Below are 57,671 nucleotides of genomic sequence, written 5' to 3' on the forward strand. Positions count from 1 at the left end.
TTTTCCCTGCATTAAATTGTCTACAGATACGTTTACACCTTGTCTAAAACTAGCGGCTTCTAATTGTGTCACAGCTCCGGTAACATCTTTCTTAGCTTGTTTTCCGTAACCCACGACCAAAACTTCGTTTAATTCAGCAGTACTTGGCTCTAACTGAATAGTCATGAAACCTGTTTGTGCTGCAACCGTTTTTGTTTTATAACCTACATACGAAACTTCGATTGTTTTGCCTTCTCCAACAGAAAGTTCAAAAACTCCGTCAAAATCCGTAACTGTTGAGTTCGATGTACTGGTTTCAATTACTGTTGCACCCGGAATGGGCACTTTGTTTTCGTCAACAATTTTTCCTTTTACTCTAATTTTGTCCGCTGCTTTTACATGAACAGCTTTTGATACAGCTGCTTTCTGAATTAAAACCAATTTGCCGTTAATGTTATAATTAAAATTGGCTTTTTTAGAAAGATCACTTAAAATGGAAGCAACAGATTCTCCCGTAAAATTTACTGTATAGGTTGTATTATCAGCAATTACAGCTTGTCCGTAGCTGAATTTATAATCTGTCTGCTGACTTAATTTTGAAAAAATAGAAACAAGTGTAGCTTTTTCTATTTTATTTTCTACTTTTGATTTTTTTAATGAAGCAGTTTTACTAAAACCACTCTCAATGGTTAGTAACGATAGTACTAAAAAGATAAAACTCTTTAGATTTAAATAAGAAGGTTTAAAATACATGATTTAAGTTATTGGTTTTTTACGATACTTAATTATTAATCGCAGTTGTTCTCAGCAGCTGCTTTTTTTGTTTTTAATCCACTTTTACTATTTCGCCATAAACTTTAAATTTTAGGTTTGTGATATAATTTATTTGTTCTAAAACATTCTCTAATGCTGCGTCTTTCTTAATGAACACCGTTAAGGGAGTTGCTAATACCTGTTCATTATTATACTGAAATGAAACTCCGTATTTATATTGTAAAATGGTGATAACCTGTTTAAGTGTAGTTTGATTAAGCGTTAAATCTGTCGAATACCAATTGACCAGAAATGATTTATCAGCCAGCAGTTTTGTTAGTTTTTGTGATTCAAAAAGCGCTTCTTCATTTGGAACTAAATCTACGCTCTGCCCTTTTGAAGTCACATTTACTTTTCCGGTAACCACGATTACCTCACATTTTGATTTTGACATCTGAATGTGGAATGAAGTTCCCACAACTCTCGTTTTTACTTCACCCGAAGTAATAATAAACGGATGTTTCTTGTCTTTGGCTATTTCAAAAAAAGCATTTCCTTTTAATAAAGAAACCTTTCTTTCGCTGCCATTAAATTTTTCAGGATACTGAAATGATGAGTTTGCTGCCAGATAAATTTTCGAGCCGTCACTTAACTTGATAGATTTGGGGATCGATGACGTTTTAAATGATAATTGCTTTTCTGCGGCAATACCAGGTTTAAAGAAAAAACCTAAACCAGCAAGAAAAAGAATACTGGCAGCGGCCATGTATTTTAAATACGGATTAAACCTCTTCTTCTTTACAATTCGAAGCTGTATTCCGTTGTATATATTTTTAGAAACTTCGTCTGAATTTCCCATCGAAACCTCATCCCATTCTGCATTTTGGTATTCGCTTAAAGCGAAATTCCCCAGCAGATTTTCTTCTGCTTCTGAAGTTTTATTTCTTGAACTTTTATCGATAAGATATTCTAAACTGTGTTTGATTCTTTTTACCATAATACTTATTGTTACCTATAAGTACTGGAATCTTAAAATCGTACTATCCGCAAATATTATGAAAACATCAACAGAAAGTTATCTTAAAAATTTTGCTTAAAAAAGATAATTGGAGCCAGCCAGGCCAGATCTTTCAAGCCTTCGCGCAGTTGTTTTAATGCTGATGAAATTTGGTTTTTCACCGTTTGTTTTGAAATTCCGAGTTCCTCAGCAATCTGGTCAATTGACATATCCTGAAATTTGTACATCAATAAAACCTCTTTTCTTTTTTCCGGAAGTTTATCTAATAAAGAATAAAGCAAATCCATCAATTCAGAATCAATCGACGAAAAATTGTCGATAATGTAATCTTCAAATTTGTCTTCCATAATCGTCTTATCAAAACGATTATTCTGGTAGTGTTTAAAAATCTGGTTTTTTACTGCCCTGAATAAATAAGGCTCGATTGCATGAATGTTCAAATCATCTTTTCGTTCCCATAAATCAATAAAAACATCCTGAACAATGTTCTGCGCCAAGTCTTTATCCTGAGTCATTGTATACGAAAAAGCATTGAGCTTTTTCCAGTAGTCAGTATACGTTTTTTCAAAAATTTCAGGATTCTTCATTGGTAATTTTGGTAACATTAAGTGATGTAAAATAAGGAAATGTTATACCAATACTTTTTGCCTGAAAGTTATCTTTAAATTAAATTTGAAATACTTTTGTTTTATTAATACTACTATTTTCCGGCAGAAATGACAGTTGGTTTGCGATTTCTTTTCGTTTAGCTAACACAAAAACCAGATACCAGTTCTACTTTAGTATTCTCTAAAATACTGCATTCTCTCTTGCCGCGTCCCCACACTTTTTAATTCTAATTTCATCTAAAAATCATGAAACAAATTTTGTTTGCATTGCTTTTTGCCGGGACTGTTCAATTGAGTCAAGCGCAAAATGACAACCTAAAAATCAACCAGATACAAGTTATAGGTTCGCACAATAGTTACCGACATAATATCGAACCTGATTTGTACAATTTCATTCAGGCAAAAGACACTTCTCGCTCCTTAAAAGGTTTACAATACACACACATCAGCATTACAGAGCAGTTAAATAAAGGTTTGCGCCAGTTGGAAATTGATATTTTTGCCGATGCCAAAGGCGGAAAATATGCACATCCAAAAGGATTGGATATTGTAAAACCTCAAGAAGCTTACGATCCGGACGGATTAATGAAAAAACCAGGCTTTAAGGTTTTTCATATGCCGGATATTGATTTTAAAACTTCCTGCTATACTTTTGAAATCTGCCTTCAGGAATTAAAAAAATGGTCAGATGCAAATCCGGATCACGTTCCGGTTTTTATTACTTTGGAACCAAAAGACGGCGATGCGAATTTCTTCGGAACAAAACCGGAAGATTTTACTGCCGAAGTTTTTGATGAAGTCGATAAAGTAATCCGCAAAGAATTAGGAAAAGACAAACTCATTACGCCTGATATGGTGCGCGGAAAATACAAAACACTCGAAGAAGCGGTTTTGAACAACAACTGGCCAACGCTTAAAAAAGCAAAAGGGAAATTCCTGTTTATTCTGGATAATAATGGAGCCAAAAGAGATTTGTATGCCTTAAATCATCCGTCGCTAAAAGGACGCGCGATTTTCATTAACGCCGAACCCGGAAATCCGGAAGCTGCAACTATTTTCAGAAACAATCCTGAAGATAAGACAATTGCCGATTTGGTTAAAAAAGGCTACATCATAAGAACCAGAGCCGATGCCGATACAAAAGAAGCGAGAGCAAACGATTACACGCATTTTAATGCCGCCAAAACATCAGGCGCACAAATCATCACAACCGATTATTATCTGCCGAGTACGTTCTTTAATTCATCTTATCAAATTAAATACGATGATGGGACTTTTGTGAGGGTTGATCCGGTTAATGGTAATTAGGCTTTAGTTTTCAGTCGCAGTCACAGTTTTCAGTTTTTTAACCGCAAAGAGCACTAAGATTTACGCAAAGTTCGCAAAGCTATAATTGATAAAGCTTTGCGGATTTTGTTGCTTAAATTTGCTCACAAAGACGCAGAGTCGCAAAGATTATAAAAACTTTGCGACTCTGCGTCTTTGCGAGATTAAAAGGAAACTTTGCGTAACTCTTAGCGTTCTTTGCGGTTAATCTCTCCCGTTTTTAAATCAACTGTAAAATGATCTGCAGGAACTTCGTGCATGAATTTATTAAAGATGACAAAAAACAATTTCATTTGTTTTTGTAAAGGTTTAGAAACTTCTTCTTTAGAATCCAAAAATAGTTTTGATAAAGCTTTATATGCCGCAACCCGTTTTTCTCCAACATCGGCAAGAGCCAGTTCATCTGCGCTTCTAAAACGGTAAAAGTCGATTAAAAGATCTTTTCCTGTCCAGCTGAAATCTTCTTTTTGGAGATGGTTCTGAACTTCCGATTTAAATTCAGCTTCATTCCATTCTTTTTGGAATTTCTCTTTATTTTTTAGAATAAAATCAAAATCCTTATCCGATTGGATATTGGCCAAAACCAATAAATCTTTGGCAGAAACATTCAGAATAAAATCTTTGAAAGCAGCAGGCCAGTCATCTTTTAGAAAACGAAGGCGGACTAATTCCTTTAAATGAAAATCGGTAAAATCGTGGTAATTTTTGGTTTTCAGAATATCTATATTCCAAATGTCTTTTGCGTTCTGACTTTGTAAAAACTGATATTCCATTTTATACAAATCAAAAAGTTCATCAAATCCCTTAACCTCATCAATTGTAATTGTCTGAATGTCGACAAGATTGTCTTTTTTAATCGTCAATAATTTATAAGCCGGAATGTAAGCCGCAAGCGAAGGTGTCTGGATATTAACCAAAGTATTTCCTTTTGCAGTTTTTCGTAATCCGGTATCGTTGATGTGCATGTGGCCTCCAAAATGAATTTTTAAGCCTGCATCGGCAAAAACCTGCGCTACTTCTTCAACGGGAACACGGTTTAACTGCCATTTATTAGAGCCTAATAATTCTTTAATTTCCGCGGAAGCGTCATCATTAAAATCAATCATAGGAAAATGGCTGAAAGCAACTAAAGTTTTACCGCGAAGTTTGGCTTCCGCCGAAATATCCTGAACCCATTTTATAAGATGTTTTTTGTTGGAAAGCACATTATTATAGCCTGTACTTGCTTCTGAATAATTTTTAGAATCTTTTGGATCGCCATCGGTTTTCTTCGGGATATAAACATTTCCGTCAATTGCCATAAGCCAGAGTCCGTCTATTGGTTCAACGACATAACTTACATCCGGAACTTCAAATCCGGGCGCAACATTGTAAACTCTTTTGTGTAATTGTGAAGCTTCAACGGCTTTTTTGTAACTGTAGTTTTGGGAATTAAAACCGGCAAAAGGAGTCGACCAGAATTTGTATTTTTTATTAGGATAAAAACCAAAGTTTTCCAGTTCATTAGTTATGCCTAAATAACCCATTTTAGCAATATCGGCTGTTATGACAACTGGCTGTTCGATATTCATGTTTGGCTTATACATGCCGTCTTTGCTAAAAATGGGTTGGCTCTTTCCTTGCTTACCTAAAAAATCTTCTTTACCCGATTCCTGAGCAAATGGTCCAACCGGATCATGATTTCCGGTGGTTATAAAAAACTCAATACCGTATTTTTTTTGGTACTGATCTAAAATTTTCTTTAATCCGCGCACGTGTATCGGCTGTCCGTCATCGGTATAATCACCCGGAAGTGCCACGTATTTTATTTTTCTTTTTGCAATATCTTCAAGAGCGGCAATGAAGGCAAAATAATTTTCATTGAAAATTCTCGTCGAATGTAACTGCGAGGCCATCGTTCTTATTAACGTATATTTTCCGGTTTTGGTATTCCAAATACCTTTAAAATCATTATCACAAAACGTACCAAATAAATCCTGAAGATGAACATCAGATAAAAAAGCAACCTGAACGCCTTCTAAATTCTTCTGATTTTGGGCAGAAATTGTACAAGTGAAAAAAAATATAATGAGTGTAATTAAGGGGGAGGTAAACTTTAAATTCATAGTTTGCAGGCTTTTACAAAATGGGGAATTCATTAAAAATGCTTGATGCTTTTAATAAGCTGCAATTTTATCAATTTAAAGCCAAAATCAGTTTATGGTATTGTTACGGTATGATAATGTTTTGTAATTTTGATTGAATACGAAGCTGTAGATTCCAATATTTAAAACCAAATAAAAATGACCGAATATCAGGGTTTGATACATCACCTTCAAAAGAGGATACCGCTTTCTGAAGAAGAGCTTAATGAATTCATCTCTGAATTTAAAATTACAAAGGTTAAAAAAAGACAATTTATAGTCCAGCCTGATTTTACAGCAAAATACAGAAGTTATGTAGTAAAAGGCGCTTTAAGAGCCTATGTGACAGATGATGACGGTCATGAACATACAATTGCCTTTGCAATTGAAGACTGGTGGATTTCAGACTATAACAGTTATATTTATCAACAGCCGGCAACAATGTTTGTTATGGCTTTAGAAGATTCTGTCTTATTACAGCTGGATTTTGAATCTGAAACAAAATTAAAAGAAGCAAATCCAAAATTTGAAACTTTTTTTCGCATAACTGCAGAACGTACTGCCGCTTTTTTCCAACGCCGCATTATTACAAATCTGACTTCTTCTGCAGAAGAGCGTTATGACAGTTTTACAACTCAATTTCCTTTAATAGCAAAACGTGTACCTCAGTATGCCCTGGCCTCTTATCTGGGAATGACAACCGAATTTCTTTCAAAAATAAAAAACAGCCGATTGAAAAAAAGTTAATCTGGTTCAACCTTTTTTCATAATCTACTTCATTTTTAAACTTTTTGTACTGCCTGATCTTTGTAAAGTAATTTTAAATACAAAGAGAAATGGAAACAACTAAAAAAACCGCACTTGTTGTGGGTGCAAATGGTGTTATAGGAAAAAATCTTATTGATTATCTTTTATCTGTAAAAAACTGGGAAGTTATTGGATTATCCAGAAAAGAAGGCCATAACAAACCTAATCTGAAATACATTCCAGTTGATTTACTTGATTTAGAAAACAGTAAGAAACAATTATCAGATCTTCACAACATTACTCATATATTTTATACCGCCTATCAGGATCGTCCGTCATGGTCTGAGCTTGCAGAGCCTAACCTTACCATGCTGAAAAATGTGGTCGAAATAATTGAACCTCTTTCTAAAAATCTAGAACACATTAGTTTAATGCAGGGGTATAAAGTTTACGGAGCACATCTGGGACCTTTTAAAACTCCTGCAAAAGAAACTGATGCAGGCCATATGCCGCCAGAATTCAACATAGACCAACAACAATATTTGGAAAAAAAGAAGCAGGGAAAAAACTGGAATTGGAGCGCTGTCCGTCCATCGGTTGTTGGTGGCACAGCAGTTGGAAATCCAATGAATCTGGCACTTTTAATTGCCGTATATGCTTCAATTTCTAAAGAACTCAATCTCCCGCTTCGATTTCCCGGAAAAGCTGGAGCTTATGATAAACTTATGGAAATGACTGACGCCGGGTTACTAGCAAAAGCAACGGTTTGGGCAGCAACAAATCCGCAATGTGCTAATCAGGCTTTTAATATCTCAAATGGCGATTTGTTTCGATGGTCAGAACTTTGGCCAAAAATTGCTTCTTATTTTGAGATTCCAGCTGCACCGCCTCTGCAGATGGAATTAAAAACGGTCATGGCTGATAAAAATAATTTATGGCAAAACATGCAGGAAAAATACAATTTGGAAAAACATGATTATGAAAAATTGGCCGGCTGGGGTTTTGGAGATTTTGTTTTTTCCTGGGATTATGATTTTTTCGCAGATGGAACCAAAGCCAGACGCCTGGGATTTTATGAATTTATAGATACTGAGGAAATGTTTTTTGGTCTTTTTGATAAGCTGCGTCAGGAAAAGATTATTCCTTAAATAAAAAAAGGCTGTCAGAGATGACAGCCTTTCATTACATTAAAACCTAAAATTTAATGTATAAAAAACCATTATGGCAAATGGTTTAATTTACTTTTTTATAAAACGCCTTACCGTTTTCACTCCGTCTTTTTCAACTAAAATCAAATAAACACCACTTTTTAAACCTGCTACATCAATACTGTTGTTATTTGCTTTTTGACTGGAAATGGTGGCACCATCCTGAGAATTTATAATGCTCACATTACCTCCTGAAACTTCTGCAGAAAAGAAAAGAGTATCTTCTGACGGATTTGGGTAAACAGTCAGGCTTTCAATTTTATCTGTCGAAGCCGATTTAGCCGTTAAAGCTGAACCTGATTTTGTGATTCTGAACCAATTTAAATTCACACCCGAATTTTGAATGTAGATTCCGAAGTTATATGTTCCGGCATTTACATTTACCGTTTGAGAAACAGTCTGCCAGTTCTGCCATCCTCCTGTATTGGGTACATTTACAGCCCCTAATTGAATTGTTCCGGCATTTAAATCAGATGATAATCTTGCTCCCGAAACTGCACTTGCTACCCTGTATTCAATTACATAATTTCCTGAAGTTGGAAAATTAATATTATAATATGCCATCCAGTCTCCTGTATCACAATATCCAACATTTAATCCTCCGCCGGTATCTGTAGTCGCTTCTGTCTGAACGCCGCTCATCGTATTGTAATTCTCTGCTTGGATTAAAGTACCTGTTCCCGGAGGATTACTTCCTGTAATTACCTGATTAATGGCTGTTAATAAAGATTTTGCACCTGTGGCGTCTTGCGATAATTCCCAAATCATAACGCCGCCCGCATTTTGAATGGCGAATGTTGTTTTGGCTTTGATAGTTGGAATTCCGTTATAATAAATCGTATTGCCTACCTGATCCAGATTTTCTGCTCCCGGATACTGGTTTACGATATTTGCATAAGAAATTCCCTGATTGGCCGAAGCTCCAAAACCATATCCATAAAACGGAAGTCCAATAATGGCTTTGCTTGCCGGTAATCCCCTCCCTGTCCAGTAATTAAACTGATTAACAGCCATACTATACGGTGAATGCTGTCCCGGATTTCCCGGAGCCCATGGCCCTGTCGCATCGTATGCCATGATATTGATCCAGTCATAAGCCGCAAAAGTAGATGCTGGTACATTAGCACCACCATATCCTTCTGAAAGCGCTGCCGAAATCAATTTTCCATTAGCATGCAGTTTATTCGCAAGAGCAATTACAAATCCTCCATAATCGCCATTAATAGCCGGGCCTTCTAAATCTACATCGACTCCGTCAAAGTTATGCGCTACCACATAATCATAGATTTTTTGAATAAAAGCCGTTCTGTTTGCAGGCGTAATCAAATTAAAATAATTGTCGCGAATTGGTCCGCCCTCTGAAACAGAACCTCCGCCAAGCGAAACAAAAACTTTAATGTTTTGGGCATGCGCCGCGTTGATGATCGTATTGCTTCCGGAATTAAAACTTAAATAACCATTGGCATCGGGGTTTTCAAACGCAATATTAATGTGCGTTAATTTGCTGTACTGAATTGTACCTGATAAAGCGTTTAAATCAACCCAGTTCGGGATGTACGCTATTACTTTTTTCTGGGCAGACACTAAATTAAAAATACCCAAAACTAAAATAATCATGCATTTCTGCAGCATTCTTCTGTAATTGTTTTTCATAATAATTGTTTTAATAGATTAATAAACTCGTAAATAGTGGGGACGGTTTTTTGAGTTGTACTTTTTTAGTCCCGATCCCGAAACCTCGGGACGGGATAGATTTCAGTCTTTAGATTTTAGATTTGATCGCGGTGCAATCAAATTTTGCAGAACTAACAACTACTCCATTATTATCTAAAATCTAAAGCCTAAAATCAGTTTTTAAAACTATTTTTTGATAAAACGTTTGATCGTCTGTTTTCCATCTTTCTCAAAAACAATCAAATAGATTCCTTTTGTTAAATGCGAAACATCGATACTGCTTCCATTGATTTTTTTCGATAAAACCGCATTTCCAGACTGTGCATCTACGATTTTTACATTTCCTCCAGAAAGGTCTGTCGTGGTAAACAAGGTGCTTTCAACCGGACTTGGATAAATGTTTAAAACGGTTTCTGCAGGTGCTTCTTCTTCTGTTTGAACCAAAGCCGATTTAGCCGCTAATCCTGCACCCGTTTTTGTGATTTTTATCCAGTTGATGTTCATTCCGGTATTCTGAATATAAATTCCGAAATTGTATGTTCCTGCGTTTACGTTTACCGTTTGCGAAACCGTCTGCCAGTTTTGCCAGCCTCCTGTATTCGGAATGTCTACATTTCCTAAAACAATAGTTCCGCCGTTTAAATCAGATGATAATCTGCCGCCTGTTACGGCACTTGCTACTCGGTATTCAATTAAATAAGAACCCGTTGTTGGGAAATTGATGCTGTTATAGGCTAACCAGTCTCCTGTTTCAGTATATCCCACATTTGATCCTCCGCCGGTATCTGTTGTAGCTTCAACCTGAATACCGTTCATGGCAGAATAATCTTCGGCCTGAATTAAAACGGAAGTTTGAGAAGAAGTCGCAGGAACCAGTTTCCATTGTCCGCAGGTTTGGTTATTATTATCCCATTGCTGTACAATAGCGCCGGAAGCCGTGCTTGCTCCGGCAACCTCAACAATTCTGCCGCTGTGTCTGGCTACAATTTTATAAAATCCATCGCCTGTAGAAACTAATACAAACTGCTGGTTTGTGGTCGCATTATACGGATACTGCTCCACTCGCGCGCCATTGGCTTTATTGAAATTATTCACGTCCAAAGATTGTCCGCTGTGATTGGCTATGATTTTATATAAGCCGTCGCCTAAATGCGTAAACGTAAATTTCTGGTTGTTACCTGAATTTAAAGCGCCCTGATTAATTCCTGCTCCGTTTGATAAACTCGAGTTCCATACATCCATATACAAACCGCTGTTTCTGTTTTGTAAAAAGAAAGTCTGGTTTCCTAAAGTTGTCGTTCCGTTTGCTAAAATCCTGATCGAAGTTACCTTGTCATTCCACGTTGTATTTAAACAAGAATTATCAGAATTAATTACAGTTGAAGCTCCTGTAAAATTATCATCCTGATACAAAATTGCCTGATAACCCTGCGTAATTTTCAGCGACGAAATATCATCGTTTAAAACACCTAAAGAATTTAAACGCGCCAGATTATAATCGCCAATTGTCAATCCGCCGGAGAAACCTGCATAGTTGCAGTCTTTATAGACCGTAACAACATCTGTAGAAGCCGGAACGGAAGGAACTGTTCCTGCATAACCTCCAAAAACAGCAATTACCTTTGTAGGCTGCGGCGAATGAAGAGAGGGCGACTGATCTGCCACATCATCATAAGCAAATCCATAAGCCAGATTATCAACGCTTATTCCTGGTAAATGCCAGAATTTAGAGTAATGATTTGTTGGGTTTACCTGATAATATTTGGATGCATCGTACCAGTTTTGCTGTCCCGGATTTGGAGTGGTAACATTTACCACGTGACGGTTAATCGCGGCCGTTAACTGCGCCTGAATGACAAGATCCAGATCACCATCGACTAATCTTCTGTCCAGAACACCTTTTCCTTCAAGGGCTTCCTGAGTGGTCGGACGATTTTGAACTCTTCCGGTACGGCCGACAAATCCGCCGGACTGGCCAACCATTTCAAGCTGTTCGCCAATAACTCTTCCTTTAAAAACTCCGGCATCTCCTGCATAAAAGATCAAATCTTCGTTTTTGTATTTGTTCCAAATGGCATCGATATAGGATTTTAAATAATTAGCCTGTGGTCCAGCTGTCGTTCCGCCGCTTCCATCGGCGAAAGCTGCCGTTTTAGAAGGAGCTGTAATTTCACCAGTTGTATTATTCACGCAACCCTGAAATTCTGCCGGAACATTGGCTTTAAAAGCGGCCACGATATCAGCATGTTTTTTTAGATCGCCCACTTTCTTTTGGTAGCCATTTGCACCAAATAATTCCAATCCCATTGGGTATTTATACGAATCTACCCGTGTTGGATTTCCAAAGAAACCATACTGATTATTAGTCAATTCGATGATTTCATATAAAATTCCCTGATTCGGATCTGTTGCATTCAGCGGATTTGGCGATGTATATCCTGAAGGAGCTCCATTTGCACCAAAAAAGTAGAAATACAACTGCTGGCCTCTCGAAATAAAAACCCTGCATCCAGCGATTAAAGGCAGTGTGAAGGTTTTATTTGGAATTTCACTCAGTTTGGTAAAACAAGCCGCGTATTTTGAGTTTTGCCCCGGTCCGGTATTTCCGCCAATTGTAGGTCCGGTAATGGTGTTATACGAAGAACTCATTGGCAAAACCTGACTTGTTTTGGCATTTACCCAGACGTGATTTCCGGTTGTATAATCGATACCCACAATGGCTACATACAATTCGTTATCATTAAAGGGCGAAGTATTACTTATGATAAAAGGAATGGCTCCCTGCCCATACATAAGATTTGAAAACACCAAGAACAGTGCTGTCAGGAGAGAAAATCGTTGAAGTTTATTTTTTTTCATATCTAAATAATTTTGGGGGTTACATAAATAGATTCTATCCAAAGCCTTTTCTAATTCACGACTTTGTATTATTAATCCGTCAGGGTGTAATTATTGGTGCTATCCTTTAAATTTAATTCCAGCTTATTTATGAGAAGGTTTGTCGTTAAACAAATTACACCCGACGGATTTTTAATTACTGCTTAATCAATTTTTTTGTCCAGCTTTTTTGATCTGATTTGAAATTCAGGATATAAATTCCTTTGGTCAGTCTGCTGATATCAATTACGCTTTCAACTGCTCCTGCCTGCGGTTTATTCTGAAGCACCGGTGCTCCTGAATTGTCATAAATCGTAATGATTTTATTGTCCAGGTTTTCTGGCACTGTAACCTGAATATAACTGCGCGCCGGGTTTGGATAAACTGCAAAAACGGTTTCTTCTGCCTGAACTTCTTCTACAGCATTACTGGCTTTCTTCGCCGTTGATGCTGAACCGTAAGCCTCAATTTCAAATAGAGAATATCCGTAAGGAGCCAGCGCTTTTGCCGTACATAAAATTCGAAGGTATCTTCCTGTTCCGCTTACAGTTAGATCATCAGTACCTCCATCACTGGCCGTTTGTGTACTGATTGTTTCGTTTTCGGTAAAAACAGTATCAGTCGAAAGCTGTACTTTGTATTGCGTTGCAAAAGCAGCCTCCCATTTTAACACCACTCTATTCAGGTTATAATTGCTTCCCAAATCCACATAAATCCATTCTGTGGCATTTGCAAAACTGCTTGCCCAGCGTGTTCCTGCGTCGCCGTCTGTGGCTTTCGCCGATGAATATGTTGCATTTTCTTCTGTAGAAGCTGTCGCTGTTTTGGCTAAAGCCAGATTAACATTGGGATTTACTGTAATAGTTCGAACCGTAACATCACTGAAAACTCCGGCTGCCAAAGTTCCGTTTGCGTGAGAAGTAACTGCCATTCCCACATAAATGGTATTTGCCATTGCAATTGTTTTTGGCGTTCCAATTTGTGTCCACGTTGTTCCGTTGTCAGATGAATAAGAAGTAAATGTATTTCCAGATCTTACCAGGCGAACCCATTTTGGTGCTGTTCCTGCTGCAGCCTGAGCTGTTGTTATTCCCGAAGTTGCTTCTCTGGATAAAAATTCAATCCCTGCAGCCGCTGTGATATCGGTCATGGCATGTTTAGAAGTCGGCGTAAGCGTTTCTCTAAACATTACTCCCGCTTTTGCATAGGTATTGGTATTGGTCAATGAATTTACTTTGGCGATAATCTCGGCATCACCCGTAATAGATTGGTTTACAAATTGGAATTGATCACTTGTTTCCCAAATATCTGTTCCTGAACCTTTAATTGTAAAAGTGCCGCTGGCATGTGCTGCTTCTCCTGCAGGTGTTACCGCACCCAAATCTGTACTAATCCAAGGAGAAGGCAGTCCAGCCGGCGGATTTTCTGTAGAAACTAAATTTAAAGCTCTTAGATTATCAAAATAATACGTGTTTCCTGAATTGGTTCCCGGTTCAAACAAGAAAACAAAACGGTTTACCTCGCTGTCTAGAGTCGAAGCATCTGGCGTGCTTACGTAGGTAAAAGTGATAGTGTGCCATGTATTGGTTTGTTTGACAACACCCTGATAAATACTATGTCTTCCAACAGGATAATTGGCCGGAACCGAAGCACTGCTTTCTGCCTGCCATGAAATAATAGATCCAACGGGAGCTGAAGTGTAAACATCCATGGCGAATTTTTTAGTGCCGGCTTTAAAATCTCCAATATTAGTTAAAGCGGTATTGAAAGAGAAATTATCATACAATTCTGTTGATTTTCTCAGGTATTTTCCAACATTCGAAGAAGTATTAATTCCCGTAGCACTTGGATTTGCTGTGTTTGGCGTATACGTTCCAATAGCATCTCTAAAGGTAATATTGTGCGTGTTTTGATAATCTTCGTACACAACTCCAGGTGTAAAAGTATCCGGAAGTTTAGTCGAACCAATTCTGATATTATCGAAATAATAGGTATCGTTTGTATAAGAACCTGAATTAAATAATAAAACCATTTGGTTCACCGCCAGGTTTGAAGTTCCCGCATCCGGACTTGAGTTGTAATAAAAAGTCAGTGTTTCCCATTGATTTTGTTTCGTCGTGATGGCAACGTAATTACTGTTTCTTCCCGTTGGATAATTGGCCGGAAGCGATGTGGCGCTATTTTCTAAATTCAGGCTTACAACCGTACCAATTGGTGCAGAAGCATACACATCGATCAGAATTTTATTGGTCTGATTTTTTAGCAAACCGGCATCTTCGATCGTGCTTTGGGTATTAAAGAAAATAACATCGTACTGCTCTGTTACGTTTCTAACGTACTTCGCCACATTCGCGGAAGCGTTAACCGAATTTGAACCCGGATTGGCCGCAACAGAATATACTCCTGTTGTTGTTCCTTTTATGATTTTATTGATGCCGTCGTAGTTCTGCAAAACATCAGTAGCAATAATTGGTTTTTCCGGTGCTGCTCTTGTCAGCAGATTATCAAAATAATAGACGGCACCCGAATTTGAATTTGATTCAAAAAGGAAAGCTATATTATTAATTGTCAATGCACTTGTGTTGGGATCGATTATTTTTTCGAACTCAAATTCAATTGGTTTCCCATTTGTTCTGAACCGTTGTTGTGGCTTTGTAACCACTGTGTCTTCCCGACGGATAATTCGTTGCTGTTGTTACCAGACTATTTTCTAACTGCATAGAAATTTTAGTTCCAACAGGTGCCGAGGTATAAATATCAAAGGAAATTCTTTTTCTTCCGTAAACATAATCGTTAGCGTTTGTGATGGTTACGTTTCTAATATTCAAAACATCATATAATTCGCTTGAATTTCTAACATATTTCCCCACCAAAGCCGATGTATTAATTCCTGTTGCAGAAGGATTAGCAACGGCTTCTGTTAAAACTCCGGTTTTATTTCCGTACACAATATTTCTGTTGGATTGAAAATCCTCATGTATCTTTTCAACAGGAATAGCTGGTTCTGCTGTAACAGTAAGTTTATAGGTATTGGCGCTGCATCCGGAAGCTGCTGCAGTTACCGAAACGTCTCCGCTTGTTGTTCCCCAATTTACCGTTACCGCATTTGTTCCCTGTCCTGAAGTAATTGTCGCTCCGGCAGGAACTGACCAATTATAGGCCGCTCCGGCAATAGCATTGATCGAATAGGTTTTGCCCGTTTCATTTTGATATACTTTGGCATCTCCGGCAACGGCATATTTATAACTTCCGTCATAAACACGCACATAATCAACCTGCAGTTTTGCCGGGAAATCAGCCGGAATTGGCGGTACTCCTGCTCCATTTACACTTGTATATGGTGTTCCTGCACTACCAACAGCCAGATTTAAAATAATATAAAACTGATTATCATTAAAAGGCCATCCTCCGTTTACTGTAGTATTTGGCGTGGCCGTGTGAAATAAAACATCATCCACAAACCACTTGATAAAATTAGGTCCCCATTCTACGGCATAAACATGAAAATCAGCAGATAAATCTGTTGGCGAACTGTAACTTCTGCCCGTAAAATGGTATCCGTTTCCGTCATAATGAATCGTTCCATCTGTCGATTTAGGGTTTCTGTGTTTGGCTTCCATAATGTCAATTTCACCCGTAAACGGCCAGTTTCCTCCTACCGGAAGCATCCAGAATGCCGGCCAGGCTCCCTGTCCGCTTGATAATTTCATTCGGGCTTCAACTCTTCCGTATTTAAGTGAATACTTTCCTTCTGTGGTTAATTTTGAAGAAGCATACGGCTGATCCGGGAATGAAGCACTAGGCTCGTATTTTGCCTGAATGTTTAAGTAACTGTTCGTTCCTTCTTTTACAATTGTCGCCTGATTGGGATCATAACGCTGAGCCTCAGCATTTCCGAATCCGCAGAGCGAAGGACAGCCGTTTCCGGAAATACTCTGCCATTTGGTTAAATCGACGGTAGTTCCGTTAAATTCATCTGACCAGACGAGCGTGTTACACTGCGCCTGAACTTTCAGAAAGGGCAGTAATAAAAATAGAACTGCAATAAAAATTCGTTTTAGATAATAGAAATTGTCTTTCGGTGGTCGGCCGAAAAAAGAGTCATTTTGATTCATTTTTTTTAGTTTTTTGTTAGTAAAGCATATTCCCCAATAAAAACCTGTCTGGTAAAAAACAGGTCATTATTTAAGTAATAATCCGACAATATTAACAAATAAATCAGGCAAGACTTACATTTTACGGTACGGTTTGACTACGGTGTTCATAAAAAATATCATAAACAACTGCTAAAAAGCGCCTGTGCGAATCTGCTTAAATCTTTTTAAATCTGCGTGAAAAAATAACTCCATTTAAAAGTTTAAGATAAACTCCGTAATATTTGCATCAGATGGAAGCTGCAGTTTTTTGCGGATGCGATAACGGGTATCTTCAACACCCCGCACAGAAATTCCTAAAAGCGGCGCAATTTCTTTTGTGTTAAAGTTCATTCGAAGATACGCACACAAGCGCATATCACGAGGCGTAAGTTCGGGATAACTCGTTTTTAGCCGCTGCATAAAATTATCATGCAGCTGATTGAAAATCTCTTCAAACTCATTCCAATGCTTATCTCCCTGTAATTCGTGATCGATTAATTTATTAATCCTGGCCAATAAACTAAAGTTTACATTGGCATCGTTTTTCTTATCCATCTGCCCGATAAGTTCTTTAATAGAAAGCAGGATTTCATTTAAATGAATCAAATTCACAGTGTTCGAAGCCACTTTGGCATTTTTAAGATTGATGGTGGCCTCAAGATTTTCACGCATAATCTCCATATTTTCCTGTTCCATTGTCAGTCTTTGTTCGTTCAGTTCTGCCCGGCTTCGAAGCAGTTCTTTTTCCTGACTAAGAATCAATTGCTGGCGGTCGCGCTCAGCCACAGATTTCTGATATCGAATGATCAGATAAATCACGACACTGTAAAGTATAAAATATAAAATATACGCCCAAATCGTTCTGTACCAAGGAGGTGAAATTTCAAATTTAAATAGGGCTTCTTCGCTTACAATACCATAAATATTTTTTGCCCTTACATGAAAAACATACTCGTTTTCCGGCAGATTGGTATATTCTTTTTCTGTCTGCAGACTATATTCAGACCATTTTGGCTCAAAACCTTCCAGCCAGTATTCATATTCTGTTGCATCGGCTTCATCATAAAAAAGGGATGAAAATGAAAAATGAAGCGCATTATTGGAATACGCTAAAACGGGCGAAAGTTTCTCATCATTAAATTTTCCTTTATTTGGAAGGACATCGTATCGACTTGAAAACAACAGACTATCCTTGGGAAAAATACATTTTACTTCTGAAATAAGTGCTTTGTACTTTGTTTGATATTTCTTGTTTTTAATGGCATTATAGTGAATTAGACCGTCCTGCGTGCCAAAAAACACATCACCATCTGCTGTGGTTTGAATATTCTCGAAACCCGGAACATACAAATACCTGAGTTTTCTAAAAGGAAGTTCTTCCACATCAAAACCGCCGTTTGTCTTTCGGGTCATTTTTCCGGTATTTTCTCCAGAAATGTACCAGATATTGTTTTGATTATCTGATTTTAATAACCGAATATGACTTTTCAATCCGAGGTAATTCTTAAAAACAGGATCAGGAATCATTCTGTCTGAAGCTGGATTCTGCTTATAAACTCCTTTGGTAGTTCCAAAAAGAATTTGATCATCAATTTTAAATGTATTCAAAAACAAACTCGAAGGAAATCCGTTTTTTTGATTGTAAAATTCCACTTTTGAAACTGCATCAAAAGTAGTATTGAACTGAATTTTGAAAATCCCTTTGTAGCCATGGGCAATCCAGATATTTCCGTTTGTATCGGTTTCAATAACCCGGCTGCTTTCCTCAAATCCTTTTATTTTATGCTGATATACCCATGAATTATTTATTTTTTTCAGAAGATAAAGGCCATTGTAACCTCCCACAAGCAATAAATCAGGATGATTCGGAATCAGTATTCCTTTCCATGCTCCATCAGTCTTTGCGATTATTTGTGCTGCATTTCCGGAAACTTCAAATATTCCGTTTTTTTCAAAAGCCAGAAGCGAATTTCCAAAAACACCAATATTCCAGACATTTTCAGACATTCCTGCCACGTGCCGAAAGTTGGCATTTTCACGTTTTCCGTTTTTATAAGCCTGCCAGTCGAGCCAAAACAGGCCGTTATCTGTGGCGATATATAATTTATTCTGATAAATCTGGCTGCAGTATATTTTGGTTTCTGAATTTGAAGTATCCAATATCCGTGATAAAGGCGAAGAAATCTGAATGAGCGAAATACCTTCCTTTAAAGTAACCCATAAATTACCTTCTTTATCTACCTTAAGATTAGTTACATATTCATTTTGCAGTCCCATTTGTTTGTTGATATGCTGAATCAAATGTCCGGAACGATCTAAAACTATCAACCCGGTTTGACGCGTTCCAATTCCAATATACCCGTCAGAAAACTCAATGGCAACAGAAATTTGATTTTGTTTTAGTAAATGATCTGCTTCTGTTACAAAGGGTTTTATCTGATTTTCTTTAAAAATAAAAAGGCCATTTTTTTGTGTCAGCAGTAAGAGGCCGTTTTCCGTTTCAAGGATTTTTCGAATTTTCATCCCAGCAAACTTTTCTCCATTTGCAACCGGCACCAATGCATCGTTTTTTAATTGCAGTAAACCTTTGGTATTGTCTAAAACATAGATTTCCTTGTTAACTTCAAAGAATTCTTCAAAATTAGCTTTTGATCTTAAGACCTTGATTTTATTATTCTTGTAAATAAAAATCCCCTCGTAAGAGAAAAAAACAATGTCATTACTGCGGATAACAGTATGCACAACATCTCCAAAATTCTGCTCCGAATTCGGAAGCAGTTTTACCAAAGAAGTATATTGATACTGGCCGTTTGGCAGCTGGGTTGTAAAACCAAAATCGCCCTGAGCACCCACATATATTTTATCATTTTTATCAATTGCCATAGAACGAACCATACTTCGGTTTTCCGGCTGTGTAACAATGTTCCAGCGAACACCGTCGAACTGAAGGATTCCGAAATGATTGGCAAAAAACATCATGCCTTTGGAATTCTGCAGGACATCCCAGTTTTCTGAAGCGGCTTTGTATGTTTTCGGATTATAATTGGTTATAAAAGGCACACCAATTTTTTTAATTTGGGCGTTGAGTGGAAAAACGAGTAATAGTGATAGAACTAAAATTCTAATTATAAATTTCGTCATTTTGTTTCGGTCTGTAGGTTACATTGTGATTTTTGGGAATCACAATCTTAAAAAAACTCTTTGGGAAAAGTTATTTTTTAAGGCAAAAGGCATTCTTTTTTTTAAATGTATGATTAACAATTATTCATTAGTATCAAACTAAAAGAGAGAATGCTTAATTTCAAATATATAAAAATTTATTTTAATGTAACAAATTACATCTTAATCTAACAAATTAATAATTGTAAGATTAAATTCTCAATAAATAAAATTTGGAATTCCAAAAACTTTGCGGTCTCAATCTTGTCATTCTAATAACGATAAGCTTTGTGTACCTTCATACAACTAAACCCGACAGGTTTTTAAAAACCTATCGGGTTTAACTTGAAACAAAATAATCTGAAACCTGACACGAGGCGAAGCAAACAAAATCAAACTCCCAGTATGCCACTCAACTCCTCATAAGTATAAAATAGCATTGCGCCTTCTTCCTCTAAATCAGAGTTGTTATAACCGTTGGCAAATCCAAATACTCTAAATCCGCCCTGAATTCCGGCTTTTACACCTGCTTTGCTGTCTTCCACAACAATACAGTCATTTACCTCAAAACCCATTTCATTTGCAGCGTATAAAAATATTCCCGGATCCGGTTTCCAGCTGTTAATTTGATACGAACTAAAGATTTTATTTTCGAATTTATCCAGTAAACCTGCCACTTCCAGATTTAATCTGATTTTCTCAACAGGCCCGCTTGACGCCACGCAATACGGAATTTTCAGGTTTTCGATAAATGAAACGATACCTTCCATTGGTTTTACCTGAGTTTTAAAAGCTTCGAAACTTTTTTCACGGTATTCTGCTTCAAAAGATTCCGGCAGTTTTGCCTCAATTGCATCTTCGATATGACGAAAACACTCTTGTAAATTACGGCCGTTAAAATCGCGGTAGGCATCTTCAATTTCCATTTTAAATCCATACTTCGAGGCCATTTCAAGCAATATTCCGTTACCTATTTTTTCTGTATCTACTAAAACTCCATCGCAGTCGAAAATAATACATTTCAATTCCATATTCTTTATTTACATTTTTAATTTAATCTGATAAACTGAATCAGATGACAAGAATGTAAATTACAAAAATTATCTCATAAAGAAGTCATCGTTTTAAAGGGAAGCCGAAATTTTAGAAATCATTTGAACAATAAAATCGGCTTGTGCAGGATTTATTTTCTTTAAAGCGTCGTTGGTCTGGAACCATTCTCCCTTATCTACTTCAGGGAAACTTTGTAATTTTCCTGATTTTGGAGGCCATTCCATTTCAAAATCATTGCTTTTCAGTAAAGTTTCATCCAAATCAAAATCAACCGCCCAGGCATGAACAATTTTACCCGATTTCAGTTTTACATACTCCAGTTTAATAAAATCGCCATCGACTTCAAAACCAGTTTCTTCCTTAAACTCACGGATCGCAGCATCAAGCGGATCTTCCTCATCTGTAAATTCTCCTTTTGGAATCGACCAGCTTTCTAAATCTTTGTTCTTCCAAAAAGGTCCGCCTGGATGAACCAAAAAGAAAAATACAGTTTTATCTACAAATTTATACAGTAATATTCCGGCGCTTTGTTTCATGAAGTGTTGTTGTTGTTTTTAAACTCAATATAAATGTCGTTATACTTTTTGGAATATCAGTCATTTAATTATGATTAACCATCTGACGATACAACATCAGAATTCCATTTTCATCTCTTTTCCAAAGATTGGTGCTTTTTCCTGTCACAATCGCCCTTCCTTTTTTATTGTCCCACGAAACATCTACATAATAATAACCGTATTCTATAACAAAATTATTGAGCGGAATCATCCTGCTGGCTTTAATAGATATAGAATCTATAGATACTCCATTTGGTTTTTCGTGTTCAACAAAATAGGGTTTTATATTTTCCATTCCGATGAGCATTGGCGTATCGTAGGTCAGGTATATGGCATCTTGTGTGAAAAAATCCAAGGCATGTTTTTCGCCTTCCCTATTCGTTACGAGTTGGGCAATACGCTCGTTACGTTTATTGACTTCGGTCTCTAAAGTTTTGTTTATTTTAGGCTTTGGAGTTTCGGCTGGTTTTGTTTTGATAAATGAAAAATTAGAACCCTCTATCGCTTTATTCGCACCCCAGATTTCAGATACTAAAATGAGTCTGTCTCCTTTTTCAATTCTCCAGACGTTCAAATATTTTCCATCATAAACCAATAATGAGCCTTTATCATTAATCGAATTAATGCTAAAAGTACCTACTTCAACAGCATAGTTATCAATTAACTGAACTTCGTAAATATCGCGTTTATATGCGCTTATTTTAAAACCCGAAAGCCATTGCTGGTAATAAGATTTTATATCCTCTTTATTATATAATGCTCGATGATATTCCGGCATGCAGACCGGTTCCTTATCATCATAATACTTTATGATAACACTGCTGTCTTTATTTAAAAAAGAAGCTGCCAGCTCGTTGTTTATCACTTTTAATTTTTCCTTTAACTCCTCTGAATTTTTAATCTCCTGTCCGTTTCCAGCAACAAAAAACAAAAAGCCAATTATAATCGATAAACATCTCTTTTTCATCTTGTTACTTTATTTAAATTGATGAATTAAAAGTAAAAAAAGAATCGTAATTAATTCAAAAAAAACAAGCATATAAATTTTATTATCAGCTGTTTGTACATATTTACTCCTTTTATGTACAGGTACATACTTTTAGATTTGTATTTTTATGGAAATAAAAAAGCGACAATTAAAACATACGTATTTTGAAAAAATATTTTCTATTCAGTGCCATTCTGGCGGGCAGTTTTACCGTTCAGTCTCAAAATAAAATCATCACAATCAGCAATAATTTAAAAGTTGACAGGGAATTTGAAACGGTAGAACTAACTAAAGAATCTCTAGGATTAGCATCAAATGCAAAACTTGAAAATTACGCTGTAAAAAACAGCAGTACAAATTCATTTTTAGAAACTCAAACTGTGGATAATGACGGCGACGGCATCATGGATGTACTTTTATTTCAGCCCAAAATAAAAGCTTCATCTAAACAGGATTTTGAAGTTTTCGTTGGAACCAATCCATCGGTATCTAAAGTTGTAAACTGCTACTCGAGATTTGTACCCGAACGCACAGATGATTATGCCTGGGAAAACAATAAAGTGGCTTTTAGAACCTACGGCCCGGTGGCTCAAAAAATGGTTGAAGACAAAATTCCGGGCGGCACTTTAACCAGCGGTATCGATGCCTGGCTGAAAAGAGTCGATTATCCTATCATCAATAAATGGTACGAAAAAGCGACTAACGGAACCGGAACATATCATAAAGATACAGGCGAAGGTCTGGATAATTTTCATGTAGGCGACAGCCGGGGCGTGGGCGGCATTGCTGTAAATATAGAGGGCAAATATTATTTCTCAAAGAATTTCATCAGCTGGAAAACTATTACAACCGGACCAATCAGAACAAGTTTTATTTTAACGTATGCCGACTGGGATGCTAAAGGAAATAAAATAACCGAATCGAAATTAATCAGTTTAGATTACGGAAGCCAGCTTTCTCGTTTTGAAATCAATATTACAGGAACAAAATCTATTGCTGCCGGACTAACGCTTCACGACAAGAAAGGAACCACCGGAACTGATCTGAAAAAAGGCTGGCTGAGTTATTGGGAACCACTTGAAGATTCTGAAATTGGGACTGGTTTAGTAGCTCCAAATAATACGCTGACCAGTTTTGATAATCATATTACAGACGAAAAAGATTTGAGTAACCTTTACGGAAATATTGTGGTTAAAAACGGAAAAGCAATTTATTATGCTGGTTTTGGATGGAAAAAAGGAAGTCCGTTTCAAACTAAACTTGAATGGGAAGCCTATTTGAGTTCTTTCGCTGAAAAAGTAAATAATCCTTTGATTGTAAAGGTTAAGAAATAGTTGGGCCATACCCGCGGGTTTTACGGATTGTACCGATTGATACTGATAATTTAAAATAAACCAGTGTAAACCTGCTTCATCCGTAAAACCCGCGGGCTGCTTTTTTTTACTTCTTAGCCGGAAAATAATTCTCTTTTAAAATAATTTCCAGCGGTATATAATGCGTGCGTTCTGCCTCTTCCTTAAGAACCAGTTTTTTATACAAATAACTAATTCCCATATACCCCTGATCTTCGGGTCTTTGGTTGATTAAAAAATCGATAACGCCTTTGTTCAGGTATTCGATATTTTCCTTTAACAAATCGTAGCCAATAATACGAACACCCTTTATATGGTTCTGCTCTAAAAACCTGGCAACGATATAGGCCCTTGAATTGGGTACAAAAACACTGCTTATTCCTGAAAACATTTCCAGACTCAGCTGCTCTATTCCCGAATCTTTAAGTGTTACTTCTGAAAATTTGAAATTCGTAAGTTCTTCATTGTCTTTAAAAAACGAATAAAATCCATCGATGCGCTGTAAATAAACAGAAGTACTTTCGATCTCTCTGGTGATTTTAAAAATCAGTACGTGTCTTTCATTTTTTACCGCAAAACTAATAAGTCTTCCGGCCAGATAACCACTCTGAAATGCATCCTGCCCTACATACGCATGATCGTCTTCATTGGAAATATTTGAATCGATCATCACAACGGGGATATTCTTCTTTTTATAGTCATTTAAAAAATGAACTGAATCTTCATAAAAGATCGGTGCAAACAACAATCCGTCGCAGGCAAAATCCATTACCTTTTTAACCGTATCTTTAAATGAGGCCAAATCATAATCATAAAAGAAATAATCCAGCACAATCCCGAATTTGCTGAACTCCTGGGCCGCTTTCTCGATTCCGTCCACCTGGCTTTTCCAATATTCCAGTTTTTCAGATTTTGGAAGAAAAACTGCAAAATGAAACTTCTTATTCAAAGCCAGATTACTAGCCAGAATATTTCGCTTATACCCAAACTCTTCAATTATAGAATTGACTTTATCTACAGTTTCCTGTGCGGCCTGACCACGATTATGAATAATCCTGTCTACAGTTCCCGGCGAAACATTGGCTAACTCGGCAATCTTTTTAATTGTTATGATATTGATTCTTTTTTAGTTAAAATTATAAATGACCAACTGTAAAACTAATTTATTTTATCAAAAATAAGTTGTTTTACATTACATTTTACATACATTTGTAAAACACCGTGTGCGTACACGTAAAAATACACATTATATAAAAACAACAAACATTTTTTGTACTATTTATTTTAAAAAACCAAAATAACCTCCTATAAAAATGATTATAGATTCATTACAAAATGCAGCAAAATATTACGCTTTGCATCCTAATTTTCAAAAGGCGTTTGAATATGTTAGTCAAACCGACATTGCTAATCTCGAAGAGGGCGCCTTTGAAATCAGCGAAGGCCTGAAATTAATTGTTATTCAGGGCGAAGGAAATACCAGAGAAGAAAGTATAAAAGGTTTTGAGTGTCATGATAAAAACATTGACATTCAGATTTTAATACAAGGACCGGAAACTTATGCCTGGAAGCCACGAAGAAAATGTGTAAACCCAAATGGAGAATACAGCGACGAAAGAGACGTTCGCTTTTTTCATGACAAACCAGATATGTTCTTTGAACTTCAGGAAAAACAATTTGCAATTTTATTTCCGGAAGATGTTCACGCCGCCATGATTGGCGAAGGCTTTTTGAAAAAACTGGTGTTTAAAGTGAGGATCTCCTAAAGTAGAAAAATTCCAATTAAAACATTAAAATTAAACACATAGAAACATAGATTTTTTTGAGTTCAAAAGATTCTCAAAAAAACAACTTTTCACATATAGCTAAGACGCAAAAACTATGTTTATTGATGTAAGTGAAACGCCTTTAACAAGTTTTGTAACTATGTTTCTAAGTGTTTAGAAAAAATTAAGCATTAAAACAAAACCGATACAACATACTTTACTTTTCATTTTTTTTGGAATTTGGAATTTAAAGTATTAAAAAATTTAAATACAACTAAATGGATTCAATATTTAATCTAAAAGGAAAAATTGCACTTATAACAGGCGGTGCCGGCGTATTAGGAAGCAACTTTGCAAATGTTTTGGCCAAACAAGGCGTAATTGTTGGGATTGTCTCTCAATCCATTGAAAAAGCCGAAAAAACTGTACAGCAAATAGAAACAAATGGCGGACAGGCATTTGCGATTCAGGCAAATGTTTTAAATAAAGAAGAATTAGAAAAAGCAAAAGATTTTATCGTTAAAAAATACGGACGTCTGGACATTTTAATTAATGCCGCCGGAGGAAATATGCCGGGTGCAACAATTCAGCCGGATCAGGCAGTTTATGATATGAAAACCGATGATTTGCAAAAAGTGGTTGATTTGAATATCATTGGAACCATGCTGCCAACTCAGGTTTTTTCGGAACTTTTTGCTAAACAGAAATCGGGAAATATTATTAATATTTCATCGGCATCGGCACAAAGACCATTAACCAGAGTCTTAGGTTATTCGGCTTCAAAAGCGGCAATCGATAATTTCACGCAGTGGATGGCGGTTGAATTAGCTCAAAAATACGGCGAAGGAATTCGTGTAAATGCTATTTCGCCGGGATTTTTTATTGGAGAACAAAACCGTGCTTTATTACTGACTCCGGAAGGGAAATTAACTCCTAGAGGTGAAAAAATCATTGATCACACGCCAATGGGAAGATTTGGAACTCCGGAAGATATTGACGGTGCACTTTTATTTTTATGCAGCGATATGTCAAAATTCGTAACGGGAACAATTCTAAAAGTTGACGGTGGATTTGCTGCAACGAGTATTTAAAAAAACTAACTCAAAAAACAACATAATACAAAATGGAACAAACATTAAGATGGTTCGGACCAAATGATCCTGTTTCTTTACAAGATATAGCACAAACCGGAGCAACCGGAATTGTAACAGCTTTACACCATATTCCAAATGGTGAAGTGTGGAGCATTGATGAAATTATTAAGCGAAAAGTTGAAATTGAACACGAAGACGGCGATCCTAAAAAAGGAGCTTCGGGTTTAACCTGGTCGGTTGTAGAAAGTATTCCGGTACACGAAGACATTAAAAAGCAAACTGGAAATTATCTTCAATACATTGAAAATTACAAAGAAAGCATTCGCAATCTGGCTTTATGCGGTATCAAATGCGTATGCTACAACTTCATGCCTGTTTTAGACTGGTCCAGAACTGATTTATCCTATACAGTTGAAGACGGATCGAAAGCGCTTCGTTTCGACATTAATGCTTTTGCTGCTTTTGAATTGTTTATTTTAAAAAGACCGGGAGCAGAAAAAGAATATTCTGAAACTCAGATTCAAAAAGCCAAAAGCTATTTTGAAGCCATGACAGATGAAGAGAAAGTAAAATTACAGCGCAATATTCTGGCTGGACTTCCGGGTGCCGAAGAAGCATACACGGTTGAAGATTTTCTGATTACTTTAAGTGCTTACAATCATATTGACAGACAGGCTTTAAAAGACAATCTTTTCTTCTTTCTAAAAGAAATTATTCCGGTTGCCGAAAGTAAGGGCGTTTTAATGGCCATACACCCAGACGACCCGCCCTACCCTATTTTAGGCTTGCCAAGAGTAGTCAGCACCGAAGAAGATTTAATAGAATTAATGAATGCCGCGCCTTCTAAATCAAACGGATTTACAATGTGTACAGGTTCTTACGGCGTTAGAGCCGATAATGATTTACCGGGAATTGTAAGGCGTCACGGCGATAAAATGAATTTTATTCACTTAAGAAGCACACAGAGAGACGAAGAAGGAAGTTTCTACGAAGCGAACCATCTTGAAGGTGATGTTGATATGTACGAAGTCGTAAAAGCGATTTTGGAAGTGGAAAAAAGAAACAACAGCAAATTGCCAATGCGTCCGGATCACGGGCACCAAATGCTGGATGATTTAAAGAAAAAAACAAATCCGGGATATTCTGCAATTGGCCGCTTAAGAGGTTTGGCAGAACTACGCGGACTTGAATTGGGGATTAAACGATCTTTATAAAAGGTTTGGCGCGAAGGCACTCAGTCTTTTTATTACGAATCAACTTTGTCAAAGTTTAAAACTTTGACAAAGTTCTTATAAAGGCTCTGCAAAATAAAACAAAAAAACTTTGAGCCTTAGTGCCTTAGCGGCAAAATCAAAAAAAACTAAGTAACCACAAAACCACAAAAACCATGATTCGTCCAGCCATAACTATCTTTTGCAGCCTCGTTGTAAATATTACAATGGCGCAGGAAATCCCTAAAATCCTTTCTCAAAAAACAAACTACCTTCCTGATTTTAGTTTTGCCGGATATCATTTCGGCGAAAGCCAAATTCCTGAGAGCAGCGGAAAAATAATTAATGCTATTGATTTTGGCGTAAAAGCAAATGACCAATTAGATGATTCAAAAGCTTTACTAAAAGCTTTAAAAGCAGCCAGTGCAATAAATGGAAATGTAATTTTTCAATTACCGGCCGGAAGAATTATTCTGAGTGATATTCTCTACATAGAAAGAAGTAATTTTGTACTTCGCGGCGCAGGTTCAGGCGAGAACGGAACCGAAATTTACTGCCCAAGACCCATGATGTATCTTAAAGACCCTGAATCTCTGGCAGAACTTCGCGAATACCTTACGACTTTTGATAAAAGACAACGCGAAACTGAAAACAATGTTGATCTTCCTTTTTCTCAATATGCATGGTCAGGCGGTTTTATCTGGACACAAATTCCGGGTGAACGTGTAAAATCCTATTTAGATAAATACGAACCGGAACCAAATGTGCTCGCAAAAGTCAGTTCGGGGAAAATGGGCGAATTTACAATCAATGTTTCTGAGGTGAAAAACTTAAAATCCGGAGACATTGTAGAATTGCAATTATTTAATAAAGACGGTGAAAATGGCGAAATCATTAAAGATTTGTATCAAGGTGCAAAAGTAAAACCAGGTTCACATCACTGGCAGTTTCCCAAACTTCCTATCGTCAGGCAGCAGATTGAAATCGTTAAAATTTCCGGTTCTAAAATCACTATTAAAACGCCTTTGACTATTTCGGTAAAACCAAGTTATCAGGCACAATTGGCAGAATGGAAACATTTAAACGAGGTAGGAATCGAACAGCTGCGTTTTACATTTCCGGACATTCCTAGAGTGGCACACCATGTGGAACCGGGAAATAATGCCATTTTCTTAACCCGACTTTTTAACAGCTGGGTAAAAGATGTCAAAATCACCAATGCAGACAGCGGTATTCTGGCCGAAGAAATCTCAAATGTTACAGTTCAGGATATCATTACCGACGGCCCGCATTTATCTCATTATACCGTAACTTTAGGCGGTGTGCATAATGTTTTAGTTAAGAATCTAAAAATTTACAATAAAACGGTTCACCCATTAAGTTTCAACACATTTGCGACTAAAAACGTATATCAAAATTGCGAGTTATTTGCTGATCCGCTTTTAGATCAGCATTCTGGAGCAAATCATCAAAATTTGTTTGATAATATTACGGTTCACATCACGGCTGATAAAAACAAGAGTTACTATTTATTCGGCGGCGGCGGCGCTGAGTACTGGAAACCTTCACATGGGCCTTTCAGTACATTTTGGAATTTAAACGTTCAGGTTTTAAATCCGGATCAGACAAAACCTGTTTTATTATACGGAATGAAAGACGGCCCTTTCGCCAGAATCATCGGCGTACACGGCAATACCAAATTTGAAATAAAATACGAGCCCGATGCTTATATTGAATTTTTAAATACATCCATGGAAAAAATTCCTTCTTTGTACGATTTTCAACTAAGTAAACGCTTAAAAAAATAATTTAAACACATAGAAACATAGCTTTTTAGGATGTAAAAAAGACGTTGCACTTGCATTAACAATCATAGATTTTGCGTAAAGCAATGTGTGAAAACTAGTTTTTTTTTGATCTTCTTCTAAAAAATAAAAAACCTATCTTCCAATGTGTTAAAAAAAATAAGCAGCATTCATTAATCTCTCAAAGACCCCGAGAATAAAAACTTTGTGCCTTTGAACCTTTGTCACTTTGCAACTAAAAAATAAACGCTATGAAATATAAAGTAGCTTTTCTTGTAATTTTATTTATTTCCGGAAATTTGTTTTCCCAAAATAAATACCGTCTTAAAAATTTTTCAACCACCGATGGGCTTTCACAGAGTTCTGTCATTGCTATACATCAGGATAAATTTGGGCAGATGTGGTTTGGTACGCGCGACGGACTTAATAAATATGACGGCAGCCGATTTACTGTTTTTAGAAACGATGTCAATGATAAATTTTCTATCAGCAACAATGATATTCTGGCTATTGATGAAGACAATTTAGGAAAAATCTGGGTGGGAACTTACAACGGACTCAACTGCTACGATCCTGTTTCGAATAAATTCACCAGATATCTTCATACCAAAGCCAATCATACCATAAGCAATAATGCAGTATGGAGCATTAAAGAAATTGGAGGTGAAATGTGGTTTGGAACTTCAAAAGGATTAACGATCCTCAATAAAAAAACAGGGAATTTTACGTCGGTTTTTCATTCTGAGACAGATGCTTCCACCCTGCCGAGCAATAATATCTTGAGCATCTTAAAGACCAAAAAAGGCGAAATCTGGATTGGAACCACAAAGGGTTTATGCTTGTTGACGAGTAGAAAAGGCGGTAAATTCTCTTTTAAAAATTATCCGCTGAATACAGCAGATTTATTAAATGTACAATCGGTTATTGAAGATAAAAACGGGAATTTATGGGTTGGAACAAAAAATAAAGGCCTTCTGAAATTCGATCAAAAACAAAAGGCATTTGTTTCTTTTTTAGATGCTTCAAAATACAGCGAAATCAATCCAGATATCCGGTCTTTGGTAATGGATAATCAGGGTTCTTTATGGATTGGAACTTATGACGGAATCTATATTTTAGGATTAGATAAAAGTCTGCAGAAAATAAACAACAGCAATAACAGTAACGGAATCGACAAAGTAAAATCGGTTTTTATGGACAAAAAAGGTTCGATCTGGATTGGCTGTTATTATAAAGGCGTGAATCTTTGGGATGTCTCAAATGTTAATTTCTCCAATTACAATCAGAATTCAAAAAAAATTCCGATGAGTTTTGATGTGGTGAGTTCGATTATTGCGGATAAAAATAATAATATCTATTTTGGAACCGAAGGCGGCGGCATCACCATTTACAATAAAAAAACTGAGGTCACCAGCTATATTAACAGCAAAACAGGTCAAACAAATAAAAATGACATTAAATCAATGTGTCTTTCTGACGACCATATTTTATGGATAGGAACTTTTTCTAAAGGATTATCTGCTTATAACACCATTTCAAAAAGAATTGAAGACAATCGAATAGCTCCCGATTTACTTGCTTCATTAAAAGAAAGCGGTGTTTATGCTCTTAAAACCGAAGGGGCTGTTTTATGGATAGGAACTTTTGGAAAAGGCTTAATACGTTATAATACAGCAAATAAAACTTTTCAAGTTATTGGAAATGACAATACAAAACCGGTTTTCCTGACCAATAATATTGTTAGGACCATTTTGGTCGATAAGCAAAATTCACTGTGGGTCGGAACGCAGAATGGTTTAAATCGTATTCCGCTGCGCAATTTCAATCCGCAGCAATATGCAATCCAGCATTTCTTTTACGATCATGCGGCTTTATCGGGTGATGATATTTTAACCCTATTTCAGGATTCTCAAAATAGAATCTGGGTTGGTACAAAAGCGAAAGGACTGCATTATTTTGACGGGAAAAAATTCAACCGAATTAATCTCAGAATCGGAAATACCGTTATTACTTCTATCCACTCTATTTTAGAAGATGATGATAAAAACTTATGGATCAGTACCAATCAGGGAATTATCAAATACAATACAAACCAGAAAAACGTTGTCATTTACGATCAAAAAGACGGATTGGCCAGTAATGAATTCAATGATAACTCGGCTTTAAAACTAGATTCTAATAAATTTTATTTCGGAAGTCCATCCGGTGCCACTTATTTTGATGCTGCAAAAATATCCTTAAATCAATATGCGCCACAGGTTTTAATTACCGATTTGAAAATTAAAAATGAAACCATACATGCCGGTGATAAAGACGAAATTTTAGAGAAAAGCATTGGGTTTACGCAAACCATAACACTAGATTATGACAAAGCCAATTTCTCTATAAATTTTGCGATTCCAAATTACATTCGATCCAAAAACAATCAATACAGTTATCGTTTAACCGGATTGGAGAATAACTGGACAACAACTAAAAACAGCGAAGCTAATTTTGCCATTCAGAATCCCGGAACTTATACTTTTGAAGTCCGAGGCGCTAATAACGACGGGGTCTGGAACAAAAACCCTACAAGGCTTACCGTTATTGTAAACCCGGCTCCGTGGCGCAGTATCTGGGCATTTTTGCTGTACGGAATTATAATCGGCCTTGGATTATACGGCTTGATCTGGATCATGAAATCGAAAGCCAGACTAAAACAAAAATTAGAACTGGAATATCTGGAAACCAAACGTATTGAAGAAAATAACCGGGCAAAACTGGATTTCTTTACCAATATTTCTCATGAATTCAGAACGCCGTTAACCCTTATTTTAGGGCCGTTGCAGCAAATCCTGGCCGATTATAACGGAACCAACGAAATGTACAAAAAGCTCCTGGTAATTGAAGGAAGTGCTAATCATCTTTTGAGTTTAATTAACCGTTTAATGGATTTTAGAAAACTCGAAAATGATCAGGCCACGCTGGAATCTGCCAGCGGAAATATTGTGAAATTCACCAAGGAAATCTTTTTATCTTTTATAGAATATGCCAAGGACGGCGGTTATGAGTATACTTTTGAATCTTCTGATGAGGAAATTCCGGTTTATTTTGACCGTTACAAACTCGAACGGGTATTTTATAATCTGATCTCAAATGCCTTTAGATATACGCCAAAAGGCGGTTCTATTAATATTAAAATCAACCACGATCAGGAAAACCTTTTTATTGCTGTTGAAGATTCAGGAGTTGGTATTTCAGAAGAACATATCGATAAAATTTTTGATTTGTTTTTTGAAATTCCGATGCACAATCAGGTTCAGAAAAACTACAATAAAGGAACTGGAATCGGACTTTCGATTGTAAAGAACATTGTAAAACTTCATAAAGGAAGCATAGAAGTTACCAATAAAACTACGGGCGGTGTTATTTTTAAAGTAACGCTTCCGCTTGGGCGTGAACATCTCTTAGACAACGAAATTATTCCCGATTTTAAAATCAGTGATGATATCGCGCAGTATGCGGCCCAGCTGGAACCTGCAGAAATCATAGAAAACGAAGACATTGACGACTTGATTGTAAACGATGAAAAGCAGACTATCCTGATTGTTGAAGATCATAAGATTTTGAGAAAATTCATGAAAAACCTGCTCAAAAAAGACTACAATATCATTGAGGCGGAAAACGGAAAAATTGCTTTTGAAAAAGCCTTGAAATATGCCCCAAATTTGATAATAAGCGATGTTATTATGCCCGAAATGGTAGGAACCGAGCTTTGTTCTAAAATTAAGGAAAATATCAAAACCAGCCATATTCCGGTTATTTTACTGACGTCGAGATCATCATTGGTTTATAAATTTGAGGGACTGGAAAGCGGCGCCGATGACTACATCAGCAAACCTTTTAATTTAATGGAATTTAAACTCCGCGTTAAAAACCTTTTAAATTCAACCGAACGATTGAGAATTAAGTTTTCAAGCGAAGACAGCTTTATTCCGTCAGAAATCACGGTTTCGTCTCTGGATGAAGAACTATTGAAAAAAGCATTTAAAATTGTAGAGGAAAATATTTCGAACGAACAATTCGATATTCCGTTTTTCTGTTCAGAACTGGGTGTCAGCCGTACGATGCTGTTTTTAAAAGTAAAAGCCTGGACAAATTTTACGCCCAACGAATTCATTCATGAAATCAGGTTAAAACGTGCCGCTCAATTATTGGAACAAAACAAATTAAACGTTTCAGAAATCAGCTATAAAGTAGGATTCAACAATCCGAAATACTTTAGCAAATGCTTTCAAAAAAAATATGGAGAGACTCCATCTCAATATTCAGATAAATTTTACAAATCTTCTGTTGTAATATAAAAACCTAGTGTTTTAGGGACTTAAAAAAGGGTATCTGTATTTTTAGATACCCTTTTTTGTATTTCTATATCGTTTTCGGCCTATACATTTGCGATATGAAAATCAAAAAAGCAAACCTGTTAGTACTGCAAATTCTATTTGTGATTATTATAATCGGAATGAGCTTATTGCTTTTCTACTTTATCTAACATTAACCTTAAAACCAAAAAATGAATGTTGACAAACCAAAAAATCAAATCGTTTAAATGGTTTTTACTGGTAGCTTTTTTACTGGTAAATATCGTGATGAATGCACAGGAACGAAAAGTTACCGGAAAGGTAACTTCAAGCGAAGATTTACTGGGCCTTCCTGGTGCAAATGTCTATATTAAAAACTCCTCTGTTGGAGCTTCTGCAGATATGGATGGAAATTACACTGTTATCATTTCAGAGAAAAATCCTGTTTTAGTTTTCAATTTTGTAGGTTATCAAACAGTTGAAATTCCGGTAGGAAATAAAACTGTCATAAATGTAAGTTTAAAACCAGATACGAAAAATCTTGATGAAGTAATTGTAGTAGGTTACGGAACCCGTAAAAAGAGTGATATTACCGGTTCTGTATCTTCTGTAACTGCCAAAGAACTTACTGCTTATCCTGTTTTAAGTGCAGAACAAGCTTTGCAGGGACGTGCAGCCGGAGTTTCGGTACAATCTAATAACGGTGGTGAGCCTGGTGCTCCTGTTAAAATCAGAGTCCGCGGCGGTACTTCGATTAATGCAAGCGGTGATGCCCTTGTAGTAGTAGATGGTTTTGCAGGCGTTTCGATGCCGGCACCTCAGGACATTGCTTCTATCGAGGTTTTAAAAGATGCCTCGGCAACGGCAATTTACGGATCCAGAGGTTCAAACGGAGTTATTATGGTTACCACTAAAAAAGGAAAACCAGGAAAACCGGTAATTGAATTCAGCAATTCTACTTCGGTGCAGTCCGTAAACAATAAACTGCATTTACTTAATGCAGATCAGTTTGCGGCGTATAGAAAAAGTTTTACGACACATACGCAGGGGCCTGCAAATACAGACTGGCAGGATGTTATTTACCGCGATGGAATGATCTCGAATACACAGTTGTCCTTTTCGGGCGGTTCTGAAAATGTGAGGTATTATGTTTCCGGAACCTATTTCAATCAAAATGGAGTTGTAATTAATTCCGGAATTGACAGATATACAATTGTAGGTAATCTTGAAGCCGACTTATCTCCTAAATTTAAAGTAGGTTTAAACACGTTTACAAGCAAACAAAACAAAGACGGAATTGTGAGCCAGACAGGAGCCGGCGGTACGGGTGCTGCGGGTGTAATTGCTTCTGCTTACAGATTCATGCCGGACAAAGGAATTTATAATGCTGATGGAAGTTTTACTACCACAGCTCCAATTGGTGATGATATCGACAACCCGTATGCTACAGCTATGGAAAACATTCTGGAAACCGTTTCTATCGTAAACAGAAATAACTTCTTTGCCTCCTATCAAATTACAAAAGACCTTAATTTTAAAACTACTTTAGGTTTAACTGATACTAATTCGCAGACCGGAAGATTTATTCCTTCAACTTTAATTGCAGGAAAAAATATCAAAGGAGAAGCTTCTGTGAACAATACCAGATTTTCTTCTTTCCTTACAGAGAATTATTTGACTTTTAAACGTGAAATTATCGACCGAGGAGTTTTAACGGTTCTGGGTGGTTACTCGTACCAAAAAAACAAAAACGAAAATTCGTATGCCGCTTCGAGAGGATTTTTAACAAATACCAATTCTTACCGAAATTTAGGAGCCGGAACCGTGTTCTTAAAACCGGATTCGGGATTATCTGAAACAGAATTAATTTCGGCTTTCGGAAGGTTGAACTTTGATTATGATGATAAGTATTTACTAACCTTTACGGCCAGACGAGACGGTTCTTCCAGCTTTAGTAAAAACTACAAATACGGAACTTTCCCTTCGGGAGCAATTGGATGGAATATTGGTAAAGAAAATTTCTTAAAAGACAGTAAAACGGTTTCAAATCTTAAATTGAGAGCAAGTTATGGTGCAACTGGTAACCCGTCTATTGGTGCTTACTCTACTCTTTCCCGTTTCTCTGAAATTTATTATGTAAGCGGTGACGTAATTGTAAATGCCGTACAGCTGACTTCATTAGATAACCCGAATTTAAAATGGGAAACTTCATATCAGCAGGATTACGGGATAGATTTAGGTTTATTTGATAACCGAATCAGCATTACAGCCGATTATTATAAAACAATCACGAAAGATTTATTGTTTAACAGACCGCTTCCGGGAGTTTCCGGAATTGCTTCTCAGCTTCAAAACGTTGGGGAATTAGAAAACAAAGGATGGGAACTGGGTATTAATACTAAAAACTTTATCGGTGCTGATTTTACATGGTCTACAAACTTTAATATTTCATCAAACAAAAACAAAGTATTAAAATTAGCAGATAACAAAGATCTTTTAATCAACTCTGCTCCGGGCCACTTTTTGGCAACAGAATCTCAGATTTTAAGAGTTGGACAGCCGGTTGGTTCTTTCTTTGGGTTTATTTATGATGGAGTAATTCAGCAGGGAGAAGCCGTTTTACCGGGGAACTTTGAAACTGTTGCCGGAGGTGAAAAATTTAAAGATTTTAACGGTGACGGAAAACTGGATTCTAATGATAAAACCATCATCGGAAATCCAAATCCAGATTTCATCTTCGGGTTCAATAACGATTTTACCTATAAAAATCTGGATTTAAACATTTTCTTTCAGGGATCAGAAGGAGGCCAAATCTTAAACTATACTTTAATGGAATTGGCATCAGGAAATAATAACGCTACAACAGAAGTTTTAAATTCATGGACACCAACCAATACAGATACGAATGTGCCTGTTAATGCGGCAAGAACCAAGAGAATTACATCAAGATTTGTATATGACGGAAGCTACATTCGTTTAAAAAACATTTCATTAGGTTATAGTTTAAGCGATAATATTGTTTCAAAAATGGGACTAAACAAGGTTCGCTTTTACATTAGTGCACAAAACCTCTGGACCATTACCAACTATCCCGGAACTGATCCTGAAACTAGCTACTTAAACGATAATAATTCAAGAAGCAACACCAATTTAGGATTAGATTATGGCGGTTATCCAAACGTGAGAACGTTTACAATGGGTCTTAATGTAAAATTTTAGTCTAATAAAAATACTATGAAAAAATATATAGCTTTCCTATTCTTCGGAACACTCGCTTTTTTTGGATGTTCTGATCTGGAAGAAAAACCGGTAGGTATCATTCGCCCAGAGAACTTTTTTAATAATACAGATGATCTGCAGGCAGCAGTAAACGGAGCTTTTGCAAATATTGCACATAATAATTATTGGGGAAGAGAATTTACGATCGCCCTGATGCTTCGCGACGATATGGCCGATATTGGCGACAGAACCACTCAGGCGGCGCGAATCGATGTAAATGATATGAGCATGAACGACACCAACGCTCTTGTAGCGAATTTTTGGCCGCAGTCGTATGTTATTATTACAGCCGCAAACCAGGCAATTGAAGGCGCTAAAAAAACACCCGGAGATCCTGCCAAAGTAAACGCAATTGTGGCTCAGGCTTATTTTGCAAGAGCTTTTACCTATTACCATTTAGTGCGCCTTTTTGGAGACATTCCCTACATTGATTTTGTAGTAAATGATGTGGCTCAGATCAACTCTTTAAGCAGAACAAAAGAAGCAGATGTTTACCCAAAAATTATAGCCGATTTAGAATTTGCCAAACAATGGCTGGAAGACAAACCAAAAGTAAAAGCTGTTCCGGGAAAAGGTACTGCGGCAGGTTATTTAGCTTCAGTTTACCTGACTTTAGGAAATTACCAAAAAGCTTATGACGAAGCCAAATTTGTAATTACTAACGAAGCGAAGTTTGGTTTAGGTCTTGATGCTGATTTTCAGGATTTATTTAATGCGACAAAAACAGCTTCCTTAAAAGAACCATTATTTACAATTGATTTCAACAACCTGACTTCCGGAAATTATGGACAGGATTATACCGCATTTTTTACCGGTTCCTTAAAAGATGACAGTTACAGCTACGGACAAGGGTTTTCTGTGGCCGTTCCATCGCTCAAAGTATTCCAAACCTGGGATCAGAGAGATTACAGAAGAGCTGTGAGTTTTGATACTATTATCAGAAAAAAAACAGGCCCTGGTGGCGCTTTGCAGGTTTATCCTTCAAGCGATAACGAAAAAGCACCTCGTCCGCATATTGCTAAGTATTTCCGTTTTCCGGGAAAAGCCGGTGCCAACGGAAGAACCTCGCAGCACAATTACATCACAATGCGTTTTGCAGAAGTACTGCTGACGGCCGCCGAGGCTTTAAACGAAATTACGCCGGGAACTACAGAAGCTGACGGATATGTAAACCGAGTGCGCGCAAGAGCAAGAAATAAAGCAGGAAAACTGGTTTCGTTTCCGGCAAATGTAACACCGGGTTTATCTCAGGCTGATTTTAGAAAAATGGTAATTGATGAAAGAAGATTAGAACTGGCTTTTGAATATGTACGATGGTACGACATCAAAAGACTTAAAAATGGTCCGGAAGTATTTGGCCCTGCAGGTCTTGAACCCCATGCCAATTTTGATCCAAACAGAGATTACTTATGGCCGCTGCCGGGAACAGAACTGGCCATTAACCCAAATTTAAAACCAAACAATCCCGGTTATTAAACATTAAAATTAATTAATCCGTTGACTATAAATACATTTACCACATAGAAACATAGCTTTTAAACTATGTCTCTATCTGTTAAAGTACACAACAGGTTACATTAATTAGTAAGAGATCGCCATGATTCAGCATTAAATTGAAAAGTGACGATATCATATTCCATTAAAAACATAATACCTGCACATGAATAAAGTTAGTTTCATTTGTTTAATTCTTGGGTTTGCATCGCTGGCAACAGCATGCAGGTCCGGGATTAATACCCAAACAAAAAACACAACAGCGGCAAACAGTCTTCTGGAAACGCGTTACAAAATGTTACTCGATTATCCGGTTGATTCGATGTCTATGCCCCGAAGTATGAATATCAAAACCAATGAGATTCGCAAAGTACCGTCTAGAGACTGGACAAGCGGTTTTTTTGCCGGCAACCTCTGGCAGTTGTACCGGTTAACAGGCGACTCAAAATATAAAGAACAAGCTCAAAAATGGACGCCTTTCAGCAAAAAAGAAAGTGTCAACAGTAATTCGCATGACGTAGGTTTTAAAGTGTTTTGCAGTTTTGGAGAAGCCCTAAAAGTGGAAAACAAGAAAGAATACGAAGCCGTAATTATTAAAGGCGCCGAAACTTTATGCACAAGATTCAATCCAAAAGTGGGTTCTATACGTTCATGGGACTTCAACAAAGAAATTTGGGATTATCCGGTCATCATCGATAATATGATGAATCTGGAACTGCTTTTTGAAGCTTCTAAAATATCAGGAAATCCAAAATACCGCGACATAGCCATTAAACACGCCAATACGACACTCAAAAATCAATTTAGAGAAGACAACAGCTGTTATCATGTTATCGATTATGACCCGAAAACCGGTGCGGTGAGAAAGAAAACCACACTTCAGGGATATAATGATGATTCGGTTTGGGCACGCGGCCAGGGATGGGCTGTTTACGGTTTTACTATGGCTTATCGCTATACCAAAGACGAAGCTTATAAAAAGCAGGCCGAGGCCACCGCAAAGTTTTTTATGACAAATAAAAATCTGCCTGAAGACGGAATTCCTTATTGGGATTTTAAAGATCCTGGTATTCCAAATTCGGCTCGAGATGTTTCTGCTGCTATGGTCATGGCATCGGCATTATATGAATTATACGGTTATACTAAAAATCAAACTTATCTGGCTTTCGCCGATAAAATGATGGCATCGGTGCAAACAGACAAATACATTTTAGATTCTAAAATTAAGGCTCCGTTTTTATTCGATCACAGCACAGGAAACTGGCCGAAACACGATGAAATTGACGAACCGATAATCTACGCCGATTATTATTTTCTGGAAGCTTTAATAAAGGTGCAAAGGCTCAAAGGTTCAAAGTAACAAAGGTTTTGAATCTTTGAACCTTTGAGCCGGAAAAACCTTTGAACCTTTGTAACTATGAACCTTTGTAACTATGAATAAAACGAATAAAACTTTTTCAATTTTTGCGCTTTTTGTTTTTTTTCAGATTTGTCTGAGCAGCAGTTTTGCTCAGACAAAGATGAATATTAACGACAATTGGCTGTACTTAGAAAACCATACCGCAAACCTCAGCGAAGCAGAAAAAAACACCAACTGGACTAAACTTAACTTACCGCATACCTGGAACGCCGAAGATGCAACCGATTTAAATCCGGGTTACAGACGCGATGCCAGCTGGTATCAAAAGAAATTAAATATTTCGCAGATCGACAAAAACAAAGTCTATTCTTTATACTTTGAAGGTTCAAACGTGACCACAAAAGTATATGTAAACGGTAAAGAAGCCGGAGGTCATATTGGCGGTTATATAGGTTTTTCAATAGACATTACCAACTTGATTAAAGAAGGAAACAACGATATTTTTGTCCGCGTTGATAATAGTTACGACATCGAAATTATACCGTCGCAGAAAAGTGATTTCTTTATTTACGGAGGAATCACGCGCGATGTATGGCTGATATCGAAATACAAAAACCATATCGAAAATTTAAAGATTACAACTCCCGAAGTTTCGGCTAAAAAAGCTTCGGTACAAATCGTTTCTTCTTTTGTAAATCCCGAAAACTCCAAAGATCTATCGTTAACCGTAACCCTTAAAACTCCAAAAGGGAAAAAAGTTGCCAGTAAAACGATTCCTGTTACTGATAAAACGGCTTCAATAACATTCGAAAACATCAAAAACCCAGAGCTTTGGGATACCGAAAAACCGAATTTGTATCGTCTTACGGCCGTTTTATCAGAAAAAAATCAAATTAGAGACAGCGTTTCTGAAAAAGTAGGTTTCAGATGGTTTGAGTTTAAAGATCACGGTCCGTTTTATTTGAATGGAAAACGTTTATTAATCCGTGGTACACATCGTCATGAAGAACAAGCCGGAGTCGGCGCTGCGATGACCAACGAGCAGCATTGGGCCGATATGAAATCGATAAAAGATATGGGTGCCAATTTTGTTCGTCTGGCACATTATCCGCAAGATCCGGAAGTCTACAAAGCCTGCGACGAACTTGGTTTACTCGTTTGGGACGAACTGCCTTGGTGTCGCGGCGGTATTGGCAATGAGGTTTGGAAAACGAATACCAAAAATATGCTGGCCGAAATCATCAATCAAAACTATAATCATCCAAGTATTATAATCTGGTCTCTTGGAAACGAAATGAACTGGCTTCCTGATTTTCCTGACGGCGATAATACAGAAAAAACAAATGTCATTTTATCCGAGTTAAACGACATTGCTCATAAATTAGATCCAACCAGAAAAACAGCCATTAGAAAGTATTACGAAGGTTCGCATATTGTAGATGTGTTCTCCCCTTCTATCTGGTCTGGCTGGTATTCCGGAAGTTATAAAAGCTACCAAAAAGCAATTAATGTTTACAAAAAAGAATACAAACACTTCATCCACGCCGAATATGGCGGTGACAGTCATGTGGGACGCCACAGCGAAAATCCGGTAACGGGTGAAAACGTCATAAAAGCCGAAGGCTGGGAAGAAGCTATTGTGCAGACAAAAGTGGCCAACATTGCACAAATTGGCGACTGGAGCGAAAATTATATCGTTGATTTATTTGACTGGCATTTGCATATATCCGAGAATGATCCTGACTTTGTGGGTAATGTTCAATGGGCATTTAAGGATTTTGCAACGCCGCTGCGTCCGGAAGACGATATTCCGTATATGAACCAAAAAGGACTTACAGACCGTAACGGGAATCCAAAAGATGCATATTATGTTTTTAAAAGTTATTGGGCAAAAGAGCCTTTCGCCTACATAGAATCGCATACCTGGACAGAACGACAAGGACCTGAAAATACCCCGAGAACAATCAGCGTTTTCAGCAATTGCGAGAAAGTAACTTTATTTCATAACGGAAAATCTCTTGGCGAAAAACAAAGAAATCTTTCGCTTTATCCTGCAAATGGATTAACTTGGGATGTTAATTTTTTAAAAGGCGAAAATACGCTTTTGGCAATTGGTAAAAATAAAGATGGCAAAACCGTTTCTGATACCCTAAAAGTCAATTATCGTTTCAATAAAAATGATACTGCCTCATCCTTACAATTATCTGCCGAGAAACTAAAAAACGGCAATTATCTGGTAACAGCAATTGCTATTGACAATAACAATTTACGTTGTCTGGATTATGAGGAAAGTGTTTATTTTCAATGCCTAAAAGGCGGTAAAACCTTAAAAAACCAAGGAACTCCAACGGGAAGTGAATCTATAAAAATGGCCAACGGAAAAGCTGCTATCGAAGTAATCCCGGATGGATCAGGCGCTCCAATTGAAATGACGGCATTGAACCAGAGTTTTAAAGGTGAATACTTGAAGATTCCTGTTAATTAGCTTAACCGCAAAGTTCGCTAAGGTTTACACAAGGTTCGCAAAGTTTTTTGCCACAGATTAAAAGGACTAGAAAGATTTTGTTTCACGCAGTCCCGATAGCTATCGGGATGCAGATTGAGCAGATTTTTTACAATCCTATTACTGAGTCTGGTTTGTCATCCTGAGGAACAAAGTATCTCACGCGCCGCTCGACAAAAATGAGAATGAATTAAAACAATCAATTAAACTAAATACTTATGAAAAATAGATTTTTTTGCATCATCGTTTTAGTATTGACAAGTTTTGCAGGCCATACACAAGTAGTAACCTTAAATGCCGACGGCCCTGACGGAATAGGAACTTATGAACTCATTACAAATGCATTAGCTCCTGGAACAGCAAACGGAGCGATTGAAGCTCCAGATGCAATTCATCCTGGTTTTGGACGTCATATTGCCGAGGTTTTTGATACGGAACTAAACAAGAATGTTTTTGAGTTTTATTCTCATGTGAGTAATACGCCTCCGGATAATGAACCCGTAGCGGGAAAAACGGACAGACAGCGTGTTGAGATTAAATCGTATGCCCCTTCTCCGGATAATTTAAAAGCAGTAATTGGCGAAACCGTGCAATATAAATGGCGTTTTAAAGTGCCGGCGGGATTTAAACCTACGACAAGTTTTACACACATTCATCAGGTAAAAGCAGTAGATGGCGATGATGACGATCCTCTCTTTACTTTAACGCTGAGAAAATTATCCAACGGAGGAACGCGATTAGAATTAATTTATGATAAAGATGCTGCAGCCGCAACTATAAAATATCAAAATCTAAACATGTCTTTGTTTGAAGGAATTTGGGTAGAAGCCGTAGAAACCGTGAAGGTTGGATTGCAGGGAACTTATTCCATAACGATTAAAAAAGTAAGCGACGGAACGGTGTTAATGGATTACAGCAATGCTAATATTCAAACGATTCGTCCTGCTTACACATCGTCAGCCGGTGTTGTATATGCAGCAAATTCCTTTATTCGACCAAAATGGGGAATTTATCGCAGTCTGGCCGATATTGCCAATATGAGAGACGAAGCTATGCGTTTTTCTGATTTTAGCATTGAAGAATTGAACACTTTATCTTCAAAAGAACATGCAGAAGAAAAAGCATCTATACAATTTCCAAATCCTGTTGGAGACAAATTACAGCTGTCGGAAGTTATCTTAAATCAATATAACGGATTACGAATTTACGACAGCAGCGGCAAACAAGTTATTACCCATGATACCCTATCTGAAAATGTTAATATATCGTCTTTAAAATCGGGGCTTTATATTATCAAATTCAAAAAAGAAAATACCTTTTCGAAAGGTATAAAAATGATTAAAAAATAAATATTACAAATGAAAAAACTAATTACCCTTTTACTGCTGACATCAGCCTATATTGGCCAATCTCAAGGTTTAATCTCCAATGTGCCAAACCGAAATACCACTTCGTTAAACGGTGTTTGGAATTACATTGTTGATCCCTACCAAACTGGTTTTTACAGCTTTCACCTTGACCAATACGACAAACAGGAAAAACCGGCAAAAGGAGCTTTTTTTACTAATTATCATGCGGCAAACAAACAGGAATTAGTAGAATATGATTTTGATAAATCACCCACAATAAATATTCCGGGTGACTGGAATTCACAAGTTCCGGAACTGAAATATTACGAAGGAAATGTCTGGTTTAAAAAGTCTTTCGATTACAATCTGACCGCTAACAAACGTCTTTTTGTGTATTTGGGAGCCATCAACTACAGAGCCGATGTGTATTTAAACGGAAAAAAACTAGGCACTCACGAAGGAGGTTTTACTCCGTTTAATTATGAAGTTACTGCACTCATAAAACCAAAAGACAACTTTTTGGTTATTAAAGTAGATAATACCCGTCATAAAGAAGATGTGCCGACCGTTAATACGGATTGGTGGAATTACGGCGGTATTACACGCGATGTTACTTTAATTGAAGAAGAAGCTTCTTTTGTGGAAGATTATACTATTCAGTTGAAAAAAGGAAATGCAAATGTTATTTCTGGATTTATAAAAATCAACAATTTAGATCCGGCAAAAAATCAGGTTTCGGTTTCCATTCCGGAATTAAAAATTAATTACAAAGGAAAAATTGGTGCTGACGGAGTTTTAAATTTTGAAATCCCAGCCAAAAAAATCTCCTACTGGTCACCTGAAAATCCAAAATTATACGATGTTTTCATCGATTATAATGGACAAAAATTAAAAGATAATATCGGGTTCAGAACAATTGAAACGCAGGGAGACAAAATCTTATTAAACGGAAAACCGGTCTTTTTAAGAGGAATTTCCATTCATGAAGAAAATGCCAAAGGCGGACGAGCTAATTCTGAAGAAGATGCTTTGCGTTTACTAAACTGGGCAAAAGAATTAGGCTGTAATTATGTTCGTCTGGCACATTATCCGCATAACGAAAACATGGTTAGAGAAGCTGATAAGATGGGATTAATGGTCTGGGAGGAAATTCCGGTTTACTGGACAGTAGAATTCACCAACAAAAATACATATCAGAATGCCCAGGATCAATTAACGGCTGCAATCACCAGAGATAAAAACAGAGCCAGTATTGTAATCTGGTCTATGGCCAACGAAACTCCGGTTTCTGATGCCAGAAATACTTTTATAACAAATTTGGTAACTCATACAAAATCATTAGATAATACAAGATTAATCAGTGCTGCTTTATTAACGCATAATGGAAAAATTGATGATAAAATTGGGGAATCGCTTGACATTATTGCTTTCAACCAATATTTAGGCTGGTACGGCGGTAACTTAGAAAATGCTGAAAAAACATTCTGGACTACACCATACAACAAACCTGTTTTTGTTTCTGAATTTGGAGGAGATGCAAAAGCTGGTTTTCACGGAGAAAAAAACGAGCGCTGGACCGAAGAATATCAGGAATATTTATACATTCAGAATTTGAAAATGATCGAAAAGATTCCTCATTTGAGCGGAACCAGCCCTTGGATTTTAGTTGATTTCAGATCGCCAAAACGATTACTTCCAGGGATTCAGGATGGTTACAATCGTAAAGGTCTAATTTCAAATGACGGTGAAAAAAAGAAAGCTTTTTACATCATGCAGAATTGGTATGCCAAAATAAAAAAAGAACAAAACTAAACGTAAGCTATTACCAATTCATTAACAAAAAACAAATTATTTTTATATGATTTTTCTTCATTATTAACTTACTTTGTAGTTATTCTAAAAATTGTAATCCTATGAAAAAATTATGTTTAGCGGCACTTACTTTATTTGCTGCGTTTACAGTTCAGGCACAAGATGTGGTGAAATTTGCACCGCTTGATGCAAGTCCGGTTGATATTTCTTATTTTCCAAACAAGGCTGTTAAATTCAAAAAAACTGACAATCCTAATCCAGTTGTAAAAGTTACTTATGCAAGACCTTCTGCAAAAGGGCGTGCGATTTTTGGTGATGTTGTAAAGTTTGGTGAAGTTTGGAGAGTAGGTGCAAATGAAAACACGGAAATCAAATTTTACAAAGCAGTTACAATTGGAGGAAAAAACATTCCTGCAGGAACGTACAGTTTATTTGCTATTCCTCAAAAAGACAAATGGACCATCATTATTAATAAAGAATTGGATTTATGGGGCGGATATGCTTATGATGAAAGCAAAGATGTTGTGAGAGTTTCAGTTCCTGTAAAACCAGTAAATGAAGTAATCGAAGCTTTGTCAATTGCTTTTACTTCTCAGGGTTCTACAGCTAATCTGGTTATTGGATGGGATAAAACAACCGTTGAATTGCCAATTACGGTTAAATAAGTTTTAATGATATATGCCGCGAAGGCTCAAAGTCGCAAAGTTTTTTTAAGCTTTGCGATTTTTTTTTTATTTAATCACAAAGAACAGATTTACGCAAGATCTCAAAGCTTAATCACGCAATCTTGTCATTTCGATCCCGAGGCTTCGGGATCGAAATGACAAAAATGAGGTTACTTCACAAAAAAATCCCTTTAAGATCTTATTTTCAAAGGGATTATTGTAATTGTTTTTATGCCTAAACCTTAACTGTCTCTATAATTTTATCCAACGTAATAGGTAAATCCCGTACACGTTTTCCGGTTGCGTTAAAAACGGCATTTGCGATTGCAGGCGCCATTCCAACCAAAGCAGTTTCACCGAGACCTTTCGTTCCCATTGGATTGCTTATCGGGTCTTTCTTATTCACAAAAAACACCTCTTGTTTTTCAATATCTGCATTTACCGGAACATGATAATCGGCAAAATTATTATTGATAGGACGTCCGAAACGATGATCGATTTCGAGCGTTTCCATCAGCCCCATTCCTATTCCTCCTACTGCGCCTCCGTACATTTGTCCGGCAGATGTTTTCTGGTTGATAACCGTTCCAATATCGGCACAGGAAACCACATGCGCCAATCGTATTTTACCCAGATTCGGATTCACTAATACTTTTACAAAGTGAACTGAAAACGAATAAATCGAATATTTCTTAGCTTCTTCAGCTCCTTTTGAGAGATTTTCAACTTCCAGTCCGTCTAATTTATTAGCGCTCAGTAAAGAAGTTAAAGTAACCGTTTTTGTTTTATCTTTTTTAGAAGAAATCAAACCATTTTCAAAAGTTAAATCTGTAATAGCAATTCCTTTAAATACAGAGTTTTGTGCTGCCAATTCCAATACTTTACTAACTAGCAAATTACAAGAATCATGAACTGCAGAACCAACGGACGAAGTCGTTGCCGATCCTCCCTGCGTTGGGCCTTTTGGCAATCCGCTTTTTCCCATTTCTATGATCACATTCTCGGCAGGAAGTCCCGTAATTTCGGCACCAATTGCCGTCATCATAGTTGCTGTTCCGGGTCCCATATCATTTACGCTGCATTGCAGCACTAAATTCCCATCGGGTAAAAATTTTGCTTTTACAGAAGTCGGGCTTCTATAACAGCCAAAAGTCCCCGTTCCCATTCCGTAACCTACAAGCCAGTTTCCTTCCTTAACAGAACCTGGTTCGTTTTTACGATTTTTCCAGCCAATGCGTTCCATACCGCCTTCGTAGCATTCTAAAAGATATTTACTGCTCCAGGGTTTATTTTGTTCCAGATCTTTCTCGGCATAATTCAGTTTGCGAAATTCAATTGGATCCATCTTTAATTTATGCGCCAGTTCATCCATCGCTGATTCTAATGCAAAAGAACCCGTAGCTTCTCCCGGGCCACGCATCCAGATTGGCGTGCAGGTATCTAACGGTACGATTCTGTAACGTGTCGAAACATTGGCACAATCGTAAATAAATCGCGACATGTTTACCGTTCCTTCCATAAAATCCTCATAACTTGAAGTCATGGCGACCGCTTCATGCGTCAATCCAGTTAGTTTTCCTGCCTTCGTTGCGCCAAGACCCATTTTCTGAATCGTGTAAGGTCTGAAACCTACATTGGTAAACATCTGCTCGCGGTGCAAAACTAATTTTACCGGACGATTTAATTTTTTAGAACCAATTAATGCCGCAATTTCATACGGCCAGGTATGCAGCCCCATTCCGAAAGCACCTCCTAAATATTCTGAATGCACTTCAACATCTTCAACCGGAACACCAAAAACGCCTGCAACACTCTTTCGGGTTCCTTCAACACCTTGGCTTTTGGTATATAAAATCGGCTTATTTCCGTCCCATTTAGCAATGATATTCGCCAGTTCCATCGGATTATGAACTTCGGTTGGAATCGTATATTCGGCTTCTAAAACTACTTCTGCATTTTTATAACCGTCATGTTCACCGCGATGGTAATCATTACCTTTATCTGTTTCTACTTTTTTCTCTTTATCTGCCGCTTTTTTTAGTTCAGTCGAATGTTCTTCTTTAAAATAATCAGCCTTAATTAAACTCGCTGCATACTGCATACGTTCAAAAGTATCGGCAATAACCAAAGCAATCGGCTGATCGTAATACAAAACCGAATCGTCTTTGAAGATCTGCAGCGGCTGGCCAAAGTTATGTTTGTCTTTTGCTTTTTCATATCCAGCCGGTTTATCCACATTTAGGTGTGTAATGACCGCCAGCACTCCCGGCGCCCATTCGGCTTTTTTAGTATCAATGGTTTTGATTCTTCCTTTTGCAATGGTACTTCCAACCAAACAGGCATAAACAACACCAGGTGTTTTGTATTCGGCCGAATAAGTTGCTGAACCTGTTACTTTAGCAAATCCGTCAACTCTATTAATATTACTTGTTTTGCTCATAATTCTAATTATTTTGATGCTGCTATAGTAAGTGCTTCTGTTATGGCATTGGCTCCAAGTGTCAATTTAAAATCATTTTCACCGTATCCTCTTGCGTCTCTCATCGATAAACTTGCGGCCTGTCTGAATGTTTCTTCCGAAATTGTTTTTCCTTTCAAAAATTCCTCTGCCTCTTTTAATCTCCATGGTTTATGTGCCACACCACCCATTGCCAGCCTAACATCATTTATAACATTATTTTTTAAATCTAAGGCCACAGCAACTGAAACCAATGCAAAAGCATAACTCGTTCTGTCGCGAACTTTTAGATAATGTACGTTTTTAGTGAAATTATTATCCGGAATTTCAATTGAAGTAATTAGTTCCTTAGGCTCCAGGGTATTGTCTTTTTCTGGTGTATTTCCAGGAAGACGATGAAAATCGGTAAATTTTATTTGTCTTTTCCCTTTTGGGCCTTCTACTAAAACTTGTGCATCTAATGCAGCCAAAGCCACACACATATCACTTGGATGCACTGCAATACAGCTGTCTGAAGCACCAAAAATAGCCGACATTCTGTTTGAACCGCCAATAGCCCCGCAACCGCTTTTTGGAACTCGCTTGTTACATGGCATATCGGTATTGTAAAAATACGAACAGCGGGTTTTTTGAAGCATATTGCCTCCTACGGTCGCCATGTGTCGTATTTGCTGAGATGCTCCGGCCGCTAAAGCCAAAGCCAGCAGCGGGTGTTTTTCTTTAATGGATGCGTCTTCGGCTACCTGACTGTTTTTTGCCAAAGCGCCTATCGAAACTTTTCCTTTTAAGAATTCTATTTTTTTGAAATCTAATGCGTTGATGTCAATCAATTTGTCCGGTGCAACCACATTCTTTTTCATTAAATCAACCAGATTAGTTCCTCCGGCAATAAATACCGCTTCTTTTTCTTTGCTGATATTGGTAACGGCAGATCTTGATGACAATGCCTTAATTATCTGAAAATTTTTCATAGTTCTTTCCCTCCTTCCTTCACTTCAGTTATAGCATCAACAATATTGTGATAAGCGCCGCATCTGCAGATGTTACCACTCATATATTCACTGATTTCTTCTCTGCTGTTGGCGTGGCCTTCTTTGATACAGGCTATACCAGACATGATTTGCCCTGGTGTGCAGTAACCGCACTGAAAGCCGTCATGCTTAATAAAGGCTTCCTGCATTGGATGAAGTTTTTTTCCTTTTGAAAGTCCCTCGATTGTAGTTACCTGTGCATTTTGCTGCATGGATGCCAACGATAAACAGGATAGTATACGGGTTCCGTTTACATGAACCGTACACGCCCCGCATTGACCATGGTCGCAGCCTTTTTTAGTTCCGGTAAGCAATAATTGTTCTCTTAACAGATCCAGTAAAGTAGTTCGCGGCTCAATGTTTAGATTGTGTTTTTTGCCATTTACTTCAATAGAAAGCGGCACTGTCTCTAAATATTCAGCAATTTTTTCATCCCATTTATTCTCGGAAGCCATTACCAATGAAGGCGGTGTCAAGGCGAGAGCGGTAAAAAGTCCTGATTTTTTTATAAAGTCACGTCGGGAATTCGAATCGTTCTCCGTCACTTTATTTAAATTTGTTTTCTTAGAAGCCATTCCATCTATCTTTTAAATTAGCAAAATCACTTTGGTATTCTAACAAATTTAACAATCTTAAGTCGTAAATAATTATAAAATTCAAACATTACTCTTATTTAGAATAATTACAATTTCGTACTGTTTTTTTAACCGCAAAAAGCACAAAGAATTTTATTTATAGAGAGATGTTAAAAACGTTTCGCAAAGTTTTGTGAATAGCTAGTTTCACGTAGAACTTGCAGATTTTTTCTCATCATTATATTTATCTGCTTAATCTGTAAAATCTGCGTGAGACAAAATACTTTGCGGTTAAACACACATCCATATACACATTTGTTTTTACATTGAAAATTGTACTTTTACAAAACTAAGTTTTGATTTATGCTGCATCAACAAAATATTTATCTGGATAACAATGCCACAACCCGTGTTGATGAACGCGTTCTGGAGGCTATGCTTCCTTATTTTACCCAATTATATGCCAATTCTACAAGTCAGCATATTGCAGGACTAACGGTAAATGAGGCTGTTGAAAATGCCGCCTGGCAGACCGCAGATTTAATTAATGCCGATGCTGAAGAAATCATTTTTACTTCGGGCGCGACGGAAGCAATTAATCTGGCTATTAAAGGTTTGGCAGATCAGGATCGCAAACATATCATAACGATTACTACTGAACACAAAGCAGTACTCGAAACTTGTGCATTCATGGAAAGTATTGGTTTCAAAATCAGCTATCTGCCTGTTGGTCAGGACGGACTTTTAGATCTTAATCTTTTAGATCAATCGATTACAGATAACACACTGGTTTTCACAGGAATGCTTTCTAATAATGAAACAGGTGTCATTCAAAATGTCAGTAAAATTGCGGCACTCCTTAAGAGTAAAAATGTACTTTTTATCTGCGATGCAACGCAGGCCGTCGGAAAAATTCCTGTTGATGTTAAAACGCTGGGAATTGATCTTTTGGCATTATCTGCTCATAAATTTTACGGTCCTAAGGGAATTGGTGCCTTGTACATTTCGGCGAAAGCCAAAATTAAACTCACAACTCAGATTTTGGGCGGCGGACAACAGCGGAAATTACGCAGCGGTACATTAAACGTCCCTGGAATAATTGGTTTAGGTAAAGCATCTGAAATTGCTGTAAATGAATCAGAAGGAGACAAAAAAAGAATAGAAATATTAAGAGATAAGTTAGAAAATGATTTACTCAAGTTTGAAGGTTCTTTTGTAAATGGAAACACAAAAAACCGAATTTACAATACGACTAATATCTGCTTCCCCGGGGTTAATTCAGAGCAGTTAATTATGGCTTTGGGAAATATCTCGGTTTCGAACGGGGCTTCCTGTTCGGCGGTAACTTCTGAGCCTTCTCATGTTTTAAAAGCTATGGGACTGTCTGATGAAGAAGCTTTGAGTTCGATTCGGTTTAGTCTGGGACGGTTTACTACTTCGCGGGAAATTGATATTGCTGTTGAAAGAGTTTTGGCTCTGGCTGGAGAATTGGTTTTGCAGGTAAGACGCTGATTCTTTTGTTTTACGCAGATTTGGCAGATTTCTTTCTGTTTAATATCTACTAAAAGGAGACTCGATCGATAGCAAACAGACAAATCCCTCCGAACTTTTGTCCCTCTGAACCTTTGCAACTTTATATCTCTGCCCCTCAATTAAGAAATCAATTTATCATAATCTTCTTCTGTATCAATATCAATGCTGCCTTTTTCGAAAGGAACTGACGCAGTATCCTCTGCATACTTTTTAATGAGTTTTTTGGCTCCTTCCTGCCCTTTTAAGTCCAATAATTCATTGAAATATTTTTTGTGGAATAAAACGGGCGTTCCTAAGGTTTCAGAATAGGCAGAAGCTGTAATTCCTTTTCCAGTTTTATGGTATTTGTTAATCAGGTTTTCGAAAATTAAACTTGTCACATAAGGCTGGTCGCAGACGGTGAAAATGCACTGATCACAATCGGGGTTTAAGAATAACAGTTCCTCAAGTCCTTTTACTATTGAAGATGCTATTCCGGTTTCCCAATGGGGGTTGAAACAGCGGTTTATTTCTTTGCTGTTAAGATCTTTTTCTATTAAGTCATTATTGGCACCTGTAACTACAATTGTAAAGGAATTTGGCACCTTAAAAACTTCACAGATGGTGTTTTTTAAAAGAGTGGTTTCTTTATATTCCAGCAATTGTTTTGGACGCCCTAATCTTGAAGAACTTCCGGCTGCTAAAATGATAATTCCGGTTTTATTTTGAAATTTATGTTCCATAATGAATTTCATCGTGTATTTTTCCCGGCTTGTATTTTAAGGAAGTTCCTGATTTTCCTGTTGAAAAAGCTTTAATTTCTGATACTATTGACAAGGCTATTTCTTCTGATGTTTCGGCGCCAATATCCAAACCTACGGGACTGTAAATACGTTTTAACTGTTCCTGGCTTACTTGTATTCCTTCATTTTGAAGATCATCCAGCATTCGGTTCAATTTTGTTTTCGGGCCTAGGATTCCAATATAACGGCAATTGGTTTCAAGCAATGCTTTTAAAACGGTCAGATCGTATTTGTAGTTGTGCGTCATTAAAAGTGCGCAGGTTTGCTCGTCAATTAGGATATTTTCTAAAAACTGCTCCGGTTTTACAGCTTTTATAGAATCTGCCTGCGGAAAACGTTTTTCTATGGCATGTGTTGCACGGCCATCGCCAATGGTAATTTTCCAGCCCAATATCGCGGCCATTTTTACTAAAGGCTGTATATCGTTTCCGGCTCCGGCAATAACAAGCGAAATAGGCGGTTTTATATATTCGATTAAAGCTTCGTTATCGTTTTCTGCCGGAAGTTTTTTTATGATAGAAGTTTTGGTTTCAAGTACTTCTTTTACATCTGGAATTAAATTTAAAACATCATTTTTATAGCTTAAAGCAGGGCTGTCTTTTCTAAAAAACAGTGCTGTCCCTATTTGCTGCGCATTTCTTTTTATAGAAAAAACAGTGACAATTACGGCTTCTTTTCTTTCTAATTCCAGCTGCTGTAAAATCTGAATGGGGTTATTTTCTGCCTCATCATCAATATATTCAAATAAAATATGAACAATTCCATTGCACCCAAGCTGTAAACCCAATTCGATATCATCTTCATTATTGGTGTTATAGGTGATCAGCTTATTCTGCTTTTGATTGATCGACAGTAGTGCTTTTCGAAGCGCGTCTCCTTCCAGACAGCCTCCGCTGATGGCACCTGTAAGCCGGCCTTCTTCTGTAACCAGCATACGCGCTCCGGGTTGTCTGTATGACGAGCCTTCCACTTTAACTACCGTGGCCAAAGCGGTTCTTTTTCCTTCCGTTTTTGCTTTTGAATATGCTTTAAGAATTTCGCTGATTTCCTTCATATAATAACTTACCATCAACAAAAATTAGCATCGATGATTCTTTTTAATACTCTAAAAATAAAAAATATTATAAACTTATGTGCAGTAAAGTGCAAGTTTATACTATTCTTATTAATTTGAACTTCCCCCTATTTCTCTAAGATGTAAAGAAATATTCACTTTTGATATTACATTTTCTGGCTGACTGAACTGTTTTATTTAAATTTTATAATGCAAAAACAGTATTTCCGAAATATCTGAAAATCATACTTAACAAATAATAAACGATTATTTTTTCTTACAATATCATTTATATGATGAAGTTTTGTATTTTTATCAATAGCAAAATATTATAGTTAACTTAAATAAAAAAACTACATGGGAAAATTTGTAATTACTAAAAGAACCAATGGTGAATTTCAATTTAATTTGAAAGCCGGAAACGGCCAGACAATTTTAGCAAGTGAAGGCTATACAACAAAAGCGGCCTGCACAAACGGAATTGAATCTGTAAAAACAAACTCGCAGGATGACAGCCGTTATGACAGAAAAGAGTCAAGCAACGGAAAACCGTATTTTAATTTAAAAGCCAGCAACGGGCAGATTATTGGCTCAAGCGAGATGTACGAAAGTGTATCGGCGAGAGAAAACGGAATTGAATCTGTTAAGAAAAATGCTCCTGATGCATCTGTTGACGATCAGACATCTTAAAACAAAGAAATATAAAATATTAAAAAACGAGGCCTTTTAGACCTCGTTTTTTTTATCTTTAAATCTGGCCAAACTTACGTTTATAGCGGTTTAGTTCTTCTTCTGTTTTATTTAAGAGCTTTTCTAAAAGCTTTATTTTATCTTCATAAAGTTCTTTGAGAGCTTCGTCGTTGCTGGAATTAATTAAGATGCTTCCATTGTTATTATTTCCTTTAACTGTATTAAAGCTGTTAAAATACCTCTGACTGTCAAAACTAATAATATCTTCTACGCTTACTTCCAGTATTTTGGCAATTTCTACCAATTTTACGTAGGATAAAATAGTTTTTCCTTTTTCAATTTTACTATAACCTGCCTGAGTGACGCCGAGTTGATCTGCCATATATTCCTGAGTGTAATTTTTTAACTCTCTAATGCTTTTAATTTTGCTTTTGATTGAAGTAGCCATAAGTTTGTTTTGGGGGGACGGGCGTGTATAGCTGAAACAGCCGCTACTAAACTTAGGAGTATTGCAGCTATATCTTTTTTTGTTTTTGGAATCTAAAATACTGCTTCAATATGTAGGTAAAATGAAGCCGGATTTGTTTATTTTTTTCTAATGATTACGATAAAACCGTATACAAGAGCAACAATAATAAACATGAAATCGTAAATAGAAACTTCGTTCAATAATCGATTCATGGTGGTATTTAATTTTTTGCCTGCTGTAAAATTCGGTTAAATTGAAAGTTGAGATAGTTATCTATCTGCCGGCCGATCACAGGCCTGTCTGACGCGTTTATTTTTACCTTGATTTCTTTTTGGTAAATGTCTTTTACTATTACAAAGTAGTCAAATTCTGCGTTGTTGTTAAATCTTAGAATAATTAGAAAGGCATAGCAGAGTAAAGCCGGAATTATGTAATAAAGCTCCATTAAACTAGTAAAGATCATGCAGTAATAGGCCAAAGCCGTAACTGCGATAAAAGCTCCATTTTCAAAAAGATAGGTTCTCTTTTTTTTGAGCAGTCCAAGTTCTACAATTTCATTGAAACTGTACTGCCAATTTTGTGATCCGTAGCAAAACTGCACTTGATCATGAGTAAGGGAAATGAACATAATAATAAATAATTAAAAAATACAAGACTCTATTTAAAAAAAGCTTCGGGAAGCCTTCTAAAAATTTGTTTTCGGCTTAAAAAAAAATTAGTTTTGAATATGCTGAAAAGTTCAACAGCACATCATATCGCAATATTACGCATAATCACCTTTTTTTTCTTACAAGCCAGCTTATAGAATATAACCAGAGGTTGTAATTAATTCTATTTATCATTTTTTACTTATAATTCAGATAAATGGATTTGAGATTTTACCTATATATTGTATTCGAATATTTTGGCTTATAAAAATAAAAAAAGCCATTTCCTGCATTGAAAATGGCTTTTGATATAAGAGAAATAGTATTTTCTAAATCTGCTCAATTTTTAATAGGTATATTTTACTTCGGGAAATGTCATTCCGTTAATAACACCTGCATTTAGTTTAACAGGATAATCATCTGAATTGTATTCATATTGATATGTCACCGGGTCATTTACATAATTATTGTAAATAGAAATAGATTTAAGCAGGTTATTAGGTGAACTATCTGTATTTAATAATAAGTTAAAACCCAAAACATTTTTGTAGATGCTGTTTTTATTATCATATTCATATATATATGATCCATCAGACCAATCTTCTCTTACAATATTTCCGTTTTTAAAAGTTAATTTCCCTGAGATTTCCCCAAATCCTTCTTCTGCTCCCGTTACCATGTTAACTTTATAAAATTGATAAGAAACAGTTCCATCTTCGTTATGGGTGTATTTTTTTAAGTTTTCGTATTGTGGCTTTAAATAGTAATCATAAACCACACTTTTTAAAACAGAAAAAAGCTTACCATCCTTATATGTATATTCATAAACTGAAGTAACTCCTCTTTGAAAATCGATATCTTCTGTTTTTGTAATCACATCACCAGTGTAAGTATAATTCATTACATAACCACGTTGCGAAGTAATACTTTTAATTTTATTTCCATCGTAAGTGTTTGTATTTATATAAATTTTACCTTCATCGTTAACTGCAATTTCTTTTACTAAAATTGGATTCGGCAAATTTGATGATTCGTCATTATCACTCGAACAAGAAGAAAGAACTAAAAAAGCAAAACTTAAGAGACCTATTATTTTTTTCATATTTAATTTTTAACGCGGTCAAAAGTAACTAATATAAAAACAATAAAAAAGCCACTCCTTTGCAGGAATGGCTTACTATATTAACGAATTGGATTTTTTTACTCTAATAAAAAAACAATCAGTCCTCTTGCTCCGTGCGCGCCTAAAACTAGTGATTGTTCAATATCTGCAGTCTTTGATGGACCTGCAATAAAAGTTCCAAAACCATATTCCTCATTCCCTATTCTGTCATAAGCCTGCTGCATGGTGCGTACAATATCGTTTTTAGGAACGATTATGGCTAAATACTGCGCAATAAAAGGTGAAACTCTCTGGCCTAAAATAGCATCCGTTACCCAAAGCCCGCTGTTTTCGGCTACGCCAAAATGAGCTTTTATAACTGTTAATTCCACATCCTGAAGCGAATGCGGATCAACATTGTTCCAGTCTAACGAGGCAATTTCTGAAAGCTCAGGAAGCGTTGTAATGATTCTCTTCTCAAGATTATAATTGGCTTTTATATAATCGATTATTTCCTGATAATTTGATACTTCAACTGGATCTCCTCCAATGCCTTTTAAAACGGTTTTATAAGTTTCAAGCACGTCAAAATCTTCTGAACCTAATACGTTAAGATCCGGAAGCTCTGTAATCAGATCAGGCTGATTTTGTTTTATTCTGTTTAAAATTTCGCCTTTACTGCTCATTGTCTTTTGCTTTAGATTCTCTCGAATTTTTCTTGTACCATTCTCTAAAAGATTCCTCAGGAACGTCCGGCATTTCGCGCTGATCGTACCACTTATTCATTTTATTATTGACCATTGCCGGAATATTTTTCATTACAAATCTTCCTGATTTTCCTGCAATGTTAAAAATAGTTGGGCTGGCTAACACTGTTGCCATCGTTTTCATTGCGATTGTCTTTGCTTTTGGCGTATAACCGTCTTTTACCAAAACCTGACGCCATTTGTACAATTGATCGTGAATATCAATTTTAACCGGGCAGACATTAGTACAAGAGCCGCAAAGCGTACTTGCAAAAGGCAGATCGGCATTTTTGCTCATATCGAGATTTGGTGCCAAAATAGAGCCAATTGGCCCTGCAACTGCATTGT

General features: G+C 36.8%; 41 protein-coding genes (2 of these 41 cut by a window edge). 18 read left to right on the plus strand and 23 right to left on the minus strand.

Going from position 1 to position 57,671, the window contains the following annotated elements; genetic code table 11:
• The 3 genes from BKM63_RS20215 to BKM63_RS20225 form a co-directional block, all read right to left on the minus strand.
• Positions 1 to 732, minus strand: the 5' end (the start) of a protein-coding gene (locus tag BKM63_RS20215; protein ID WP_071638382.1) for a SusC/RagA family TonB-linked outer membrane protein. 2,559 nt of this gene lie to the left of the window's left edge; only the first 732 of its 3,291 coding nucleotides appear in the window; its start codon is at positions 730 to 732; its stop codon lies beyond the left edge, outside the window.
• Positions 733 to 805: 73 nt separating this feature from the next.
• Positions 806 to 1,729 (minus strand): FecR family protein, encoded by a 924-nt coding sequence (locus tag BKM63_RS20220; protein ID WP_071638383.1) that lies wholly within the window; start codon positions 1,727 to 1,729, stop codon positions 806 to 808.
• A gap of 83 nt (positions 1,730 to 1,812) precedes the next feature.
• Positions 1,813 to 2,337: an RNA polymerase sigma-70 factor gene (locus BKM63_RS20225; RefSeq protein WP_071638384.1), complete on the minus strand. Its 525-nt coding sequence runs from the start codon at positions 2,335 to 2,337 to the stop codon at positions 1,813 to 1,815.
• A gap of 267 nt (positions 2,338 to 2,604) precedes the next feature.
• Here BKM63_RS20225 and BKM63_RS20230 point away from each other — a divergent pair, with 267 nt between their 5' ends.
• A complete protein-coding gene (locus BKM63_RS20230; RefSeq protein ID WP_071638385.1) occupies positions 2,605 to 3,666 on the plus strand; it encodes a phosphatidylinositol-specific phospholipase C1-like protein in 1,062 nt (353 codons plus the stop codon).
• 206 nt (positions 3,667 to 3,872) lie between these two features.
• Here the strand turns inward: BKM63_RS20230 and BKM63_RS20235 are convergent, their stop codons facing one another.
• A complete protein-coding gene (locus BKM63_RS20235; protein WP_071638386.1) occupies positions 3,873 to 5,789 on the minus strand; it encodes a metallophosphoesterase family protein in 1,917 nt (638 codons plus the stop codon).
• Between the two features lie 177 nt (positions 5,790 to 5,966).
• On the opposite strand from BKM63_RS20235, the gene BKM63_RS20240 reads away from it, so the two are divergent.
• Both BKM63_RS20240 and BKM63_RS20245 read left to right on the plus strand, forming a co-directional pair.
• Positions 5,967 to 6,554, plus strand: coding sequence for a Crp/Fnr family transcriptional regulator (locus BKM63_RS20240; RefSeq protein WP_071638387.1), 588 nt, complete (start codon positions 5,967 to 5,969; stop codon positions 6,552 to 6,554).
• A gap of 89 nt (positions 6,555 to 6,643) precedes the next feature.
• The gene (locus BKM63_RS20245) at positions 6,644 to 7,702 is read left to right on the plus strand and encodes an SDR family oxidoreductase (protein ID WP_083572295.1); all 1,059 of its coding nucleotides are present in this window, start codon (positions 6,644 to 6,646) and stop codon (positions 7,700 to 7,702) included.
• 90 nt (positions 7,703 to 7,792) lie between these two features.
• On the opposite strand, the gene BKM63_RS20250 is transcribed toward BKM63_RS20245, so the two are convergent.
• From BKM63_RS20250 to BKM63_RS20280, 8 genes are all read right to left on the minus strand, one after another.
• Entirely contained in the window at positions 7,793 to 9,415 is a 1,623-nt protein-coding gene (locus tag BKM63_RS20250; RefSeq protein ID WP_071638389.1) for a glycosyl hydrolase family 18 protein, read from the minus strand.
• 207 nt (positions 9,416 to 9,622) lie between these two features.
• A complete protein-coding gene (locus BKM63_RS20255) occupies positions 9,623 to 12,295 on the minus strand; it encodes a beta-1,3-glucanase family protein (protein ID WP_071638390.1) in 2,673 nt (890 codons plus the stop codon).
• Positions 12,296 to 12,470: 175 nt separating this feature from the next.
• Entirely contained in the window at positions 12,471 to 14,885 is a 2,415-nt protein-coding gene (locus tag BKM63_RS23990; RefSeq protein WP_242661200.1) for a discoidin domain-containing protein, read from the minus strand.
• 40 nt (positions 14,886 to 14,925) lie between these two features.
• Positions 14,926 to 16,428 carry a family 16 glycosylhydrolase gene (locus tag BKM63_RS23995; protein WP_242661201.1) on the minus strand — a complete coding sequence of 501 codons (1,503 nt, stop codon included), beginning with the start codon at positions 16,426 to 16,428 and terminating at the stop codon, positions 14,926 to 14,928.
• A gap of 234 nt (positions 16,429 to 16,662) precedes the next feature.
• Positions 16,663 to 19,590, minus strand: coding sequence for a triple tyrosine motif-containing protein (locus BKM63_RS20265; protein WP_071638391.1), 2,928 nt, complete (start codon positions 19,588 to 19,590; stop codon positions 16,663 to 16,665).
• 410 nt (positions 19,591 to 20,000) lie between these two features.
• On the minus strand, positions 20,001 to 20,639 hold the full coding sequence (locus tag BKM63_RS20270; protein ID WP_071638392.1) for an HAD family hydrolase: 639 nt from the start codon (positions 20,637 to 20,639) through the stop codon (positions 20,001 to 20,003).
• Between the two features lie 93 nt (positions 20,640 to 20,732).
• On the minus strand, positions 20,733 to 21,197 hold the full coding sequence (locus tag BKM63_RS20275) for an NUDIX hydrolase (protein ID WP_071638393.1): 465 nt from the start codon (positions 21,195 to 21,197) through the stop codon (positions 20,733 to 20,735).
• Positions 21,198 to 21,261: 64 nt separating this feature from the next.
• Positions 21,262 to 22,185, minus strand: a complete 924-nt coding sequence (locus BKM63_RS20280) for a nuclear transport factor 2 family protein (RefSeq protein WP_071638394.1) — start codon at positions 22,183 to 22,185, stop codon at positions 21,262 to 21,264.
• A 185-nt stretch (positions 22,186 to 22,370) separates the two neighbouring features.
• Here BKM63_RS20280 and BKM63_RS20285 point away from each other — a divergent pair, with 185 nt between their 5' ends.
• Positions 22,371 to 23,540 (plus strand): DUF4861 family protein, encoded by a 1,170-nt coding sequence (locus BKM63_RS20285; RefSeq protein ID WP_071638395.1) that lies wholly within the window; start codon positions 22,371 to 22,373, stop codon positions 23,538 to 23,540.
• Between the two features lie 106 nt (positions 23,541 to 23,646).
• Here the strand turns inward: BKM63_RS20285 and BKM63_RS20290 are convergent, their stop codons facing one another.
• Positions 23,647 to 24,678 carry a substrate-binding domain-containing protein gene (locus BKM63_RS20290; RefSeq protein WP_071638396.1) on the minus strand — a complete coding sequence of 344 codons (1,032 nt, stop codon included), beginning with the start codon at positions 24,676 to 24,678 and terminating at the stop codon, positions 23,647 to 23,649.
• A gap of 193 nt (positions 24,679 to 24,871) precedes the next feature.
• Here BKM63_RS20290 and BKM63_RS20295 point away from each other — a divergent pair, with 193 nt between their 5' ends.
• The 12 genes from BKM63_RS20295 to BKM63_RS20350 all read left to right on the plus strand — a co-directional run bounded on the left by BKM63_RS20295 (position 24,872) and on the right by BKM63_RS20350 (position 46,236).
• Positions 24,872 to 25,324, plus strand: coding sequence for a YhcH/YjgK/YiaL family protein (locus tag BKM63_RS20295; RefSeq protein ID WP_071638397.1), 453 nt, complete (start codon positions 24,872 to 24,874; stop codon positions 25,322 to 25,324).
• A 278-nt stretch (positions 25,325 to 25,602) separates the two neighbouring features.
• Positions 25,603 to 26,415 (plus strand): SDR family oxidoreductase, encoded by an 813-nt coding sequence (locus BKM63_RS20300; RefSeq protein WP_071638398.1) that lies wholly within the window; start codon positions 25,603 to 25,605, stop codon positions 26,413 to 26,415.
• A 32-nt stretch (positions 26,416 to 26,447) separates the two neighbouring features.
• Positions 26,448 to 27,632 (plus strand): mannonate dehydratase, encoded by a 1,185-nt coding sequence (gene uxuA / locus BKM63_RS20305; protein WP_071638399.1) that lies wholly within the window; start codon positions 26,448 to 26,450, stop codon positions 27,630 to 27,632.
• 173 nt (positions 27,633 to 27,805) lie between these two features.
• Positions 27,806 to 29,437, plus strand: coding sequence for a hypothetical protein (locus BKM63_RS20310; protein ID WP_071638400.1), 1,632 nt, complete (start codon positions 27,806 to 27,808; stop codon positions 29,435 to 29,437).
• 248 nt (positions 29,438 to 29,685) lie between these two features.
• A complete protein-coding gene (locus BKM63_RS20315) occupies positions 29,686 to 33,777 on the plus strand; it encodes a two-component regulator propeller domain-containing protein (protein ID WP_071638401.1) in 4,092 nt (1,363 codons plus the stop codon).
• A gap of 213 nt (positions 33,778 to 33,990) precedes the next feature.
• Positions 33,991 to 36,993, plus strand: a complete 3,003-nt coding sequence (locus BKM63_RS20320; protein WP_071638402.1) for a SusC/RagA family TonB-linked outer membrane protein — start codon at positions 33,991 to 33,993, stop codon at positions 36,991 to 36,993.
• Between the two features lie 15 nt (positions 36,994 to 37,008).
• On the plus strand, positions 37,009 to 38,529 hold the full coding sequence (locus BKM63_RS20325) for a RagB/SusD family nutrient uptake outer membrane protein (RefSeq protein WP_071638403.1): 1,521 nt from the start codon (positions 37,009 to 37,011) through the stop codon (positions 38,527 to 38,529).
• 184 nt (positions 38,530 to 38,713) lie between these two features.
• Complete coding sequence (locus tag BKM63_RS20330; protein WP_071638404.1) at positions 38,714 to 39,907, plus strand: glycoside hydrolase family 88 protein; 1,194 nt, start codon at positions 38,714 to 38,716, stop codon at positions 39,905 to 39,907.
• A 160-nt stretch (positions 39,908 to 40,067) separates the two neighbouring features.
• Positions 40,068 to 42,392 (plus strand): glycoside hydrolase family 2 protein, encoded by a 2,325-nt coding sequence (locus BKM63_RS20335; protein WP_242661202.1) that lies wholly within the window; start codon positions 40,068 to 40,070, stop codon positions 42,390 to 42,392.
• A 236-nt stretch (positions 42,393 to 42,628) separates the two neighbouring features.
• Complete coding sequence (locus BKM63_RS20340) at positions 42,629 to 43,759, plus strand: T9SS type A sorting domain-containing protein (RefSeq protein WP_071638406.1); 1,131 nt, start codon at positions 42,629 to 42,631, stop codon at positions 43,757 to 43,759.
• Between the two features lie 9 nt (positions 43,760 to 43,768).
• Positions 43,769 to 45,571 (plus strand): glycoside hydrolase family 2 protein, encoded by a 1,803-nt coding sequence (locus BKM63_RS20345; RefSeq protein ID WP_071638407.1) that lies wholly within the window; start codon positions 43,769 to 43,771, stop codon positions 45,569 to 45,571.
• Positions 45,572 to 45,672: 101 nt separating this feature from the next.
• Positions 45,673 to 46,236 carry a DUF2911 domain-containing protein gene (locus BKM63_RS20350; RefSeq protein WP_071638408.1) on the plus strand — a complete coding sequence of 188 codons (564 nt, stop codon included), beginning with the start codon at positions 45,673 to 45,675 and terminating at the stop codon, positions 46,234 to 46,236.
• A gap of 235 nt (positions 46,237 to 46,471) precedes the next feature.
• On the opposite strand, the gene BKM63_RS20355 is transcribed toward BKM63_RS20350, so the two are convergent.
• From BKM63_RS20355 to BKM63_RS20365, 3 genes are read right to left on the minus strand one after another with little or no spacing between them, the layout of a single operon-like run.
• Positions 46,472 to 48,676: a xanthine dehydrogenase family protein molybdopterin-binding subunit gene (locus tag BKM63_RS20355; RefSeq protein ID WP_071638409.1), complete on the minus strand. Its 2,205-nt coding sequence runs from the start codon at positions 48,674 to 48,676 to the stop codon at positions 46,472 to 46,474.
• Positions 48,677 to 48,684: 8 nt separating this feature from the next.
• Complete coding sequence (locus BKM63_RS20360; RefSeq protein ID WP_071638410.1) at positions 48,685 to 49,665, minus strand: FAD binding domain-containing protein; 981 nt, start codon at positions 49,663 to 49,665, stop codon at positions 48,685 to 48,687.
• Positions 49,662 to 50,300, minus strand: coding sequence for a 2Fe-2S iron-sulfur cluster-binding protein (locus tag BKM63_RS20365; protein ID WP_071638411.1), 639 nt, complete (start codon positions 50,298 to 50,300; stop codon positions 49,662 to 49,664). Before BKM63_RS20365 ends, BKM63_RS20360 begins: the two co-directional genes overlap by 4 nt.
• A gap of 363 nt (positions 50,301 to 50,663) precedes the next feature.
• Between BKM63_RS20365 and BKM63_RS20370 the strand changes: the two genes are divergently transcribed.
• Positions 50,664 to 51,812, plus strand: coding sequence for a cysteine desulfurase family protein (locus BKM63_RS20370; protein WP_071638412.1), 1,149 nt, complete (start codon positions 50,664 to 50,666; stop codon positions 51,810 to 51,812).
• A gap of 140 nt (positions 51,813 to 51,952) precedes the next feature.
• Here the strand turns inward: BKM63_RS20370 and BKM63_RS20375 are convergent, their stop codons facing one another.
• Both BKM63_RS20375 and BKM63_RS20380 read right to left on the minus strand, forming a co-directional pair.
• The gene (locus tag BKM63_RS20375) at positions 51,953 to 52,555 is read right to left on the minus strand and encodes a nucleotidyltransferase family protein (RefSeq protein ID WP_071638499.1); all 603 of its coding nucleotides are present in this window, start codon (positions 52,553 to 52,555) and stop codon (positions 51,953 to 51,955) included.
• A complete protein-coding gene (locus BKM63_RS20380) occupies positions 52,545 to 53,669 on the minus strand; it encodes an XdhC family protein (RefSeq protein ID WP_071638413.1) in 1,125 nt (374 codons plus the stop codon). The genes BKM63_RS20375 and BKM63_RS20380 overlap by 11 nt, the downstream gene beginning before the upstream one ends.
• A gap of 357 nt (positions 53,670 to 54,026) precedes the next feature.
• Between BKM63_RS20380 and BKM63_RS20385 the strand changes: the two genes are divergently transcribed.
• Positions 54,027 to 54,359, plus strand: a complete 333-nt coding sequence (locus BKM63_RS20385; RefSeq protein WP_071638414.1) for a YegP family protein — start codon at positions 54,027 to 54,029, stop codon at positions 54,357 to 54,359.
• Between the two features lie 58 nt (positions 54,360 to 54,417).
• Here BKM63_RS20385 and BKM63_RS20390 read toward each other — a convergent pair whose 3' ends face one another.
• The 5 genes from BKM63_RS20390 to BKM63_RS20410 all read right to left on the minus strand — a co-directional run.
• Positions 54,418 to 54,807 carry a helix-turn-helix transcriptional regulator gene (locus tag BKM63_RS20390; RefSeq protein ID WP_071638415.1) on the minus strand — a complete coding sequence of 130 codons (390 nt, stop codon included), beginning with the start codon at positions 54,805 to 54,807 and terminating at the stop codon, positions 54,418 to 54,420.
• A gap of 241 nt (positions 54,808 to 55,048) precedes the next feature.
• Positions 55,049 to 55,456: a hypothetical protein gene (locus BKM63_RS20395; RefSeq protein ID WP_071638416.1), complete on the minus strand. Its 408-nt coding sequence runs from the start codon at positions 55,454 to 55,456 to the stop codon at positions 55,049 to 55,051.
• A 365-nt stretch (positions 55,457 to 55,821) separates the two neighbouring features.
• Positions 55,822 to 56,577 carry a hypothetical protein gene (locus tag BKM63_RS20400; RefSeq protein WP_071638417.1) on the minus strand — a complete coding sequence of 252 codons (756 nt, stop codon included), beginning with the start codon at positions 56,575 to 56,577 and terminating at the stop codon, positions 55,822 to 55,824.
• A 98-nt stretch (positions 56,578 to 56,675) separates the two neighbouring features.
• Complete coding sequence (locus BKM63_RS20405; protein WP_071638418.1) at positions 56,676 to 57,263, minus strand: LutC/YkgG family protein; 588 nt, start codon at positions 57,261 to 57,263, stop codon at positions 56,676 to 56,678.
• A protein-coding gene (locus BKM63_RS20410) for a lactate utilization protein B (protein ID WP_071638419.1) crosses the window boundary here: on the minus strand, positions 57,253 to 57,671 show its end. It continues 985 nt past the right edge of the window; 419 of the gene's 1,404 nt are visible here — the last part of the coding sequence; its start codon lies off the right edge, out of view — the gene reads right to left on this strand; it ends in the stop codon at positions 57,253 to 57,255. Before BKM63_RS20410 ends, BKM63_RS20405 begins: the two co-directional genes overlap by 11 nt.

Origin of the sequence: Flavobacterium johnsoniae (genome assembly GCF_001879205.1) — a bacterium.
Taxonomy (GTDB): Bacteria; Bacteroidota; Bacteroidia; order Flavobacteriales; family Flavobacteriaceae; genus Flavobacterium; species Flavobacterium johnsoniae_A.

Bases quoted from the DNA above. Each gene is read 5' to 3' on its own strand.
- BKM63_RS20365 (WP_071638411.1), bottom strand. From the start codon at position 50,300: ATGGCTTCTAAGAAAACAAATTTAAATAAAGTGACGGAGAACGATTCG.
- BKM63_RS20230 (WP_071638385.1), top strand. From the start codon at position 2,605: ATGAAACAAATTTTGTTTGCATTGCTTTTTGCCGGGACTGTTCAATTG.
- BKM63_RS20355 (WP_071638409.1), bottom strand. From the start codon at position 48,676: ATGAGCAAAACAAGTAATATTAATAGAGTTGACGGATTTGCTAAAGTA.
- BKM63_RS20310 (WP_071638400.1), top strand. From the start codon at position 27,806: ATGATTCGTCCAGCCATAACTATCTTTTGCAGCCTCGTTGTAAATATT.
- BKM63_RS20360 (WP_071638410.1), bottom strand. From the start codon at position 49,665: ATGAAAAATTTTCAGATAATTAAGGCATTGTCATCAAGATCTGCCGTT.
- BKM63_RS20400 (WP_071638417.1), bottom strand. From the start codon at position 56,577: ATGAAAAAAATAATAGGTCTCTTAAGTTTTGCTTTTTTAGTTCTTTCT.
- BKM63_RS20395 (WP_071638416.1), bottom strand. From the start codon at position 55,456: ATGTTCATTTCCCTTACTCATGATCAAGTGCAGTTTTGCTACGGATCA.
- BKM63_RS20225 (WP_071638384.1), bottom strand. From the start codon at position 2,337: ATGAAGAATCCTGAAATTTTTGAAAAAACGTATACTGACTACTGGAAA.
- BKM63_RS20390 (WP_071638415.1), bottom strand. From the start codon at position 54,807: ATGGCTACTTCAATCAAAAGCAAAATTAAAAGCATTAGAGAGTTAAAA.
- BKM63_RS20345 (WP_071638407.1), top strand. From the start codon at position 43,769: ATGAAAAAACTAATTACCCTTTTACTGCTGACATCAGCCTATATTGGC.
- BKM63_RS20405 (WP_071638418.1), bottom strand. From the start codon at position 57,263: ATGAGCAGTAAAGGCGAAATTTTAAACAGAATAAAACAAAATCAGCCT.
- BKM63_RS20265 (WP_071638391.1), bottom strand. From the start codon at position 19,590: ATGACGAAATTTATAATTAGAATTTTAGTTCTATCACTATTACTCGTT.
- BKM63_RS23995 (WP_242661201.1), bottom strand. From the start codon at position 16,428: ATGAATCAAAATGACTCTTTTTTCGGCCGACCACCGAAAGACAATTTC.
- BKM63_RS20270 (WP_071638392.1), bottom strand. From the start codon at position 20,639: ATGGAATTGAAATGTATTATTTTCGACTGCGATGGAGTTTTAGTAGAT.
- BKM63_RS20380 (WP_071638413.1), bottom strand. From the start codon at position 53,669: ATGAAGGAAATCAGCGAAATTCTTAAAGCATATTCAAAAGCAAAAACG.
- BKM63_RS20235 (WP_071638386.1), bottom strand. From the start codon at position 5,789: ATGAATTTAAAGTTTACCTCCCCCTTAATTACACTCATTATATTTTTT.
- BKM63_RS20275 (WP_071638393.1), bottom strand. From the start codon at position 21,197: ATGAAACAAAGCGCCGGAATATTACTGTATAAATTTGTAGATAAAACT.
- BKM63_RS20240 (WP_071638387.1), top strand. From the start codon at position 5,967: ATGACCGAATATCAGGGTTTGATACATCACCTTCAAAAGAGGATACCG.
- BKM63_RS20315 (WP_071638401.1), top strand. From the start codon at position 29,686: ATGAAATATAAAGTAGCTTTTCTTGTAATTTTATTTATTTCCGGAAAT.
- BKM63_RS20350 (WP_071638408.1), top strand. From the start codon at position 45,673: ATGAAAAAATTATGTTTAGCGGCACTTACTTTATTTGCTGCGTTTACA.
- BKM63_RS20220 (WP_071638383.1), bottom strand. From the start codon at position 1,729: ATGGTAAAAAGAATCAAACACAGTTTAGAATATCTTATCGATAAAAGT.
- BKM63_RS20320 (WP_071638402.1), top strand. From the start codon at position 33,991: ATGTTGACAAACCAAAAAATCAAATCGTTTAAATGGTTTTTACTGGTA.
- BKM63_RS20375 (WP_071638499.1), bottom strand. From the start codon at position 52,555: ATGGAACATAAATTTCAAAATAAAACCGGAATTATCATTTTAGCAGCC.
- uxuA (WP_071638399.1), top strand. From the start codon at position 26,448: ATGGAACAAACATTAAGATGGTTCGGACCAAATGATCCTGTTTCTTTA.
- BKM63_RS20370 (WP_071638412.1), top strand. From the start codon at position 50,664: ATGCTGCATCAACAAAATATTTATCTGGATAACAATGCCACAACCCGT.
- BKM63_RS20255 (WP_071638390.1), bottom strand. From the start codon at position 12,295: ATGAAAAAAAATAAACTTCAACGATTTTCTCTCCTGACAGCACTGTTC.
- BKM63_RS20385 (WP_071638414.1), top strand. From the start codon at position 54,027: ATGGGAAAATTTGTAATTACTAAAAGAACCAATGGTGAATTTCAATTT.
- BKM63_RS20335 (WP_242661202.1), top strand. From the start codon at position 40,068: ATGAATATTAACGACAATTGGCTGTACTTAGAAAACCATACCGCAAAC.
- BKM63_RS20300 (WP_071638398.1), top strand. From the start codon at position 25,603: ATGGATTCAATATTTAATCTAAAAGGAAAAATTGCACTTATAACAGGC.
- BKM63_RS20325 (WP_071638403.1), top strand. From the start codon at position 37,009: ATGAAAAAATATATAGCTTTCCTATTCTTCGGAACACTCGCTTTTTTT.
- BKM63_RS20245 (WP_083572295.1), top strand. From the start codon at position 6,644: ATGGAAACAACTAAAAAAACCGCACTTGTTGTGGGTGCAAATGGTGTT.
- BKM63_RS20280 (WP_071638394.1), bottom strand. From the start codon at position 22,185: ATGAAAAAGAGATGTTTATCGATTATAATTGGCTTTTTGTTTTTTGTT.
- BKM63_RS20330 (WP_071638404.1), top strand. From the start codon at position 38,714: ATGAATAAAGTTAGTTTCATTTGTTTAATTCTTGGGTTTGCATCGCTG.
- BKM63_RS20250 (WP_071638389.1), bottom strand. From the start codon at position 9,415: ATGAAAAACAATTACAGAAGAATGCTGCAGAAATGCATGATTATTTTA.
- BKM63_RS20295 (WP_071638397.1), top strand. From the start codon at position 24,872: ATGATTATAGATTCATTACAAAATGCAGCAAAATATTACGCTTTGCAT.
- BKM63_RS20340 (WP_071638406.1), top strand. From the start codon at position 42,629: ATGAAAAATAGATTTTTTTGCATCATCGTTTTAGTATTGACAAGTTTT.